The organism is Pantoea latae (genome assembly GCF_002077695.1).
GTDB classification, from domain to species: Bacteria; Pseudomonadota; Gammaproteobacteria; order Enterobacterales; family Enterobacteriaceae; genus Pantoea; species Pantoea latae.
In genome coordinates this window covers 1-56,645 of sequence record NZ_MWUE01000024.1, presented here as the reverse complement: position 1 = coordinate 56,645, position 56,645 = coordinate 1, and the positions used below count along the sequence as shown (strand labels likewise).

Sequence of the window (56,645 nt, the reverse complement as noted above, 5' to 3'; positions counted from 1 at the left end):
CGTCGAAGCGCACCCGCTCGCGTAACGACTACTACACCGCCGGCGGCAATATTACCGGCTTTCAGAACGGGCTGGCGATGGCAGGCGACTTTATGTCCGCCGCCTCTTTCCTCGGCATCTCCGCGCTGGTATACACCTCCGGCTATGACGGCCTGATTTACTCGCTCGGCTTCCTGGTGGGCTGGCCGATGATCCTGTTTCTGATCGCCGAACGCCTGCGCAACCTGGGCCGCTACACCTTCGCCGACGTCGCCTCCTACCGCCTGCAGCAGAAACCGATTCGCACCCTCTCCGCCTGCGGCTCGCTGGTGGTGGTGGCGCTCTATCTGATTGCGCAGATGGTGGGCGCAGGCAAGCTGATCCAGCTGCTGTTCGGCCTCGACTATCATATCGCCGTGGTGCTGGTGGGCATTCTGATGGTGCTCTACGTGCTGTTCGGCGGCATGCTGGCGACCACCTGGGTGCAGATTATTAAAGCGGTGCTGCTGCTGTTCGGCGCCAGCTTTATGGCGATTATGGTGATGAAGGCGACCGGCTTCAGCTTCAGCAACCTGTTTAGCCAGGCAATGGCGGTGCATCCGAAAGGCGCGGCCATTATGCAGCCGGGCGGGCTGGTGAAAGATCCCATCTCTGCGCTCTCTCTCGGGCTGGGGCTGATGTTCGGCACCGCCGGCCTGCCGCATATCCTGATGCGCTTCTTTACCGTGGCGGACGCGCGCGAGGCGCGCAAAAGCGTGTTCTGGGCCACCGGCTTTATGGGCTATTTCTACTTCCTGACCTTTATTATCGGCTTCGGCGCTATTCTGCTGGTCGGCGCCAATCCCGCCTTTAAGGACGCCAGCGGCGCGCTGATTGGCGGCACCAATATGGCGGCGGTGCATCTGGCGAACGCGGTGGGCGGCAGCACCTTCCTCGGCTTTATCTCCGCCGTGGCCTTCGCCACTATTCTGGCGGTGGTGGCCGGGCTAACGCTGGCGGGCGCGTCGGCGGTGTCGCACGACCTCTACGCCAGCGTCATCCGCAAAGGCCAGGCGACCGAGCGCGAAGAGCTGCGCGTGTCGAAGATCACCGTGCTGGTGCTGGGCGTGGTGGCGATCGCGCTGGGCATTTTGTTTGAGAAGCAGAACATTGCCTTTATGGTCGGCCTCGCCTTCTCTATTGCCGCCAGCTGTAACTTCCCGATTATCCTGCTGTCGATGTACTGGTCGAAGCTGACCACGCGCGGCGCGATGATCGGCGGCTGGCTTGGACTGATTACCGCGGTGGTGCTGATGATCCTCGGCCCGACCGTCTGGGTGCAGGTGCTGGGCCACGCGACACCGGTCTATCCTTATGAGTATCCGGCGCTCTTCTCGATGATCGTCGCCTTTGTCGGCACCTGGTTCTTCTCGGTCACCGACCATTCGCCGCAGGGCGCGCAGGAGCGCGGCCGCTTCCGGGCGCAGTTTATCCGCTCCCAGACCGGCGTTGGGATTTCACAGGGCAAGTCGCACTAATCCCAGGGCGCGGCAAAATAAAAAAGGCGGCTGATGAGCCGCCTTTTTTTATCCGATCGAATTAGAAACGCAGCGAGGCGCCGACGTACGGGCCGTCGACCAGCACGTTGTCTTTACGACCGCCTTTGTTGTTCAGCTCGATGTACTGATAGCCGACGCGCAGGTTCAGCAGTGAAATCGGGGTGAAGCTCAGGCCGCCAGCGGCTTCCTGATAGCTGTCGAGATGGTCGGTCAGACCTTCCGGCGCGTAGTAGTATTCGCCGTACAGGCCCCACATGCTGTTGAAGCTGTACTGCGCGCCGCCGCCCAGCGCCACGGCAAAGCCATCTTTACCATCTTCAGGATGGGTGAAAATGGTCTTGGCGGTCGGCGCCAGACGCAGTCCGCCGATATCGACGTTGTAACCCAGGCCCAGGCCGTAGGTGCTGCCGTCGTGATCGCTGCGCAGCCAGTTGCCTTTAAGGAACAGGCCAGGCGAGGTGGTGCCCAGACCGACGTTCAGGTTGGTGTTGTGCTCGCCCACATCCACGCTGCCTTCGATAGCCTGCGCCGCGCCGCTCAGCAGCACCAGACCCAGTGCGCTCCCGGTAACAAGTTGCTTAAACATGATTCCACTCCATGAAAGGACAATAATTTCGGCGCAAAGGTTAACAGCCTGAAATCCTCTGACAACTCTATTTGGTAACCTTTACGTAAACAGACATGTCGATCGCGCGCCTTTTGCCCTTATGCCGTCCACAGCAGATGGCCGATTAGCGGCGCCAGCACCACCGTCACCACGCCGGAAAGCATCATCACCAGGCTGGAAACCACGCCTTCCTGCTCGCCCAGCTGATAAGCGCGCGCGGTGCCCGCGCCGTGCGACGCCGCGCCGAAGCCCGCCCCTTTCGCCACGCCCTGTTTGATGGCGATGCGCAGAAACAGCACGTCACCGATCGCCATGCCGAACACCCCGGTGATCACCACGAACAGCGCCACCAGATCCGGCTGGCCGCCGATGGGCTTCGCGGCGGCGAGCGCAAAGGGCGTGGTGATAGAGCGCACCGCCAGGCTGCGCTGGATCGACTCCGGCAGCATCAGCAGCCGCGCCAGCCACACCGAGCTGCAGACCGCAACCAGCGTGGCGGTCAACACGCCCGCGCTCAGCGACAGCCAGTGGCGGCGAATAATCGCCATGTTTTCATATACCGGCACGGCGAAGGCGAGCGTCGCCGGGCCGAGCAGCCACAGCAGCCAGTGGCTTTCGGCGATATAGTCCTGCCAGGAGACGTGCAGCAGCAGCAGCAGCCCGACCAGCAGCAGCGGCGTCGCCACCAGCGGCATCAGCAGCAGCGTGCGCCAGCGGCGATAGAGCTGCTTGTTGAGAAAGTAGATCAGCAGCGTGACCGCCAGACAGAGCAGGCTGAGGATAAGATCATGCATCGCGCTGCTGCCTGCGCGCTTCGCGCGCCAGCTCATAGCGGTAGAGGCGATCGACCACCAGCGCGGTAGAGGCCAGCACCAGCAGCGTGCTCAGGGCGATCACCACGCAGATGCGCCAGCCGTCGACGCGCAGCAGATCGCCGTAGTTAACCACCGCCACCACTGCCGGAATAAAAAACAGCAGCATTTCCGCCAGCAGCCAGCGCGAGCCCGCTTTCACCCAGCGCAGCGGCAGCACGCGCGTAACGATCAGCGCCAGCATCAGCAGCATGCCGACGATATTGGCGGGCAGCGGCAGATGCAGCCAGCTCACCAGATGGTCGCAGCCGATAAACAGGCCCACATAGAGCAGCAGCTGCAGCGGCAACCCGAGTCGTTGCAGCCTGCCCGCCCGCTGCGGGCTGAGCGCTAACGCCATTTTCTTCTCCTCCGTCACATTTGTCGGCAGTCAGTATAAATCCGCGACAGAAGGTGAAAAAAATGAATTAAAATTATTCAAATCATGCCAGAAAGGAATAGTTATGGACGTCCGCGCGTTACGCTACTTCACAGAGGTGGTGCGCCAGCAGAGCTTTACCCGCGCCGCGCAAAAGCTGTTTGTCACCCAGCCCACCATCAGCAAAATGGTGCGTCAGCTGGAAGAGGAGCTGGGCTGCACCCTGCTGCTGCGCGACGGCCGCAGGCTGCACCTGACCGACAGCGGCCAGGCGGTTTATCAGCGCGGGCTGGCGATATTGCAGGAGTTCCACCAGCTCGAGGCGGAAATTGGCGATATCAATCAGCTGAAGACCGGCGAGCTGCGGCTCGGCATTCCGCCAATGGTCGGCATGCAGATTGCCGGCTCGATCTCGGCGTTTCGCCGCCGCTATCCCGGCGTCACCCTGAACATCTCGGAGTTCGGCGGGCTGACGGTGCAGCAGGCGGTGCTGGCGGGCAGCCTGGATATCGCCCTCACCGCGCTGCCGGTCGATCCCGAGCTGCCGCTCAACACCCTGCCGCTGATGCACCATCCGCTCTGCGTGCTGGTGCCGCGTCAGCCTGGCTGGCTCAACCGCAGCCAGATCGCGCTGCCGGAGCTGGCGGCGCATCCGCTGCTGATTTTCAACGAGGAGTTCTCGCTTAATCGTCAGCTGATGAAGGCGTTTCAGCGTCTGGGCGTCACGCCGCATATCGCGGTGCGCAGCGGACAGTGGGACTTTCTCGCGGCGATGGTGCAGGCGGAGATGGGGCTGGCGATCCTGCCGGAGCCGATCTGTCAGCGGCTCGATAAGCAGTCGCTGCTGTGGCTGCCGCTGGAATCGGAGCTGAAGTGGAGTCTGGGATTGATCTGGCGCGAGGGCAGCTATCTGTCGCGCAGCGCGCAGGCGTGGATCGCCTGCTGCCGCGAACACTGGCCGGATGAGGCGCCGCGCCTGTCGGTGTAGGCGCGGCGTACGGCTTACTCTTCTTTCTCGATCAGCAGCGCTTCCAGCAGGTCGAGATCGCGCAGCAGCCGCTGCATGCTCTCATCGGAAATCTGCTGCGTCGCGCGCAGGTGATAGACCTCGGCGCGCTCGGCGCGCAGCGCGGTAAGGCGGAAGCGGCGCTCGAGGTTCTCGGCGAACAGCGCCTGCTCCAGGTCGCTCTTGCCGTCGGCGCGGCGGCGCAGGTTGCCGATCACGCGCAGGCTGACCTCTTTCAGCAGCTCGGGATCGATGTTCTCTTCGCTGCTGTTCTCCAGCCGCTCTTCCATTTTATGCAGGCTTTCGATCGCCACGCTCGCCATTACCGCGCGGGCGTTTTGCAGCTCGCGGCGATGTCCGGCTTTATCGATGCCGTCGACGCCGCGCAGCAGCAGCGGCAGGATCACCACGCCCACCAGCAGCGAAAACAGGATCACGCCGGTAGCGATAAACACCAGTTCATAGCGCGCCGGGAACGGCTCGCCGCTGCTCAGAAACAGCGGGATCGAGAGCACGCCCGCGAGGGTGATTGCGCCGCGCACCCCGGCGAACGTGGCGATCAGCAGCTCGCGCAGCGAGTAGTTGGCGAACTCCATCGGCTTCTTCTTCAGCACGCGCTTGCTGAGGCGCTGCATGATCCAGAGCCAGCCGAAACGCACCACCATCAGCGCGCCGTAGACCAGGATAATGTCGCTACACAGCATCCACAGCTCGACGTTGGGATCGGCGGTGGCCGTGTCAATCGAGGTGCCGATAATGTCCGGCAGCTGCAGGCCGAGCATCAGGAACACCATGCCGTTGAACACGAACTCCAGCATCTGCCAGACGCTGTTGGCGCGCAGACGCATCGCCAGCGGCGCCTGACGGATAATGCCGGAGCGGGTAATGGTCATGCCCGCCGCGACCGCCGCCAGGATGCCGGAGACGCCGAGATGTTCGGCGATCAAATAGGAGGCGAACGGCAGCAGCAGCAGCAGCACGGTCTGCGTCGCCGGATCGTCGCCGCTCCAGCGGCTCAGCAGACGCAGCGATTTGCCGTAGAGCCAGCAGACCGCGACGCCCGCAATCAGGCCGCCAATCGCCACCTTCAGAAACTCGACGCTGGCGCCGCCCCAGGTGAACACCATGGTGCCCATCGCGACCGCGACGGCGAATTTCAGCGACACCAGGCCAGAGGCGTCGTTCATCAGCGCCTCGCCCTGCACGATCGACATGATTTTTTTCGGGATGCGTCCCTCGCCGACAATGCCGGAGAGCGCCACGGCGTCGGTAGGCGACAGCACGGCCGCCAGCGCGAAGGCGGGGATCAGCGGGATGCCCGGCACCGTCCAGTAGATCAGATAGCCGATGCCGACCACGGTAATCAGCACCAGCACCAGCGCCAGGCCGATGATCTCCCGACCATGATGCAGGAACTCGCTGATCGGCGTTTTCCAGCCGTCGGCAAACAGCAGCGGCGGAATAAACAGCACCAGGAAGAGTTCGGGATCGAAGTCGACATGCAGGCCAAACGTCGGCCAGGCGAGCAGCGCCCCGGCGAGGATCTGCACCAGCGGCAGCGGGATCTGGAACGGCAAGATGCGCGCGGCCACCCCGGAGAGCGACACCACCAGCGTCATAATGAGAATAGTGAAGAAGATTTCCATGCTTTCCTTAGGCGAATCGTAACGTCAGAAAAAATGTTGTAAGCGCTAAAGTGTAAAGCAAAGTGCGCAGAGAATAACAAGGCACGCGTGCGGCGGTGCGAAATTTTCGGAGAAAGTAACGGGCGAGACGCCGCTCGCCCGCTTCTCGCGTCAGATTGCCCAGCCGCCGGCGTAAAAAATCACCAGCGCGACGGCGATGACAACGGTGCCGATGTTAAGCCTGCGCCATTCCCCGGCAAACAGGCGGCCCACCACCAGCGTGGCGAAGCCCAGCATGATGCCGGTCACGATATTGCAGGTCAGCACGATAAACACCGCGGTCAGCAGGCCGGACATCGCGTCGACGAAGTCGCCGAAGTCGATTTTCGCCACGTTGCTGAGCATCAGCAGGCCGACATACATCAGCGCCGGCGCGGTGGCGTAGGCAGGCACCAGATAGGCCAGCGGCGACATAAACAGGGTCGCCAGGAACAGCAGGCCCACCACAATCGCCGTCAGGCCGGTTTTGCCGCCCGCCGCCGTGCCGGCCGCGGATTCGATATAGACCGCCGCCGGCGAGGCGCCGACCAGACCGGCGAACAGGCTGCTGACGGAATCGGTGGTCAGCGCGCGGCCGCCGTTGATGATCTGGCCCTTTTCATCCAGCAGGTTCGCCTGCCCCGCCACCGCACGGATGGTGCCGGTGGCGTCAAACACCGCCGTCATCACCAGCGCCAGCACGCTCGGCAGCACCGCCGGCTGCAGCGCGCCCATGATATCGAGGCTGAACAGCAGCGACTGGCCCTGGCTGTCGCGCAGGCTTGGCAAAGCGAACAGCCCCTGAAACTTCACCGCCGGATCGAAGATCAGCCCAAGCACGGAAATGGCGATGATGGTGAGCAGAATGCCGCCCGGCACCCGGCGCTTCTCCAGCCCAAAGATCGCCGCCAGCCCCAGCAGCGACATCATCACTGGAAACGAGGTGAAGTGTCCCAGCGCCACCGGCATGCCGGGCGCGGGATTCTTCACCACCAGCCCGATGCCGTCCGCGGCGATCAGCAGCAAAAACAGGCCGATGCCCACGCCGGTGCCGTGCGCCACGCCCATCGGCAGGTTGCGCAAAATCCAGGCGCGGATGCCGGTAACAGAGATAAAGGTAAACAGCAGCCCCATCAGGAATACCGCGCCGAGCGCCACCGGCACGCTGATATGCTGGCCGAGCACCAGGCTGAAAGCGGTAAAGGCGGTGAGGGAGATGGCGCAGCCGATGGCCATCGGCAGGTTAGCCCACAGCCCCATAACGATGGAGCCGACGCTGGCGACCAGACAGGTGGCGACAAACACCGCCGTCGGCGAGAAGCCCGCCTTGCCCAGCATGCCGGGCACCACGATCACCGAGTAGACCATCGCCAGGAAGGTGGTCAGTCCCGCCAGAATTTCCTGCCGGACGCTGCTGCCGCGTGCAGAAACAGAGAACCAGGCGTCCAGCTTGCCAGCGGACGAGCGTGATTCGTATGACATAGTTGAGCCTCAAGAATTTTTTGTTGTGTAAAACGCCCTGCGTCGCTGCCTGCAAAATCCCTGGTTATCGACCCGGCGCAATGGCGCGCCAGACGGCAGGCAAACGTTTACTTCGCGGCGGATAGCTGTCCGCTATGCGGCCAGTGAAAAGGCAGGGGGATTATCCGGCGTTTGGCAGCAGATTTTCAACTGCTTCCTTGCCTTAATTCAGGATAAAGAGGAGTACGCGCGGCGGTTCCTGAAGAGTTGTGCGGCGGCCCTGGCTGGCCGCCGCGACGTTACCTGCTGATGCGGCTCGCTTTATTATGCCGATCAGCCGCCTGGCAGCACCTCGCCGCCCTGCTGAATAGCGCGCTGCCAGGCGGCGCGCTGCTGAACGGTGTTGAGCCACGCCGCCGTGGCGGGCATATCCGCCAGCCCGCCGCGCGCCTGCAACGCCAGCAGCGGAAAGCTCATCTGAATATCGGCGATGCTGAAGCGTTTGCCGGCGAACCAGGGCTGCGCGGCCAGATGGCGCTCAATCATCTGACGATGCGGCACCAGCTGCTTATCGAGCCAGGCCTTCTGCATGCCTTTGCCCAGCGCCGCGCCCGCCGGCCGCAGCAGCCAGGGCACCGGCGCCTTGCCGAGCCGACCAAAGACCAGCTTCATCACCAGCAGCGGCATCAGCGACCCTTCGGCGTAGTGCAGCCAGTAGTTCGCCTGCAGGCGCGCCGCGTCGTCGGCAGGCTTCAGCCGGTGTTCGTTGTCATATTTGCCTTCCAGATAGGAGAGGATGGCGCCAGACTCGGCGACGACCTGGTTTTCATCGGTGATCACCGGCGACTTACCCAGCGGGTGCACCTTTTTCAACGCTTCTGGCGCCAGCATCGACGCTTCGCGCTGATAGCGTTTGATCTGATAAGGCACCTCCAGCTCTTCCAGTAGCCACAGCACGCGGTGCGAGCGCGACTGCTCAAGATGGTGAACAGTAATCATGTCGACTCCCTGTGATGAACCTCAGGCAAGTATAGCGCGCGCGCTTTAGCGCGCCGCGTCGCCCTTCTCATCTTGTTCGGGGTCGAGCAGCACCGCGCCGGAGCCCTGCTGCGCCAGCCGGTCGCCGGGATTGCGCAGCGGACAGTCGCGCATCGATAAACAGCCGCAGCCAATACAGCCGTCAAGATCGTTGCGCAGGCGCGTCAGGGTTTCGATGCGCTTATCCAGCTCCTCGCGCCAGTGCTGCGTCAGGGCGTCCCACTCCTGGCTCGACATTCGCTTGTTGGCGGGAATATGCATCAGGCTGTCGCTGACCGTGGCGAGCGGTATGCCGATGCGCTGGGCGATTTTGATAATGGCGACGCGCCGCAGCACGTCGCGGCTATAGCGCCGCTGGTTGCCGCCGTTGCGCGTGCTGGAGATCAGCCCTTTGCTTTCGTAGAAATGCAGCGCGGAGACCGCCACGCCGCTGCGGCGCGCGACTTCGCCCGGCGTCAAAACCGGTTTTGGGTAGTTGCGATCTTTTTTCATCTGGCTCTTTACCTCAAGTTAACTTGAGGAATTATACTCGCCTGCGTTAAATAACGAATCCCTCAGGACTAAAGGACGAGATTATGATGCAAGAAGAGATCATTCACTCCCTGACAGACTGGATCGATCACAATCTGGATAAGGCCCTTTCCATCGATGAAGTGGCGGCGAAGTCAGGTTATTCAAAATGGCACCTGCAGCGTATGTTCCGTACCGTGACGAAACAGACGCTGGGTGGCTATATTCGCGAACGTCGCCTGACGCTGGCGGCGGAAGCGCTGCGCCAGACGCAGCGTCCGGTGTTTGATATCGCGATGCAGTATGGCTATGACTCGCAGCAGACCTTCTCTCGCGTGTTCCGCCGTCAGTTTTCCCAGACCCCGACCGCCTATCGCCATTTTATGCGCCGTCAGGCGATCCAGCGTCCGCGGCTGGTCAGCTTCGACTGTAGCGAACCTGCGGCCAGTTTTACCCAGCGCACCACCGGCGAATGCTGCCCGGTACGCTAAGTTTCCGGCGCCCTCAACGGGCGCACCTCTCTTTTCCCGCCTGACCCGCTGATTTTGCTGCGCTTTTATCGATAAAAATTTTTCTACCATACCAGGTACAAATTTTGTTCATAAATTCAAATCCAGTGATATAATGTGACCCAGCTCACACATTCCACCCTTTTTTGTCGATGGACAGCCTTTCCCTGACCAGGCTTTCTGTCGCCGGTGATGTCCAGTAACTGTCAGGGATAATCACTCAGATTCAGAGGCTTAAGTCGATGGCGACCATAACCACCAGCTTGATTGTCATGCGTTGGGAGCTGCTCAGCGCAATCATGATGTTTTTTGCCAGCACCCTTAAAATTAAATTCCGCCAGAGCAGCCATCACGTGATGGCGTTTATGTGCGGCGGCATCGGTCTGGGGATGACCTGCTGGTTTGTCACGGGGCTGCTGGGCATCACGCTGAGTATGGAAAACCTGCATCAGTTTATGCTGATCACCAAAGATACCTTTATCCAGGTGATGAGCCAGACGCCGCCCGACTGGCCGATGCCTTAATCTTTAGCCAATAAAAAACCCCGCATAGCGGGGTTTTTTATTTTGCTGTGTGACTCAAACTTTCTTCAACAGCGCAGGAATATTAACGTCCTGCACCGAAACGCCCGGTCTCTGCGTGCCGCGGCGATCCTGAATCCACATATCTCCCATCATCTGGTTAAGCCCGCGATCCAGCCCGGTCACCAGACCTGCGCCCGGCGTAAAGGTCAGCTCGCCAAAATAGATACGGCCTTCATGGATATACCAGTCAACGCGCACGTAGTCGAAATCGCTGGCCAGCTTCTTGCTCAGATCGAGCGCGTGCTGCAGCGACTCGGCAATCTTCGTCACATCCAGCCCGGTATCACGGATCTTGTGGAAGGCTTCGGCCAGGTTGTTGACGTAGAAGTTCATCGACAGCTGCGGCTGACAGCGGTTGTAGATCACCTGCAGCACATATTCAAAGCGGCCGTCGCGCTTGTTGAACATATGGAACTTGTAGTCGATCGGGGCGGTTTTGCCGTCGCCGATATACTGCTCGACCAGAATGCGCGGCTTGATATAGCGGTAGTGGATCTCACGCGCCTCGTTGGCGAAGTCGGTCTTCAGCCACTTATAGCAGCTGTTGATAATCTGCTGCTTACGCAGCGCGTCCGGCTCTTCCAGCAGGATCTCCACCATATTGGAGGCGTGATTCGGCTTGATCACCGTGCCCTTCCAGCAGGGCAGGCTATTCAGCGTCGCCGGATCGGTGGACTCATGCACCAGCGGGATCAGGTACTCGTTGCCGATTTTCTCCGCGATATAGTCGCGCACCGAATATTTGTCAGAGAGGCGGCCATAGATTTGATAGTCGCCGTAGACAAATTTGCGGTACAGCACCTTCTCGTTGAACACCTTGGGCTGGCGCAGATTGGGCAATTTTCTGAACTTGTGGAAGTAGTAAATGCGGTCCTGGTACGCCCAGGGCATCTTCTTAATGAAGTACTGCACACTTCTTCTGAGTTCATCTTTCAACTTAAACATATCTGACCTCATTTGTAGGTTTTGTAGTTGAGTGAGGAAACCTGAATTCTTTGAATGACGCCGTTTTTGAAGAAGTAATTCATTACGGTGAGGGACAAGAGTTCCGACACAAAGACGCTCCATGCGGCGCCCATAATGCCGTAGCCCTGGATCAGCCACCACGAAAGCGGCAGGCTGATGACCATCAGGCAGACGATTTTCTTCAACAGATAGTTGAAACCGCCCTCTTTCACCATGTAGCGATAGGCTACGGTCCCCATGGCGGAGAAACAGGTGGCCATCGACAGCAACGTAATGAGACTTCCTGACTGTGTGTATTCTGACCCGTACAAAGCGATAATAATTTTCTCGCCGAACAGCGCGATGACCAGCAGCATCATCAGTGAAACTCCCATGACATAGCCATTGAGCCGCGCTGCCAGCTTAATGGCCACTTCGCCGCGTTCCCTGAAGATCTCAGTGAAGCAAGAAGTGATGAGCGCCACGGGGATAAAAATCCACGAAGCCGCAATGGTGTTGGCCGCCGCAAACAGCCCCAGATCGCTGGCCGAGGCGATACCGGCTAAAAACATCTGCGCGGCTTTAACCTGCACCGAAATAAAAATGCTGGAGATGGCCAGCGGCAGGCCGGCGTACATCAGGTAGCGCAGATAGGCGCTGCGTTTCTCCTGCGGCGGAGCTATATCCTGGGTTTCGCGGTAAAAGTTGTATCGCTTGATGACGTAGGGCACCAGGGTCACCGCCACGATCGACAGCGTCAGCCAGGCCGGATTGAGGCGCAGCCAGGCGATGGTAAAGCTGATAGCGAAGCTCAGCAGCATGCCGAGCGAATTCGCCACGGTATTGAGCCGGGAGGCAAGACGCGCATTGTTGTAAACGCTGAAGGTATCCTGCGTCACGAACACCGAGGCGACGAACGACGCCAGCGTGAACGCCAGAAAATTCTCCGGCATGGTGAACCATACCCAGGCCAGCACCGGCGCCGCGGTAAGCAGCAGCAGGATCATGCGCAGGGTGCGCGCCACGCTCATCAGACGCAGCCCTTTCGGCGCGCTTTTGCTGATCCGCTTAAACAAGATGGTTTCGGTCCCGAAGATGGCAACGGTCTGGACCATAGAAAATAAAGAGGTAGAAAACGCCATCTGGCCAAAAACGGTTGGCCCGAAAGATTTCGCCACGTAGGAGGTCACAAATATGACGCCAAAAACCGAGACGATCTTCTCAGACATCATCCAGGCGGCATTAGACATTACGCTTAATTTCATTGACTCATCCTTTGCATTACTTACTTCAACCGCTTCGGTACAACATCCCTGTAACGAATTAACAAGCGCTCAGTGGGCCTGGCGTTATTTAAAGATTTCAAACCAGGCTGGTCCGAAAAATGAGAATCAGAACACGATTCGGTGAATATTTTCAGGATAATTCTGATTAAATTTGGCTCAGAAAGGCGAATTTGGAATCGATTTCACCCGGAAATCACCACTCTTTCGCAAGCCATTTCCCTGCGAATTTAGCAAGCACGTTATGCTAAATATCAAATGTACGTAGAAATTTTTCGTATTTGGGATGGGAAGAATCTATAACAAAAAACCCGAGCCAGGAAGGTGCGCCCATCCGATAAGAATAAAATAAGATTTATCCCATGATGATATTTATTCCAAATATCTTAATTTAACCCACGCAATTCTAATCGCGCACTTTAATACTGCATTAATACTTTATTTACAGTGCCAGATATTAATACAGTACATCTCATCCATTAATCGATAAGAAAGGTAAGAGCATTTATGAGAAAGTCACGATATAGCGAAGAGCAAATCACAAATGCCATTAAAGCTTCTGAATCAGGGGTTAAAGTCAGGGAGATTTGTGACGAGCTAGGGATCTCTGAGGCAACCTTCTACAGCTGGAAGAAGAAATTCTCCGGCCTCTCTTCTGAGGAAGGAAGGAAAATCAAGGAGTTGGAAGACAAACTACAAACACTCACCCGTGAGCTGCAAACGCTCAACTCAGACAAGGAGATGCTGCAAAGCGTACTGAAGAACTTTTTCACCACTAATGAGAAGCGTCAGGCGGTCAACTTTCTGCAGAGCACGTTCGACATCGGCACGCGCCGCAGCTGCCGCCTGCTCGATATTAGCCGTAGCGTTTATCACTACCCGTCAGGCTCAGAAAACAGATAAAACCAATAATACAGCCGTAAACTGACTTAGCGCTGAGATTGTTCTTACCAGAAGAGATGATGACACTTTAAGATACCATTCGTGGCGTAACATTTCGTTCCATGCATAGCTGATGCGTTTGCAGGCAGAACGACTTTCGTTTTTTGCGGTAATATTGATAAGCACCAGCAAAAGTCTCGCAATTCTCGCTATTTCTCCTCTCGCCCAATCTCATTTCGATGAGATTGGTGCTTCTCATTTTACTTCACGTGCGTTAATGCACGGCGCTAAAGGCGCGGCTTTCCATTAAGCAGAGCTGAACAGCCGTGGTAAGAGAGGCGTCTTTTTACCCAGAATTGGATGGCACTAACTTTGCATCCAGCAAAGAATATCCAGACAACCAGCAATAAGCGAACCGGCAGAAAAAATGCCAGGATTTTTCCTGGAAGAAAGGTTTATCAACGCTTATCGCTTCTGATATTGGTGAGCGCACTTATATAAGATTAATCAGCATAAAGAACGCGCCCGCTAAAGTTTCATCAATTTCGTCATTGGGAATTATTCTTATTCATTGGGCGGTTTATGGAAAAAACGCTGGTTTATCAGACGGCGTTCTCAGGGCCAAACGTCAATAAAAACGCAGCGGTAGCTAATAAATATGCAGCAATCTGGCGAATTGATCGCCAGTTAAAGGGAAAAAAGCGGGTGAGAAAGGGGAATTAAAGGGCTCTGACGCGCCTGTTGCCGTCAGTCACAGGGGAGAAACGCCGCGCTGCGGCGTAAAAAAATGAGATCGCGATCGCTATTTACGCTTTTATCTCCTGCCGCTTTAGCTGTAATAGCGCAAAAGAGCGGCAAAATCTGCCGCTCCGCTCTGCGTATTATTCTTAAAACGGTGTGAAATCAGGGGGTCAGCAATAATGAATGCGGCGCTGCCGGGGGAATTACCCCTCAACAGAGACGATCTGCGGCTCGGGTTTAATGCGCATCGCCCAGCAGACGCCGACGATCAGCGCGAGAATGCCCGCCAGCGTCAGCAGCGGCGGCCAGCTCTGCCGCCAGAGAAAGGTCCACAGCAGGCCGGACAAGGTTTCAAACACAATCAGCGGCCCCATAAACACCGTGGGCAGGCGCTGGCTGGCGGCGTTCCAGCAGAGCGTGCCGAGCCAGGAACAGAGCAGGCCAATCACCAGCATCAGCGGCAGAAACCGCTGTGGATGCGGGCCGAACGGCAGCGCGAAGCTCGGATGCTGCCAGGCCAGCTGGGCGCTCACCAGCAGATACATGATTAACGCCAGCGGCAGCGTCACGATCCCCTGCGCCGTCGCCCAGGTGCCCGGCTTATGCTGCGGGTGGCTGCGCAGCCAGCGCGCGTTGCGTAGCGGATACCAGGTCCAGCAGGCTACCGCCAGCACCGCCAGCACAATGCCGCTCAGATAGCGCGTGAGGTCCCATTCGCCGCCCTGCCCGCGCAGTTCGGCAATGTTGACGCAGATCAGTCCGACGCCGATCGCCAGCAGCGCAGGCGCCAGCCGACGCCAGGCGAGTCGCCCCTCAAGGTGGCCGTAAAGGTGGTTGGCGGTAATCGCCATCACCACCGGCAGCGTGCCGATAATCATGGTAGAGACCGGCGCGCCGGTGCGCTGAATGGCGTTGGCGAGAAAGGTGTAATAAAGAAGGTTGCCCACCAGCGAAAGCTTCAGCGCTTCGCGCCAGTCGGTCGGCAGCAGCCGACGCAGGCGACGACGATCGTACCAGGCGAGCGGCAGCGCGATTAAACCAAAGGCGACATAGCGTCCGGCGGACTGCAGCGCGCCGGGATAGTCCGGCACCAGCAGCGGCCCGACGAAGATCAGTCCCCACATCAGCCCTGCGGCAAGGGCAAACAACACGCCAGCTAACATCGTCTCTTCCTTTATTAGAGTGAAGAAGGAAGTGTGGCGGAAAACGGGGGGAAAAATCTTGTAGCAGATTGCGGTTAGCGCGCGCCGCGTACCTGTTTCTGATAGCGCACCGGGGTAATGCCGTAGCGCTGAGCGAAGGCGCGGGTCAGATGCGCCTGATCGCTCAGACCGACGCTCGCCGCCACGCTGGCCGCCGGCAGGCCGCGCGCCAGTAGCAGCTTGGCCTGATAGAGCCGATACGCCATCAGCATCTGATGCGGCGTCACGTGATAGCGCGCGCGGAAGGCGCGCAGAAAATGCCAGGGCGAGAGAGCGGCCTGCGCCGCCAGCTCCTCCAGCCTGATCGGCTCGGCCAGGTTATCGCGCAGATAGTCGCGCACCCGATCGAAGCGGTGTCCGCCCTCTTCTTTTCCCTTCTCCGCCATACGCGCCAGCGGCCGCAGCTGCGCCAGCAACTCGCCCAGCAGGCTCTGCCGCGCCAGCGGGCTCTCTGCCTGCCACAGCGCCGACAGCGTCTGCGACAGCGGCAGCGCCAGGCGAACGTCGGTGCGCAGCGCCTCGCTGAACCACCAGCCGCGATCGCCGGTCAGCTGCGCCATATCGTCCGGCTGAATATAGATCATCTGGTAACGCCAGCCCTCTTCGCAGGCGGATTCGCCGGTGTGCAGCTCGTCTGGGTTCATCATCACCAGCGAATGCCGCGGCGCGGTGTACTGCGCGCCGCGATAGCGGAAACGCTGCGCGCCCGACTCGATGGTGCCGATGCCAAACGCCTCATGGGTGTGCGGCTCAAAGGCGTAGCGGGAGATGTGCGCCTGATAAAGCTCAACGCCAGGCAGCTCGTCATGCTGACGGAACTGCGCGCGATCTTTTTCGCAGGGAAAGATAGCCGGAACGCCTTCCACCTCGATCTCCTCGTTAACCAGACAGGCGTTCAGCATGCCAGCGACAGCGGGCGAATTGCAAAACAGTTTTGCCATTTCGCGGCAACGCGGCGACACTGAGGCGCACCGTTCCCAGGGAGAAAGCAGGATGAACCAGCGAGTTGTTATCGTGGTCGATATGCAAAACGGCGTTTTCGCCGCGCCGCGTTTCGATCGCGCCGGTTGCACAGCGCGCATCAATCAGCTGATCGACGCCGCCGACATACCTCTCTTTATTACCCACCGCGAAGGCGAGATGCAGCCAGGCAGCGAGGCGTTCGCGCTGCTGCCGGAGCTGCGCCAGCCGGCAGGATCGCTCTACGTGACCAAAACCGCCTGCGACAGCTTCTGGCAAACCGAGCTGGCCGCCACGCTAACGCAGCTTAACGTCGAGAGCTTTGTGATTTGCGGCTGTGCGAGCGATTACTGCGTCGATACCACGGTGAAGGTTGGCGCGGGTCTGGGCTATCGCATTACCGTCGCCGCCGACGCGCACACCACGGCGGATCGCACTTACGCCAGCGCGCAGCAGCTGATTGGGCAACATAATGAGGTCTGGGCGGGCTTATCGCTGCCAGGGAATGTGCCGCAGGTCATCAGCACGGCGGAGATTTTAGCCGGCTGGGCCGGTTAGGCCTGGGTTAACAGACGAAAAAAAGGATCCCCGCAGGGATCCTGAAAGAACTTATTTGACGCTGGTGATGGTGCCTTTGTAGCCGGTGACAACCACATGGATTTTCTTGAACACGCCGTAGCTCTGCGTGGTGATTTCGTAACGCGGCGCGACGATCAGATCGGCGCCAGAGGCCTTAACGGCATTGTAGGCGGCAGCGGATTTAACCGAGGCGGAAGCGTCGGCGAAAGAGAGCGCGCCGCCGGTGCCGTACTCCACACCGTCAGCGTAGTGATCGCCCTCGCCCCACTTGATCAGACCGAACAGCACGTTAGCGGTGGCCTGGCCGCTGATTTTTTCGCCTACGGTGATATTGGCTTTTACGGAAGACTCAACCGTCCCGACCAGTGCAGAGGTCGGCTGGCTGGTATTATAAGAAGAACAACCGGTCAGTAACGCAAAGAGACCAGCTACGGCTACAAGTTTATATTTATTTGTCATCAGTTAACTCTTTCATCTATTAGGTGGGTATAACCGGGCGGGATTATGCCGTTATTGCGCCACGCTTTTTTGATAAATATCACTTTTTAGGTGAGATAAAAAATAATCCATATCAAATGGGAATAACTTTGTTTTTTATTGTCAAATTAAAATGAATGTTATTAACGTGAAGCAGGAAGAAATAAATAACAGGTTATCACCCTTATATTTTTACCGCTAATAATAACAGAGAGATTAAATAAAAAACCAGCAGACAAAATTACGCATAATTCATTTAAAATCAATGTCTTATATTAATTAACCAGAGTATGACCTTTACTCAGTGGCGTCGCACTGACGCTAATCTCCAGCACGAACGCGCTCTGGAAAATGATTATGCTTTGACGTTATCTGGAAAAAATCAGAAACGTATTTAAGGCGGGTAGTTATTTATTCACCAGAACGCCTTAGCGCTTATCCAGATAACTACAGGCGCAGAGGCGGCTATTTCAAGGCTTAGAGAAGCCTGTTCAAAAGAGAACGCCGGGAGCAGAAGCATTACATTTATTTTAACCGCACGTTTATAACGAAAGATATTTTATTTAATCTTTTTTAGAAAAGATTAAATAAAAGAGAGGAGAAGTTGCTAATAATTGTGTTAGCGAAAGCGCAGCGCGCGTTAATCAGGACAAAAAAAAGCCCCGTCTGAACGGGGCCTGAGATCACTGAGCGCTGAGCGCTGAGGTAACAATCAGAACGGGATATCGTCGTCGAAATCCATCGGCGGTTCGTTGTTGTTGCTTGCCGGCGCGCTCTGCGGCTGCGGACGCGACTGCGCGCCGCCGCTGAACTGGTTTCCGCCCTGCGGCTGCTGCGGCTGGCCCCAGCCGTTGTTGTTGTTGCCGCCGCTCTGACCGCCGCCCATCGGCGCGCCGCCTGCGCTGGCGCCGCCCTGCTGACGGCCGCCCAGCATCTGCATAGTGCCGCCGACGTTCACCACCACTTCGGTGGTGTAGCGATCCTGACCGCCCTGATCCTGCCATTTGCGCGTGCGCAGCTGGCCTTCGATATAGACCTGAGAACCTTTACGCAGATACTCGCCGGCCACTTCCGCCAGCTTGCCGAACAGCACCACGCGGTGCCACTCGGTGATCTCTTTGTTTTCACCGGTCTGCTTGTCACGCCAGCTTTCCGAGGTGGCCAGCGTAATGTTGGCAACCGCGCCACCATTCGGCATGTAGCGCACTTCCGGATCCTGACCCAGATTCCCGACAAGAATCACTTTATTTACGCCACGACTGGCCATGTTGCTCTCTCCCGATGAGTTAATGCTAAGAGTCTAAACGATCAATTCTACCACGTCCTGCTAAGCGATCCCACTTTCGAGCCGTCTCGCAGAAGCGCTCATTTTACACCCAAAAGGCAAAAAATACTGGATATTTAATCAGTCTATTTTTTGTGCCATAATATCGTGTTTACGCTAAATCGTGTCGCAAGGACACAGAGCGTGCTGCTTAATCCGGGAAAGGTGAATGGATAAGATCGAAGTTCGTGGTGCCCGCACCCATAATTTGAAAAACATCAACCTGATCATCCCTCGCGACAAACTCATAGTGGTCACCGGCCTGTCAGGCTCCGGCAAGTCCTCTCTGGCGTTTGATACGCTCTATGCGGAAGGTCAGCGCCGCTACGTAGAGTCGCTCTCTGCCTATGCGCGTCAGTTTCTCTCCCTGATGGAGAAGCCGGACGTCGACCATATCGAAGGTCTGTCGCCCGCAATCTCCATCGAGCAGAAGTCCACTTCACACAACCCACGCTCGACGGTCGGCACCATTACCGAGATCCACGACTATCTGCGCCTGCTGTTTGCCCGCGTAGGCGAGCCGCGCTGTCCGGATCATGACGTGCCGCTGGCGGCGCAGACCGTCAGCCAGATGGTGGATAACGTGCTGGCGCAGGAAGAGGGCCGTCGCCTGATGCTGCTGGCGCCGGTGGTAAAAGATCGCAAGGGCGAGCACACCAAAACCCTGGAAAACCTGGCGGCGCAGGGCTATATCCGCGCGCGCATCGACGGCGAAGTGTGCGATCTCTCCGATCCGCCGAAGCTGGAGCTGCAGAAGAAGCACACCATTGAGGTGGTAATCGATCGCTTCAAGGTGCGCGAGGATCTGGCGACGCGCCTCGCCGAGTCGTTTGAAACCACGCTGGAGCTGTCCGGCGGCACGGCGATCGTCGCCGATATGGACGACGCGAACGCAGAAGAGCTGCTCTTCTCCGCTAACTTCGCCTGCCCCATCTGCGGCTACAGCATGCGCGAGCTGGAGCCGCGTCTCTTCTCGTTCAACAACCCGGCGGGCGCCTGCCCGACCTGCGACGGTCTGGGCGTACAGCAATATTTCGATCCCGACCGCGTGGTGCAGAACGGCGAGCTGTCGCTGGCCGGCGGCGCGATCCGCGGCTGGGACCGCCGTAACTTCTATTACTTTCAGATGCTGCGCTCGCTGGCAGAGCACCTCAAGTTCGATGTCGAAGCGCCGTTCAACACCCTGAGCGAGAAAGCGCAGCAGGTGATCCTGTACGGCTCCGGCAAAGAGAGCATTGAATTTAAGTACATCAACGATCGCGGCGATACCTCGGTGCGCCGCCATCCGTTCGAAGGCGTGCTGCACAATATGGAGCGCCGCTATAAAGAGACGGAGTCCACCGCGGTACGCGAAGACCTGGCGAAGTTTATCAGCAACCGCGCCTGCGCCAGCTGTGAAGGCACCCGTCTGCGTCGCGAAGCGCGCCACGTGTTCGTCGAGAACACCAGTCTGCCGACCATCTCTGATATGAGCATCGGCCACGCGATGGACTTCTTCCGCAACCTGAAGCTGAGCGGCCAGCGCGCTAAAATCGCCGAAAAAGTGCTGAAAGAGATTGGCGATCGCCTGAGCTTCCTGGTAAACGTCGGCCTGAACTACCTGTCGATGTCGCGCTCCGCAGAGACGCTCTCCGGCGGCGAAGCGCAGCGTATCCGCCTGGCGAGCCAGATCGGCGCGGGCCTGGTGGGCGTGATGTACGTGCTGGACGAGCCCTCTATCGGCCTGCATCAGCGCGACAACGAGCGTCTGCTCAGCACCCTGATCCACCTGCGCGATCTCGGCAACACCGTGATTGTGGTGGAGCATGATGAAGACGCCATTCGCGCGGCGGACCACGTGATCGATATCGGCCCCGGCGCAGGCGTGCACGGCGGCCAGATTGTCGCTGAAGGCACGGTGCATGAAATCATGGCGGTGGAAGAGTCACTGACCGGCCAGTTCCTTAGCGGCAAGCGTGAGATTGCGGTGCCGAAAGAGCGCGTGAAAGGCGATCCAGCGAAGACGCTGAAGCTGAGCGGCGCGCGCGGCAACAACCTGAAAGATGTGACGCTGACGCTGCCGGTCGGCCTGTTTACCTGTATCACCGGCGTCTCCGGCTCGGGTAAATCGACGCTGATCAACGATACGCTGTTCCCTATCGCCCAGCGCCACCTGAACGGCGCGACCACCGGCGAAGCGGCGCCCTATCGCGAGATCAACGGGCTTGAGCACTTCGACAAAGTGATCGATATCGACCAGAGCCCTATCGGCCGTACGCCGCGCTCTAACCCGGCGACCTACACCGGCATCTTTACCCCGGTGCGCGAGCTGTTCGCCGGCGTGCCGGAAGCGCGTTCGCGCGGCTACAATCCGGGCCGCTTCAGCTTCAACGTGCGCGGCGGCCGCTGCGAAGCCTGTCAGGGCGACGGCGTGCTGAAGGTAGAGATGCACTTCCTGCCTGATATCTACGTGCCGTGCGATCAGTGTAAAGGCAAGCGCTATAACCGCGAGACGCTGGAGATCAAATACAAAGGCAAGAGCATCCACGAAGTGCTGGAGATGACCATCGAAGAGGCGCGCGAGTTCTTCGACGCGGTGCCGGCGCTGGCGCGTAAGCTGCAGACGCTGATAGACGTTGGACTCTCCTACATCCGCCTCGGCCAGTCGGCAACCACGCTCTCCGGCGGCGAGGCGCAGCGCGTTAAGCTGGCGCGCGAGCTGTCGAAGCGCGGCACCGGCCAGACGCTCTATATCCTCGATGAGCCGACCACTGGTCTGCACTTCGCCGATATCGCCCAGCTGCTGGAAGTGCTGCATCAGCTGCGCGATCAGGGCAATACCATTGTGGTGATTGAGCATAACCTTGACGTGGTCAAGACGGCCGACTGGATCGTCGATCTTGGCCCGGAAGGCGGCAGCGGCGGCGGCGAGATCCTTGTCGCCGGCACGCCGGAAACCGTGGCGGAGTGCGAGAAGTCGCATACCGCACGCTTCCTGAAGCCCTTGTTGAAAAAGTAAAACTACTCCAGGCCCGCACTGTGCGGGCCTTTTTTTTGCTGCTTATTCCGCGCGATAAAAACAGAATCAGGCAAGATTCATGCATGTATAGGCATAGCCGCGCTGGCGTTCTGTGACTATCCTTTTAAGCGTTCCTCACTGGCGCGCCCAACCGGCGTCGCTCTCTTAGCGCAGCGCACCTTGCGCCGCTCATCTTCTAAAAATCACGACACCCCGAACCTGGAGACACCATGAATATTACGCACGCCTACGCTGCTCAGGACGCGAAATCTAAGCTGGCGCCGTTCGATTACACCCCGCGCGCGCTGCGCGCGCACGATGTACAAATTGAAGTGTTGTTCTGCGGCGTTTGTCACTCTGACCTGCATCAGGCCCGCAACGAATGGAAAAACACCCTTTTTCCGGTCGTGCCGGGACATGAAATCGTTGGCCGCGTCACCGCCGTCGGCGATCACGCCAGCAAATATAAAGTGGGCGATCTGGTAGGCGTCGGCTGTATGGTCGACTCCTGTCGCAGCTGCCCAAGCTGTCAGGAAGGGCTGGAGCAGTACTGCGAAGTCGGCTTCGTCGGCACCTACAACGGTCAGGATCGCGAAACCGGCGACGTTACCTACGGCGGCTACTCAACGGCCGTGGTGGTCGACGAAAACTTCGTGCTGCGCGTGCCGGAAAACCTCGATCTGGCGGGCGTCGCGCCGCTGCTGTGCGCCGGCATCACCACCTATTCGCCGCTGCGCCACTGGAACGTCGGTCCGGGCAAAAAAGTCGGCATCGTCGGCCTGGGCGGTCTGGGCCATATGGGCGTGAAAATCGCGCACGCCATGGGCGCGCATGTGGTGCTGTTCACCACGTCACCGTCGAAAATCGAAGACGGCAAGCGCCTGGGCGCAGATGAAGTGGTGATCTCGAAAGATGCGGATCAGATGGCGCAGCACGCCAACAGCTTTGATTTCATCCTGAACACCGTGGCGGCGCAGCACGATCTCAACCCGTTTATCGCCCTGTTGAAACGCGACGGCAATATGACGCTGGTGGGCGCGCCAGAGCACGATCACCCGGCGCCGCAGGTGTTTAACCTGATCATGAAACGTCGCAGCATCGCTGGTTCGCTGATCGGCGGCATCGCCGAAACGCAGGAGATGCTCGATTTCTGCGGCAAGCACGGCCTTACGTCCGATATCGAACTGATCGCGATGAACCAGATTAACGAAGCCTATGAGCGTATGCTGAAAAGCGACGTGAAATATCGTTTCGTCATTGATATCAATACGCTGCGCGACGAAGCAGCAGCGTAACCCCCCTGACGCGCGGCGCAGTGCCGCGCGTTTCTGCTAGACGCCCGCCGCTCGGGTGGCGCCTGCCTGCTGATAAGAGGCATCCACCAGATAGTAAATTTGCGAATCTTTTAGCGATCCGTCCAGCAGCAGCGTGCTCCAGTGCGTCTTATTCAGATGCTCACTGGGAACCACATCGCTGTGCGCTTCGCGCAGCAGCTCCGCCAGCGCAGGCGTGGTTTTCAGCGACAGCGCCGGACGCCCGTTAACCTCATGCACCATGGCGAACAGCACCCCGCCGCTTTTGATCTGCGTCGCTTTCCAGTCGCTGTGGACGCTCTGCTCCGCGTCCGGCTTGCTCATACAGTAGGTCAGTAGATCTGACGTGTTCATGTCGACTCCCCTTGTAATGTGGCGACGATGCGTCGCGCGCCGCCGTGTATGCGATGTTCTCCTAACCAGATGCCCTGCCAGGTGCCCAGCATCAGTTTGCCGCGCTGAACCGGCAGCAGCAGCGAGACGCCGAGCAAGGAGGATTTGATATGCGCCGGCATATCGTCGCGCCCTTCATAGTCGTGCTGGTAAGGCGCCTCTTCGGGAACGTGGCGCATAAAATGGTTTTCCATATCGCTGCGCACCGTGGGATCGCAGTTTTCATTCAGCGTCAGCGATGCGGAGGTGTGCTGCAGCAGCAGGTGCAGCAGGCCAGTTTGCAGCTGCGCCAGCGCCGGGATCTGGCTGACAATCTCGTCGGTGACCAGATGAAAACCGCGCGATTTCTCACCGAGCGTGAGGGTTTGTTGATGCCACATGCGATGTTCCTGAGTTAATAACACCGTTTAAGTGTGCAATAAGTCGCGGAAAGGTAAACCTGAAGGCGAAAAAAAACCGCCAGCCTGCGCTGACGGTTTGTCTCTGGAACAAGGTAGAGACGCGGGTGATTTCGCTTACATCACGGCGGCAAACGCCTGCGCTACCTGCTGTACATTATTGCTGTTAAGACCGGCGACGCAGATACGGCCGCTGCCGACCAGATAGATGCCGAACTCTTCGCGCAGGCGATCGACCTGCTGAGCGCTCAGGCCGGTATAGCTGAACATGCCGCGCTGCTTCAGCAGATAGTCGAAGTTTTTGCCCGGCAGCGCGGTGCTGAGCACATCCACCAGCGTTTTACGCATGGCGATAATACGCAGGCGCATCGCTTCTACTTCCGCCAGCCAGTTCGCTTTCAGGGCGGCGTCGTTCAGCACGCGCGCCACCACCTGCGCGCCGAAGTTCGGCGGGCTGGAGTAGTTGCGGCGTACCGTCGCCTTCAGCTGGCCCAGCACGCGGCCTGCTTCGTCGGCGCTGTCGCAGACGATAGAGAGGCCGCCGACGCGCTCGCCATACAGTGAGAAAATCTTCGAGAAGGAGTTGCTGACCAGCGCCGGCAGGCCCGCGGCGGCGATAGCGCGGATAGCGTAGGCGTCCGCTTCCATGCCCGCGCCGAAGCCCTGATAGGCGATATCCAGGAACGGGATCAGCTCCTGCGCTTTCAGCACCTCGACGGTCTGGTCCCACTGCGCGTCAGTGAGATCGGCGCCGGTCGGGTTATGACAGCAGGGATGCAGCAGCACGATGCTCCTCGTCGGCAGCGCGCTCAGCGCGGCGAGGAAGGCGTCGAATTTCACGCCGTTGGTTTCGGCGTCGTACCACGGATAGGTATTCACCTCGAAGCCGGCGCCGTTGAAAATCGCCACGTGGTTGTCCCAGGTCGGGTCGCTGACCCAGACGCCAGAATTCGGGAAATAGCGCTTGAGGAAATCCGCGCCCACTTTCAGCGCGCCGGAGCCGCCCAGCGTCTGAATTGACGCAATGCGGTTCGCCTTCAGCATCGGGTGTTCCGCGCCAAACAGCAGCGGCGCAATGGCGCTGCGGTAGGCGTTGAGGCCTTCCATCGGCAGATAGAGCGACGCCTGCTGCGGCTCGGCCTTGAGCTGCTCTTCTGCGGCGGCGACCGCCTGGAGCTGAGGAATGATGCCCTGCTCGTCGTAGTAGAGGCCGATGCTGAGATTGACTTTATGAGCGCGCGGATCCTGTTTAAAGGTTTCCATCAGCGACAGAATCGGATCGCCGGCGTAGGCATCAACGTTTTGAAACACGGTGCAGATCTCCATGAGTGGTCGTAAAAAACAGAGGTGTATGCAGCATTAAACCATGTACCGTCCGGGACGATGGTTCATGGCGATAATCAGGTTAAGGATCACCGCGCCCGCCACCGATGCCAGCAGCATCGGCACGCTGACGACGAACAGTGACGCCAGCACGACGCAGGTGTCGACGGCCATTTGCAGTTTTCCGGCGCGCAGACCGGTACGATCCTGCAGCCACAGCGCCAGAATATTGATTCCGCCCAGGCTCGCTTTATGACGAAACAACACTATAAACCCAATGCCCATGATCACGTTACCGAACAGTGTCGCATAAAAGGGATTGAGCGCGGAAAAGTGCACGAACAGCGGGTGAAGATGGGTGAAGAGCGAGACCAGACCCACCGCGCAGAAGGTTTTCAGGGTGAATTCCCATCCCATGCGGCGCACCGCCAGCCAGTAGAACGGCAGGTTGATCAGGAAAAAGGCGCTGCCGAACGAGAGCGGCGACAGGTAGCTGATTAAAAAGGCGATGCCGGCGGTGCTGCCGGTCAGTGCGCCCGCCTGTTTCAACATAATGACGCCGAAAGAGACCATCAGCGTGCCGAGCAGGATCGCCAGCGCGTCTTCAATGCGCGAATGGGGAATGCGGGTAGGTTCAACGACGTTATCCATCAGGTAATCTCATTGCAGTCAAAGGCAGAAAAGAGTGCCGGTTAAATGCAAAAAACGCACCATACCGTCGGCTTTGTGCCGCCTTCGGCAGGTGCCAGTGATTATCCAGTTGATAACTAAGGCGCTTTTATTGCGTATTTTTGCGCACGCCTTGCGGCAAAACCGTCAATTCATGCACAAATTCGGGAAACTGTGCGTACCTTTTGCATTAGCTGGCCATCGGGCGCACCAAATAAGCGCATCATGCACTCTTTTGGCGCACTTTGTGCTCGGGCGACATCATCAGGCCGTTCTCTTTCAGGCGGCCCAGCACCACCGAGGTTTTTACGTGGGAGACGCTTTGATGCCCTGCCACCAACTGGCTGATCAGCGCGCTCAGCGAAGCGAGGTCCGCCACCGCCACCTTGAGCAGATAATCGGCGTCGCCGGTGGTTTTATAGGCGTCGACGATCGCCTCTTCCTGCTCCACCATGCGATGAAAGCTGTCGACATATTCAGCGGTATGATTAATCAGCCGCACCTCAATCAGTCCCACCATGCCCAGGCCAATCGCATCTGGCGACAGACGCGCATGGTAGCCGAGGATTAAATTCGCCTGTTCGAGGTTGATGCGGCGACGCGAACATTGCGAGGCTGACAGGCCCACCAGATCGCTCAGTTCCTGATTGGTTAAGCGGCCGTTGGATTGTAATAAGGTCAGTATTTTCAGGTCGTAATCATCTACGTGAGTCATGCTGCTTCCAGTGCGTAAACGTGCGCTGTGATACAGATAACCCGATTAACGGCGGGGTTGTCCAACACTATTTTCTGATGATGCGAGGCGGCATGCACAGATCGTGCATGCCGTGCGGCGAGCTTATTCGTCGTCGTAGGCCGGACCAGCGTAGTTATCAAAGCGCGACCACTGACCGTTAAAGGTCAGGCGCACCGTGCCGATTGGACCGTTACGCTGTTTACCCAGGATAATCTCGGCGATGCCTTTGAGATCGCTGTTTTCGTGGTAAACCTCATCGCGGTAGATAAACATAATCAGGTCGGCGTCCTGCTCGATAGAGCCTGACTCACGCAGATCGGAGTTGACCGGACGTTTATCGGCGCGCTGCTCCAGCGATCGGTTCAGCTGCGACAGCGCCACCACCGGCACGTTGAGTTCTTTCGCCAGCGCCTTCAGCGAGCGCGAGATCTCGGCAATCTCCAGCGTACGGTTGTCGGAGAGCGCCGGCACGCGCATCAGCTGCAGGTAGTCGATCATGATCATGCTCAGGCCGCCGTTTTCGCGGAAGATGCGTCGCGCGCGCGAACGCACTTCGGTCGGCGTCAGGCCGGAAGAGTCGTCGATATACATATTCTTCTTCTCCAGCAGGATGCCCATGGTGCCGGAGATGCGCGCCCAGTCCTCGTCGTCGAGCTGGCCGGTACGAATGCGGGTCTGATCGACGCGCGACAGCGACGCCAGCATACGCATCATGATCTGCTCGCTGGGCATTTCGAGGCTGAAGATCAACACCGGCTTGTCGTGCAGCATCGCGGCGTTTTCGCACAGGTTCATGGCGAAGGTGGTTTTACCCATCGACGGACGCGCCGCGACGATAATCAGATCCGAGGGCTGCAGGCCGGCGGTCTTTTTATTCAGATCCTGATAGCCGGTATCGACGCCGGTGACGCCGTCGTGCGGCGTCGACACCAGCGATTCGATGCGCGACACCGTGGCCTCCAGCACTTCCTGGATGTTCTTCGGCCCTTCATCCTTGTTGGCGCGCGACTCGGCGATCTTGAATACGTTGGACTCGGCGAAGTCGAGCAGCTCGTCGCTGTTGCGGCCCTGAGGATCGTAGCCGGCGTCAGCGATCTGATTCGCCACCGAGATCATCTCGCGCACTACCGCGCGTTCACGCACGATATCCGCATAGGCGCCGATGTTCGCCGCGCTGGGGGTATTTTTCGCCAGCTCCGCCAGATAGGCGAATCCGCCCGCCATCTCCAGCTCGCCACGCGTTTCCAGCGACTCCGACAGGGTGATGAGATCGATGGGCTGGCCCGCTTCCAGCAGACGCTGCATCTCGGAAAAGATCAGACGGTGCGAGCGGTTGAAGAAGTCTTCCGCCACGACGCGCTCGGAGACGTTGTCCCAGCGCTCGTTATCCAGCATCAACCCACCCAGCACCGACTGCTCCGCTTCAATCGAGTGCGGCGGCATTTTGATACCTTCCAGCTGCCGGTCGGGCGTGTCGTTCGATTTGTTGGTGGGTTTATTTCCTGCCATAGTGAGTGCAATACCGATCTTCTGAGGGGACGCGCCAGTATACCTTATGGCGGCGCGCCTCTCACGCCTCATGTTGAACAATCACAGGAGTAAAAATGGCAAAGCGTATTCAGTTCACCGCGCCGGGCGGGCCTGAGGTATTGCAATGGGTAGACGTCGATCCTGCCGATCCTGCTGAACGCGAAGTGCAGGTTGAGAACCGCGCCATCGGCATTAACTATATCGATACCTACGTGCGCAGCGGGCTTTATCCGGTCGCCGCCCTGCCTTCGGGCCTTGGCACCGAGGCGGCGGGCGTGGTGAAACGCGTCGGCAGCGCGGTGACGCGCTTTAAGCCGGGCGATCGCGTGGTCTACTGCCAGGCGGCGCTGGGCGCCTACAGCGAACTGCACAACGTGGCGGAGGATCGCCTGATGCTGCTGCCGGATGCCATCAGCTTCGAACAGGGCGCCGCCAGCTTTCTGAAGGGGCTAACCGTGCACTATCTGCTGCGCCAGACCTATCAGGTGAAGCCGGATGAAGTTTTCCTGTTTCATGCGGCGGCGGGCGGCGTCGGCCTGATCGCCTGCCAGTGGGCGAAAGCGCTTGGCGCGCACCTGATCGGCACCGTCGGCTCGGCGGAAAAAGCCGCACTGGCGAAAGCGGCGGGCGCCTGGGCGACCATCAACTATCGCGAAGAGAATATCGCCGAGCGCGTCAGCCAGTTCACTGACGGCAAAAAAGTGGCGGTGGTGTACGATTCGGTGGGGAAAGATACCTGGGAAGCGTCGCTCGACTCGCTGCGTCGTCAGGGACTGATGGTGAGTTTTGGTAATGCTTCCGGGCCGGTGACCGGCGTCGATTTAAGCGTGCTCAACCAGAAAGGCTCGCTGTTTGTCACTCGTCCCTCGCTCTACGGCTATATCACCACGCGTGACGAGCTGGAGCACGCCAGCAACGATCTTTTCTCGCTGCTGGCCAGCGGCGCCATCAAGGTCGAGGTGCCGGAGCAGCAGAAATTCCCTTTAAAAGAGGCGGCGCGGGCGCATCAGACGCTGGAGAGCCGCAGCACCCAGGGCTCCAGCCTGCTTATTCCCTGATCTCTAAATGCAAGCGGGGCTTCCCGTAGGAAGCCCCTTTTCTTTTTATCGTTCGCGCTGGTGTAGGGACAGCGGCGATGAATGCTTGTCGACTCAACGGCAATCATCCTGGCAGAAAACATAAGTAAAAAATATGTTTAATTGCAAAACCGGCATAAGCAGGTTGTTACTCTGTGATCGCACCCGCAATTAATAGCCGCGACGACGATCTAACCTGCTGATTTTGCGACGCAGCTTACGTCGTGCCCGTTCACGATCGTCGCCGCAAAAGGCGCGATACACCCAGGCGGCCACCAGCGCCAACACCAGCCACGGCAACAGTTTGATTACAAGTGCAAATAGCCCGCCGACAAACATCAGCAGCGTCGCCACCACCAGCGCCGCCAGCACGCCCAGCAGCGAGACGCCGGTCACCAGCAGCATCAGAAAAAAGCCCAGAACGAATAAAATTTCCACGTTGCTACTCCTCTTGTTATTTCTACAGCGTTATTACAAGAAGCGTGCCAGATTATAAATAATTGAAAATAAAGATAAAACCTCACTCGTCGCGCTCTGACACTAGTGAAATTCACCGTTTTATGGCGTAAAAAAAACCAGCCCTGAGGCTGATTTTTCAACATTACGGCTATGATCAGGCTTCCTGCGGGATTTTATCCGCCACCAGCGCCAGCGCGGCTTCCAGCACGCGCACGTCCGCGCCCGGCTTGTGCGCGTTCTCGCTCAGGTAGCGACGCCACTGGCGCGCACCGGGAATGCCCTGGAACAGGCCGAGCATATGGCGCGTCACATGGCCCAGATAGGTGCCCTTCGCCAGCTCCGCCTCGATATAGGGATACATGCTGCGTACCACCGCGACCGGATCGGCCATCGGTGTGTCGCGGCCAAACAGCTCGCGATCGACCTGCGCCAGCAGGCCAGGATTCTGGTACGCCTCACGTCCCATCATCACGCCGTCGAGATGCTGCAGATGGGCTTTCGCCTCCTCCAGCGTTTTTACGCCGCCGTTGATGGCGACAGTCAGCTGCGGAAAATCACGCTTCAGCTGATAAACGCGCGGATAGTCGAGCGGCGGGATCTCGCGGTTCTCTTTAGGGCTCAACCCGGAAAGCCAGGCCTTGCGCGCATGGATAATAAAGGTGTCGCAGCCGCCGCGCTGCGCCACGGTGCCAATAAAATCGGTGAGAAATTCATAGCTGTCCTGCTGATCGATGCCAATACGGGTTTTAACCGTCACCGGGATCGAGACCACCTGGCGCATCGCGTCGATACATTCAGCCACCAGCGAGGCTTCCCCCATCAGGCAGGCGCCGAAGCGGCCGTTCTGCACGCGATCGGACGGACAGCCGACGTTGAGGTTCACCTCATCGTAACCGCGCTCCTCCGCCAGCTTCGCGCACTGCGCCAGCGCCGCCGGATCGCTGCCGCCGAGCTGCAGCGCAACCGGATGTTCCGCTTCGCTATAGGCCAGATAGTCGCCCTTGCCGTGAATAATGGCGCCGGTGGTGACCATTTCAGTGTACAGCAGGGTATCGCCGGTCAGCTGGCGATGAAAATAACGACAGTGTCGGTCAGTCCAGTCGAGCATCGGCGCGATGGAAAAACGTTGCGAGGAGAAAGAATTGCTCATGAAGCGCAGAAAATCCGTTAAGGGTGATGATAATCTGCGCAAGGATAGCACACTAACGGCCTGCCGGGCGACTCTGCGTCGCCCGGTTTAGGTCAGACTACGGCCGTCAGAAGTTAAAGCCGAGCTGCATCATCGCGCCCCAGGTGTTGTTGTCGCCCACCGAGCCAGCCAGATCCAGATGCACCGCGTTGTGGAACGGCGAAACGCCAAAACCGGCGGTAAAGACGTTTTCATCGGCGGATTTCATATCCGCGCGGTAGCCGGCGCGCAGCGCCAGCCAGTCCAGCACGCGGTACTCGCCGCCGACGCCAGCGTACTGGCTGTTGGCCTGCGATTTAAAGCGTTTAGTTTCGGTCAGGTCCACGTCCAGCGCGGCGGTAAAGGGACCGCCGCTCCATGACAGGCCAGAGGTCACCAGCGGACGGATCTGATAGGTATCGCGGTAGCCGTTGGTCTCTTTCGTCTGCAGATCGCGCGACACCAGGTTCTGTCCGGTGACGCCCAGCGTCCAGTTGTCGCCCAGCGGCGTCGCCAGACCGGCATCAATGTTGAAGCCGGTGTTGTCGTTACGATAGCGGCTGCCGTTGAGGTCGTTTTTATCGTAGTTATAGATGCTGGCGGTGTAGTTATAGAGCCAGGTTTTCTGGATTTTCGGCGTCACCCCAAGCGAAACTGGATGGCCCGCCACGCTGAATTCGTGCGCCACGGCAATACCGTAGTCGGTGGTCAGCGCCGCCAGGCCGTTGGCGCTGGAGCGCAGGTTATTCTGGTCGCCCGGCACGGGAATGACGCTGCCATTTGCCACGCCGTCCAGATAGGCGATATCGCTCTGCGCCACGTTAGCGCGCAGGTGCACCGTGCCGTACGCCTTGGTGATAAAGGCGAACGGCAGGGTTTCGTTAGGCACCGTTACCGCCAGCGCCACACCCGCCGTGGCGTTAGCCTTGTTGCCGCGCAGGTCGCGCAGCTGGTTCGCGACGTCGCCAGACGCCGCCTTGAGCTGCGGATAGCCGTTGAGATAGTCGCTAAACGTCAGATTGTTGATCACGTCGCGATAGCGATCGACGGTATCGCTGATGTCATCAACTTTGTCGACCATCTTGTCTTTATCGGTAATCTGCAGGCCAGCAGAGGGGAAAATAATGCCGACGTTATCGTCCGGCTGGGCACGCGTCATCAGCGCCGGGTTCGCCAGCACGGCGGAACTCCACGTAGAGGATGCGACACCCGTGCCGCCCATAGCGTCGTTGCGCGCATCATACCAGGTGCCCGCAGCTATCGCCGAAGAAGAGATAAAAAGCGCATTTAAAACAACAGGAGATAAAAGCGCTGCGCGCCGGATAGTTTTGTTCGCCATTTGTCTGCCATCACCTTGATCAGGAAAACATTCATCATCGAATTTGTCGTTAGCGCTATTGTGAATTGTGGCTAACGGTTCATTGCTGTGAATTCAGTCGAAACAGCGCTGTTATTCGCCGGATTGGATGATTTAGCTACAAATCGGCGCTTTTATTATTTAGCGGGGACGTCAAAAAGGATATTAAGGCCAGCAGTTGCTTAAGGCCTCATGAACATTAGTGCTTAACCTGGTGAGTTGTAAAGCAAATCCTCTATTTTGTTGCGTTATGTCTCAGTAAGGCTGGCCCTGCCAGGGTGCTTTGCGGCCTGCTGCTGGCGGCGGGATAGCGATAATTTATTGATATTGCTGTAAAGCGGCGCGCAAATCAGATTGCTGTGGCAACCCCAGCGCAAGAGAATTTAGTGTGATAAAATAACATCTCGTTTTTAGCGGAGCATCACCATGTCGACAATGACGCCAGAGCAAATCATGACCCAGGCGGAAAAACTCTGCCTGCAGCGCGGGGTGCGCCTGACCACGCAGCGCGCCGAAGTGCTACGTCTGATGGCTGCGCAACATGGATCGATTAGCGCTTACGATCTGCTGGACCAGCTGCGCGCCAGCGAACCTCAGGCGAAGCCGCCCACGGTTTACCGCGCGCTCGACTTTTTGCTGGAGCAGGGTTTTATTCATCGGGTGGAGTCGAACAACAGCTATGTGGTGTGTCATCACTTCGAGGCGCCTGCCCATACCTCTGTAATGCTGGTTTGCGATCGCTGCGCGGTGGTGACAGAGAAACAGGCGCAGGGCGTTGAGAAAATTATCGACGAGCTGGCAGGCGAAGCGCGCTTTGCGCTGCGGCATAGCGTAATTGAGGCGCATGGCCTGTGCGTGGAGTGTGCTGAAGTTGAAGCCTGCACGCATCATGACAGTTGCGATCATGACCATGAGACTGAAGGGAAAAAGCGCGGTAAGAGAGGATAGGCGGCACGTCCCTGTGCCGATCGTTCAACCTGTGCTGAACGAGGAGATTACCAGCGGTAATCTTTATTGTTGGTTTCCCAGTCTGAGACCTCTTTTTCAGCCTCATCCTTCGCGTAACCGTAGCGTTCCTGGATTTTACCGACCAGCTGATCGCGTTTACCTTCGATAACCTGCATATCGTCGTCGGTCAGCTTGCCCCATTTTTCTTTAAATTTACCTTTGAACTGCTTCCAGTTACCGCTCGCTTCGTCTTTATTCATGTCAGACCTCCACGTCATCCTTAGTTTTACATACCACCACACAATGGCAGTACGACAATACAAAGCGCTGCTGTGTCGCGCTGTTGTAGGGTAATTATAGTAGACGAATCGGCAACTGCCGGAATATTACAGAATAATCCAGGCGGTGCGGCCGCGCGCGGCGGCCGCTTTGAGGATAAATTAGCTGTTAAACCATCGGCTTAAGCGCCATTCACGGCGCCAGATTAACCAGAGCGACACACCGCGCAGCGCGAGAAACACCGTGACCGCCAGCCATAAACCGTGGTTGCCCAGCCAGGGCAGAGTGAGCAGCGTCAGGAAGTAGCCGAGCGCGGCGATCGCCATGCTGTTCCGCATCTCGCGCCCGCGCGTCGCGCCGACGAACAAACCATCCAGCAGATAGCACCATACGCCCGCCAGCGGCAGAATGATTTGCCAGATAAGATAGTGATCCACCAGCTGCCGCAGCGACGCCAGCGAGGTGAGCATCGCTACGATAGCCTCGCCGCTTGCCGCGTAGAACAGCGCGAACGCCAGCGCAACCATGCCCGCCTGACGGCAGGCCGCCTGCCACACCGCCAGCAGCCGGTCGCCGTCGCGCGCGCCATAGGCTTCGCCGGAAACGGCTTCCACCGCATAGGCGAACCCGTCCAGCGCATAGGCAGTAAAGGTAATGAACATCAGCAGCACGGCGTTCGCCGCGACGATCTCCGGCCCCAGTCGTGCGCCGATAAGGGTCAGCGAGGCAAAGCAGAGCTGCAGCAGCAGCGAGCGCAGCATGATGTCGCGATTCAGGCGCAGCAGACGACGAATATCGCCGCGCCAGCTCTTTTTCAGCATCGCGAGGGAGATGCCGCGCATTTTCAGCACGCGCCATACCATCGCCAGCCCCACCGCCAGCGTCACGTATTCCGCCAGCGCCGTGGCGGTCGCCGCGCCCGCGACGCCCCACTTCAGCCCGAGCACCAGCCAGAGGTCGAGCAGGATGTTGACGGCGTTGCCGACCACCAGCAGCACCACCGGCGCGCGGGCATACTGCACCCCCAGCAGCCAGCCGAGCAGCACCATATTCGCCAGCGTCGCCGGCGCGCTAAGCCAGCGGATATGAATAAAGATTGCCGCCTGCGCCAGCACCTCTGGATTGCCGCCCGCCAGCCGTCCCGCCAGGGCGCTTAGCGGATCGCGCAGCAGAATAAACAGCGCGCCGGCCAGCAGCGCCATCAGCAGCGGCTGCGTCAGGGCGCGCGCCAGCGCCAGCGGATCGCGCGCGCCGAACGCCTGAGCGGTGATGCCCGTGGTGCTCATGCGCAGAAAGAGGAGCAGCATAAAAACGAAGCTGGTGATGGTTGCGCCAATGGCTACGCCGCCCAGATAAACCGGGCTGTCGAGATGGCCGATAACGGCGGTGTCCACCAGGCCAAGCAGCGGCACGGTGATATTGGAGAGGATCATCGGCAGCGCCAGCCGCCAGAGTTGTCGGTCGTTTGCGGTGAAGAGACGCATCAGCCGGTCCATGCCTGAAGACGTAAAAGAGAGAAGCGCGGTGTGAGGGCGCAGAGTGCAGCCCAGACCGCTTTAGTAAGCGTTAGCGTTCAGACGCCCGACAAAAAGCCGCTGCAGGCGTCTGAAATCAGCCGGTCAGAGCCACTCGCCGTTGCGCACCACGCCTACCGCCAGACCTTCTACGGTCAGCGACTGCGTGCGGGTGTCGACGATAATCGGCTCGAAGTCGTTGTTTTCCGGCAGCAGATGCACCACGGTGCCCTGTTTTTTCCAGCGTTTCACGGTGACTTCATCATCGATACGCGCGACCACGACCTGGCCGTTGCGCACGTCCTGCGTTTTATGCACCGCCAGCAGATCGCCATCCATGATGCCGATATCTTTCATCGACATCCCGGCGACGCGCAGCAGAAAATCAGCGGAAGGCTTAAACAGGTCGGGATCGACTTTGTAGTGCGTCTCGATATGCTCCTGCGCCAGCAGCGGCTCGCCAGCGGCGACGCGGCCGATTAGCGGCAGGCCGTTTGACTCTTCCTCTTCCATCAGCAGGCGAATGCCGCGGGATGCGCCGGAAACGATCTCAATGACGCCTTTACGCGCCAGCGCCTTCAGATGCTCTTCGGCGGCGTTCGGGGAACGGAACCCCAGCTGCGAGGCGATTTCCGCACGCGTTGGCGGCATGCCCGTCTGGTTGATATGGTCGCGAATCAGGTCATAAACCTGTTGCTGCCTGGTGGTTAATGCTTTCATCCCGCCCCCTGGTTGTTTATACAGTCGCTGTGAGTATATACAGGTATTGGCGAAATGAAAACCAAAACCCAGGGAAATAACAGCCGTTTGGGGAATTGTGGAAAGCCTAGCGCAAATGCGACCAAAGCAGCGCGATCCAGACAAAAAGCGCCAGTATGATAGCGAGCAGTACGGCGGCGGAGCCCATATCCTTCGCCCGGCCAGCCAGCGGATGACGCTCCTGGCCGATGCGGTCGACCACCGCTTCGATAGCGCTGTTGAGGATCTCGACGATAATCACCAGCACCACGGAGCCGATCATCAGGATGCGCGCGACGGTGTCGACATCCAGCCAGCAGGCGACAAGGATAGCGACAATGGCGGCGGTCGCCTCCTGGCGAAACGCGGCTTCATGCTGCCAGGCGGCGCGCAGCCCTTGCCAGGAGTAACCGGCCGCTTTCACAATTCTGAGTAAACCGGTGGTATTACTTGCCATAGTGAGGGAACCCTTTGAGTTGTTTGACGTCAATGTCTGGGCCGGATGCGTTTGGCACCACCACAGATCTTCGCAGCACTTTCTGGTATGCTTGCGGCGCTTTGCTAACAAGAGGCTTCATGTTTGTCTATGTCAGGTTGGCGTAAACTCTATTATAAATTGTTGAATTTACCACTCTCCGTTCTGGTAAAAACCAAGGCTATTCCAGCCGATCCGGTTTCCGAGCATGGGCTCGATCCCACGCGGCCGATTATGTACGTGCTGCCATACGATTCCAAGGCGGATTTGCTGACGCTGCGCCAGCAGTGTCTGAAGCATAATCTGCCCGATCCGCTGTCGCCGCTGGAAATTGACGGCGCACTGCTGCCGCGCCACGTTTTTATTCACGACGGTCCGCGCGTCTTCCCCTATTTCGTGCCCAATACGGAGTCGGTGAAGATTTTCCATGAGTATCTCGATCTGCACCGCAATAACCCGCATCTCGATATTCAGATGCTGCCGGTTTCGGTGATGTTCGGACGCGCGCCCGGCCGCGAGGTTCAGGGCGACGATACGCCGCACCTGCGCGAGCTGAACGGCGTGGAGAAATTTTTTGCCATCGTCTGGCATGGCCGCGACAGCTTTGTGCGCTTTTCGCCTACGGTCTCGCTGCGCTGGATGGCGACGCAGCACGGCACCGATAAATCTATCGCGCAGAAGCTGGCGCGCGTGGCGCGCATTCACTTTGCCCGTCAGCGTTTAGCCGCGGTCGGCCCGCGCCTGCCGGCGCGGCAGGATCTCTTTAACAAGCTGCTGCAGTCCAAGGCGATTGAGAAAGCGGTGGAAGAGGAAGCGCGCAGTAAAAAGCTCTCCCATGAGAAAGCGCAGCAGAACGCCGTCGAGATGATGGAAGAGATCGCCGCCGACTTCTCCTATGAGGCAATCCGCGTCACCGATCGCGTGATGGGCTGGCTGTGGAGCCGTCTCTATCAGGGCATCAACGTCAACGGCGGCGAGCGCGTGCGCCAGCTGGCGGAAGATGGCCATGAGATCGTCTACGTGCCCTGCCATCGCAGCCATATGGACTATCTGCTGCTCTCCTACGTGCTCTATCATCAGGGCCTGGTGCCGCCGCATATCGCCGCCGGCATCAACCTGAACTTTTGGCCTGCCGGACCGATTTTCCGCCGTCTGGGCGCCTTCTTTATTCGCCGCACCTTTAAAGGCAACAAGCTTTACGCCACCGTGTTCCGCGAATATCTCGGCGAACTCTTTAGCCGCGGCTACTCCGTCGAGTACTTCGTTGAGGGTGGGCGCTCACGTACCGGCCGTTTGCTCGATCCTAAAACCGGCACGCTGGCGATGACACTGCAGGCGATGCTGCGCGGCGGCAACCGTCCGATTACGCTGGTGCCGATCTACATCGGCTACGAGCACGTAATGGAAGTGGGCACTTACGCCAAAGAGCTGCGCGGCGCGGCGAAAGAGAAAGAGGGTTTTATGCAGATGGTGCGCGGCCTGCGTAAGCTGCGCAATCTGGGTCAGGGTTACGTTAACTTTGGCGAACCGCTGCCGCTGGTGAACTACCTGAATAAGCAGGTGCCGGAGTGGCGCGACGCCATCGATCCGATTGAACCGCAGCGTCCCAGCTGGCTGACGCCGACGGTCAACGATATCGCGGCGCGTCTGATGGTGCGCATTAACGAAGCGGGTGCCGCCAACGCCATGAACCTGTGCGTGACCGCACTGCTCGCCTCACGTCAGCGCTCACTCACCCGCGAACAGTTGATAGAACAGCTTGAGTGCTACACCGAGCTGCTGCGTAACGTGCCTTATTCGCCGGAATCGACGGTGCCGCCGCTCTCTGCGGAAGCGCTGCTCAACCATGCCATGAGCATGAACAAGTTTGAGACCGAGCAGGACAATATCGGCGACATCATCATCCTGCCGCGCGAGCAGGCGGTGCTGATGACCTACTACCGCAACAATATTCACCATATGCTGGTGATGCCGTCGCTGATCGCCGCCATTATCCAGCAGCATCCGAACCTGAGCGAAGCCGAGCTGCTGCGCCAGGTGCGGCTGATTTACCCGATGCTGAAGAGCGAACTCTTCCTGCGCTGGGAGATCGAGGCGCTGCCGGCGCTGCTGAGCGCGCTTTGTCAGGAGCTGGCGCGTCAAGGCCTGATTACCCTGCAGGATGGGCAGCTGCGCCACACTGCCGCGCGTTACCGCACGCTGCAGCTGCTGGCCGCCGGCATTCGCGAGACTCTGCAGCGTTTCGCCATCACCTTCTCTATCCTCAGCGCGAAGCCGACCATCAACCGCGGCACGCTGGAGAAAGAGAGCCGGATGCTGGCGCAGCGTCTTTCGGTGCTGCACGGCATCAACGCGCCGGAGTTTTTCGACAAGGCGGTGTTTACCACGCTGGTGCTGACGCTGCGTGACGAAGGCTATATCAGCGATACCGGCGACGCCGACGTCGAGCGCACGCAGGCCACCTGGCATATTCTGGCCGACCTGGTGACCAGCGACGTGCGGCTGACGATTGAAAGCGCGGTGGCGCACGAGTAGCCCGCCGCGGGCAGCAAAAAAGAAGGGCGACAGAGATGTCGCCCTTTTTTGTTGCCTGGAGGGTGCCTGCGCGGTGGGCATGGGTGCCCGTTAAAAAACGGCGTTTAAAACAGCTGGCTAAACGGTGGCGTATTCAGTACCACGCCGATAAACACCACCAGCCCGACATAGTTGTTGTTGAGGAAGCCCTGAAAGCAGGCGTCGCGCTCGCGACGCACAATCAGCTTTTGCTGATAGATAAACAGCACCGCGGCGCCGAGCAGCGACCAGAAAAAGAGCGCGTTAAGCTGCATCAGCACACCCACCAGCGCCAGCAGCCCCAGCGTCGCCAGCTGCAGCAGGCCGATAATCAGCTTGTCGTAGCGGCCAAACAGGATCGCCGTGGATTTAACGCCGATGTTAATGTCGTCATCGCGATCGACCATGGCGTACTGGGTGTCATAGGCGACGGTCCAGCAGATGTTGGCGAGAAACACCAGCCAGCACTCCAGTGGTAAGGACTCACTAACCGCCGCCCAGGCCATCGGGATCGCCCAGCCAAACGCCGCCCCCAGCACCACCTGCGGCAGATGGGTGTAGCGCTTCATAAAGGGATAGCACCAGGCGAGCGCCAGTCCGCCCACCGACAGCAGAATCGTCATCAGGTTCATGGTGAGCACCAGCGCGAACGCCACCAGCCCCAGCAGCACGAACAGGATTTTCGCCTCTTTCTCGCTCACCGCGCCGCTGGGCAGCGGCCGCCCGGCGGTACGCTTCACGAAGCCGTCGACCTTGCGGTCGGCGAAGTCGTTAATCACACAGCCCGCCGCGCGCATTACAAACACGCCGAGCACAAACACCACCAGCACCGACAGTGGCGGCACGCCCATGCCGGAAAGCCACAGCGCCCACAGCGTCGGCCACAGCAGCAGCAGCGTGCCGATCGGTTTATCAATGCGCATCAGGCGGCTGTAGGCCTGAAACTTGCTCATCTGTACGCTTTTTTCCACGTTTAATCGTCCTCAGGCCAGGTCGCGATAGAGCGGCGAGGCAGGTAAAAACAGTTCGGTCAGCAGCAGCGGCTTGCCCGACAGCCGCAGGCGCGAACGCCGTCCCCAGAGCGTCTCGACGCTGCCGGGCTCGATAAAATCGCGGCTCAGGGTTGAAGAGGAGAAAAGATAGCGGCCCAGCGGGCGCGTGCCCAGCTGCTGCAGCATCTGCTCCGGGCCGTTGAGCGTGCTCTCCGGCACCAGGGTGCGGCCGATCAGCCAGGGTTCGCCATCGCCGCACAGCACGATCTCGCGCAGCCAGAAACGCGCGTCGTCCGGCAGCAGCGCCCGTTCGTCGGTGAGTTCTTCGGCGTTGATAAAGCCTTCGCGCATCGGCCGCACCGTCACCTGCTGACAGTGCTGCTCGAAGCGACGCGTCATGGAGTCCTCCTCCATCAGCCAGTCCAGCAGCGGCGCGGTCAGCGTCGGATGCGTGGACGGCAGCCAGTTGAGCGCGCGTAATAAGCTGAGCGCCTCTTGCGACATATCACCACTCCGGTCAATTTTGAGGGCAACAGTGTAGCGCAGAGGCGCGGCCGGCACACCTGGCGACGGTTATTCGCGCTTCAGGCGGTTGCTGTTCGCCAGCCACAGCGTCACCACCAGAATCAGGATGGCGCCGGAGTAGCAGAGCGTATCGAAGGGATTTTTATGGTCGACGATAATCAGCCGAATAATTGCCGTAATGCCAATGTAGACAAAATAGCGCAGCGGAAAGTGGTAGCCGGACTGGAAGTACTTCACGATCAACGCGATAAATTCAAAATAGAGGAAATAGATGACGATCCCCTCAATCAACAGATAGGAGGAAGCCTGTTCGCCGACGTTCAACAGCACATTAGCCAGATGCAGCGTCTCTTTGCCGAGAAACACCGCGAGGATAACTGCCAGCGCCAGCAGCCCCAGGTTCAGCACCCATTGCAGCGCCATTGCGATAAACTGACCGCCGGTGGGTTTAACGTTCATGATTTTCCTCAATAATTGCTTTCAGTGAATAATCGCCATCATGCGATAGTGTGACGCAAATCACAATATGGTTATTTCATGCCGTGGCGCGTGAAGTGGGCTACAGTTAACAGATCGGCAGCGCGCCATGTTGCTTAAAACTCAGGAAAAATTGCGCCCTGCCCGACCCTTCGTTTTGCAGATTGCTCTTTCCGTCAGGCTGCGTTCTGCTGCTTTTTCGCCTGACGGTTGTGGAGGCGCATAACGTGTTGACCCTGCTGAATCTTCTTTCCGCCGTTGCCCTGCTGGTCTGGGGCACCCATATCGTGCGCTCCGGCATCATGCGCGTCTTCGGCGCCGATCTGCGCCGCGTGCTCAGCCGCAGCATTGAAAAGAAACCGATGGCGTTTCTGGCAGGCGTCGGCGTTACCACGCTGGTGCAGAGCAGCAACGCCACGACGCTGCTTGCCACCTCTTTTGTGGCGCAGAAGCTGATGGGCCTGACGCCCGCGCTGGTGGTGGTGCTGGGCGCCGACGTCGGCACCGCCATCATGGCGCGTATCCTGACCTTCGATCTCTCCTGGCTGTCGCCGCTGTTTATCTTCTTTGGCGTGGTGTTCTTTCTGTCGCGCAAGCAGACGCGCGTCGGGCAGATGGGCCGCGCCAGCATTGGGCTGGGACTGATCCTGCTGGCGCTGCAGCTGATCGTCAGCGCCGCCCGACCGATAACTCAGGCGTCCGGCGTGCAGGTGCTCTTCTCCAGCCTGACCGGCGATATCCTGCTTGATGCGCTGATTGGCGCGGTGTTCGCCATTATCAGCTACTCCAGCCTGGCGGCGGTGCTGATTACCGCTACGCTGACCGCCGCAGGGGTGATCTCCTTTAAGGTGGCGCTCTGTCTGGTGATCGGCGCCAATCTCGGCAGCGGCCTGCTGGCGATGCTCAACGCCAGCGGCTCGAATGCCGCAGGCAAGCGGGTGGCGCTCGGCAGCCTGCTGTTCAAGCTGCTCGGCTCGCTGGCGGTGCTGCCCTTCATCAACCTGCTGGCGCCCTGGCTGGATAAGCTGCCGGTCAACGACGAAGAGCTGGTGATCTTCTTCCACGTCTTCTACAACCTGATCCGCTGTCTGGTGATGGTGCCCTTTGCCGATCCGATGGCGCGGCTCTGTACCCGTCTGATCCGTGACGACGCCGAAACGGAGATGACGCTGAAACCGCGCCATCTGGATCGCAGCGCGCTGGATACCCCGGCGCTGGCGCTGGTCAACGCCGCGCGCGAGGCGCTGCGCATCGGCGACGTGCTGGAGATGATGCTGGAGGCGTTTAACAAGGTGGTGCATGGCGAAGTGCGCGAAGAGCGCACGGTGCGGCGGCTGGACGACGACGTAGACGTACTCTATACCGCCATCAAGCTCTATCTGGCGCGCATGCCTAAAGAGGACCTGTCAGAAGAGGATTCGCGCCGCTGGGGCGAAATCATCGAGATGTCGCTGAACCTTGAACAGGCGGGCGACATTATCGAACGCATGAGCGGCGACGTGGCGGATAAGGCGCTGACGCCGCGTCGCGCCTTCTCGGCAGAAGGCATTCAGGAGCTGGAGACCCTGCAGGAGCAGCTGCTGGCGAATTTACGCCTCAGCCTGTCGGTGTTTCTGTCGCGCGACGTTACCAGCGCGAAGCGGCTGCGGCGCGCCAAGCATCGTTTCCGTATTCTGATCCGCCGCTTCTCCCATGCCCATGTCGAACGTCTGCATCAAAAAAACGTGCAGAGCATTGAGACCAGCTCGCTGCATCTCGGCCTGTTGGGGGATATGAAGCGTCTTAACTCGCTGCTGTGCAGCGTGGCCTATACGGTGCTGGAGCAGCCGGAGGACGAGCGGGAGTATGAATAAAGCGGGGGCGCGCGGCCCCCGTCTCGTTACTTCTTGTCGATCGGCGTCTTGTCGATCGGCTTGCCGGACCAGTAGCCCGCCAGCAGCGAACCAGACAGGTTGTGCCACACCGAAAAGAGCGCGCCCGGCAGCGCGGCCAGCGGCGAGAAGTAGAGCTTGCCCAGCGTCGCCGCCAGACCCGAGTTCTGCATCCCCACTTCCAGCGCCAGCGTGCGGCAGGTGGACTCGTCGAAACCGAACAGCTTGCCGCCCCAGTAGCCGCCCAGCAGGCCGATAGCGTTATGCAGAATCACCGCGGCGATCACCACCAGTCCGACCGAGCCGATAAAGCCCTGGCTGCCCGCCACTACCGCGCTGATGATCAGCAGAATGCAGAGCATAGAAAACGCCGGCAGATAAGGCTCTACGCGGCGCACCACACCGTTGAGGCTGTGGTGGACGATCAGCCCCAGGCTAATCGGGATCACCACGATCTTCACGATGCTGAGCAGCATCCCCACCACATCCACCTGGATATGGGTATCGACATAGAAGCGCGTCAGCAGCGGCGTGGCGACCACGCCCACCAGCGCGGAGACCGAGGAGATGGTCACCGACAGCGCAACGTCGCCCTTCGCCAGATAGATCATCACGTTCGACGCGGTGCCGCTGGCCACGCTGCCCACCAGGATCATACCGGCGGAGAGATCCGGCGGCATATGAAACAGCTTCGCCAGCGCCCAGGCGGCGAGCGGCATCACCAGATAGTGCAGGAAGGTGCCGGCGATCACCGGCGCCGGGCGCACCAGCACACGTTTGAAATCATCAATATTCAGCGTGACCCCCATGCCGAACATAATCAGCATCAGCAGCCAGCTGACCCAGGGCCCGATAGCGAGAAAGGTGCCGGGCGAATAGTAGGCGGCGACCGAGAGCAGCACGGCCCACAGCGGGAACAGGCGGGTTAATTTGGCGAGCATAGCCAGACTTCCTTCTTTGAATGTTGTGTTTTTTGCGCGGTCTTGCCACAGAGAAACGCGACGCAGGAACGGTGCGCCAGCGGAGCGGGATCATAACATTTCGTTATCGAGGCGTAAGGCTGAGTCGGGGCATGGGGGGAAAATGCGGATCGACTGCTGCCGATCCGCCAAAGCGCGTCGGAAATACGCTGGTTTTAGCGCTAAAAAGCGGTGGATCGCACCAGCCGGATCCGATCCGGCTGAGCGGATCCTTATTCAAACAGGTTTTTATGCAGCGCGCGCACCACGCTTTCCGCATCTTCGCCCGGCACAAGGAAGCAGAGGTTGTAGCTGCTGGCGCCGTAGCAGATAAGACGCAGGTTAAACGGCTCAAGCGTGCCGAACACCTCTTTGCCGACGCCGCGCGCGCGGGAAAGGTTGTTGCCGATGATCGCCACCAGCGCCAGGTTCTCCTCGACTTCCACGCGGCAGAGCGACGACAGCTCTGTCAGCAGGGCCTGGGTCAGCAGGCTGTCGCCAGTGGAGGTAGAGCCGGTGGTGTCGAGCGTCAGCGCCACGCTCACTTCCGAGGTGGTGATCAGATCCACGGAGATATTATGGCGCGCCAGGATGGTGAAAACTTCAACGAGGAAGCCGCGCGAATGCAGCATATTCAGGCTGTGCAGCGTCAGCAGCGTCTGGCGACGACGCAGCGCCAGCGCGCGGAACAGCGGCGGGTTGGCGGTTTCGCGATGCACGCGCGTGCCGCCCGCGGCGGGATCTTTGCTTGAGCCGACAAACACCGGAATATCGCTGCGCACCGCCGGCAGCAGCGTTGCCGGATGCAGCACCTTGGCGCCGAAGATCGCCATTTCGGTCGCCTCTTCGAAGGTGATGTCGTCAATACGCTTAGCGGACGGCACCACGCGCGGATCGGTGGTGTAGATGCCGGCGACGTCGGTCCAGATGTCGACGCGCGCCGCCTGCAGCGCCTCGCCCAGCAGCGCCGCGGTATAGTCGCTGCCGCCGCGTCCCAGCGTGGTGGTGCGACCCTTCTGCTCGCTGCCGATAAAGCCCTGGGTGATCACCAGCGACTGCGCCAGACGCGGCGTCAGCAGCGCGGCGGCCTGCTCGGCCAGCGTGGCGATCTCCGGCTCGGCGCGGCCGAACCGGTCGTTAGTGCGCATCACTTTACGCACGTCGAACCACTCCGCGTCGACCTGACGCTCGCGCAGAATTTCTACGAACAGCAGCGTCGACATCAGTTCGCCGTGGCTGACCAGCTCGTCGGTCAGGGCATTAGAGGTTGCCAGCGAGGCGGCGTCGGAAAGCATGGTGATGTTTTCGATCATGCGGTCGATTTCATCACGGATAACGGCGGGATTTTGCAGACGTTCGACGATCGCATACTGAATGCGGCGAATTTCGTCCAGCAGGTATGCGCGCTGCGCCTGCTCCTGGCCTTCCGCCAGCGAGACCAGCAGGTTAGTCACGCCCGCCGAAGCGGAGAGCACCACCAGACGCGTGTTGGCATTGGCCAGCACCACATCGGCGCTGCGGTTCATAGCATCGAAATCGGCAACGCTGGTGCCGCCAAATTTCGCCACGATCAGAGTTTGAGACATGTACGACCTCGTGTCAGGTTATCTTCTCCCGCGTGTAGGGACGGGAGATATGGTATCAGCCTTGGCACAAGGGAAGAGCAGAATTGGGCAGACAAGATCAGGAGACGAGTCACCCAGAAGCACTTCACCTTGCGAAGCGACCGACTGTGGACGCCTCTGGTGACAACCCAGGGGATTCAGCCCCTGCAGCCGACAGGCAACACGCCGTGTGTTGACCACCTCGGCGTCGCTCCCCCTGATGTGTTATCCCCGGATACGGTTCCTCCAACACACTGCCTGGGCGACGCGCCTCTTCTGGCTTGCGCACGGGTGCGCAAGTAGCCGCATAAAAATACCGGGTCATAAGGTTGCTGTCTACGTCTGTCGGTAATTTGCTGCGCCCGCAGCGTTAAATGAGGCCGCGCGCGTCGGTTTATGCTGATGCGGCACAAGGTTCAGCGAGGGCGTTCGCGGCACAATAGGCGTCGCCTAATCTGAAAATCGCACCCGCGCGATCCCGGCCGCCGCGCGGCGCGCGCGGCGGCCGCGACAAAATTTTTCCTTTCAGTGAACACAGTTGTCATACTGAAACGCTATACGGGTGTGATTGCCCACGATGGAATGACGGTTTTTAAATCAACAAGAGTGTTGCCATGAAAAATATCAATCCGACGCAAACCGCAGCCTGGAAAGCGCTGCAACAGCATTTTGAACAGATGAAATCGGTGACCATCGCCGAGCTGTTCGCCCAGGACGCCGACCGTTTTACCCGCTTCTCCGCCACCTTCGACGATCAGATGCTGGTGGATTTCTCCAAAAACCGCATCACCCAGGAGACGCTCGACAAGCTGCAGGCGCTGGCAAAAGAGACCGATCTGAGCGGCGCGATTAAATCGATGTTCTCTGGCGAGAAGATCAACCGCACCGAAGATCGCGCCGTGCTGCACGTCGCGCTGCGCAACCGCAGCAACACGCCGATTCTGGTCGACGGCAAAGATGTGATGCCGGAAGTGAACGCGGTGCTGGAGAAGATGAAGCACTTCTCCGAGCGCATCATCGGCGGCGAGTGGAAAGGCTACACCGGCAAAGCGATCACCGACGTGGTGAATATCGGCATCGGCGGCTCGGATCTCGGTCCGTTTATGGTGACTGAGGCGCTGCGCCCCTATAAAAACCACCTGAATATGCACTTCGTCTCTAACGTGGACGGCACGCATATCGCAGAGACGCTGAAAGATCTCAGCCCGGAAACCACGCTGTTCCTGGTGGCGTCGAAAACCTTCACCACTCAGGAAACCATGACCAACGCCCACAGCGCGCGCGACTGGTTCCTGAAAACCGCTGGCGATCAGCAGCACGTGGCGAAGCACTTTGCCGCGCTCTCCACCAATGCGAAAGCGGTGGGCGACTTCGGCATCGATACCGCCAATATGTTCGAGTTCTGGGACTGGGTCGGCGGCCGCTATTCGCTCTGGTCAGCTATCGGCCTGTCGATTATCCTCTCTATCGGCTTCGACAACTTCGAGCAGCTGCTGAGCGGCGCGCACGCGATGGATCAGCACTTCTCCACCACGCCCGCCGAGCAGAACCTGCCGGTGCTGCTGGCGCTGATCGGCATCTGGTACAACAACTTCTTCGGCGCCGAGACCGAAGCGATCCTGCCCTACGATCAGTACATGCACCGCTTTGCGGCCTACTTCCAGCAGGGCAATATGGAATCCAACGGCAAGTACGTCGATCGCGACGGCAATCCGGTGGATTACCAGACCGGCCCGATCATCTGGGGCGAGCCGGGCACCAACGGCCAGCATGCGTTCTATCAGCTGATCCACCAGGGCACCAAGCTGGTACCCTGCGACTTTATCGCGCCGGCCATCACCCATAACACGCTGGCGGATCACCACCAGAAGCTGCTCTCGAACTTCTTCGCCCAGACCGAAGCACTGGCGTTCGGCAAGTCGCGCGACGTGGTAGAGAAAGAGTTTACCGATGCCGGCAAATCCGCCGAGTCGGTGGCGCATATCGTGCCGTTCAAGGTGTTTGAAGGCAATCGTCCGACCAACTCAATCCTGCTGCGCGAGATCACGCCGTACAGCCTCGGCGCGCTGATTGCGCTCTACGAGCACAAGATCTTCACCCAGGGCGCCATCCTGAATATCTTCACCTTCGATCAGTGGGGCGTGGAGTTAGGCAAGCAGCTGGCGAACCGTATTCTGCCGGAGCTGGAAAACAGCGCGCAGATTAACAGCCACGACAGCTCCACTAATGGCTTAATTAATCGCTATAAATCCTGGCGTTAATCACGCCGCGATTGTCTCAGGGCGGCCTCATGGCCGCCTTTTTTCACGCTTCACAACGCAAAAGCGCTGATAATATGCGCAGAGACGACGGGATAATTCTTAAATTACCCTGAGATTGCTCTTAAGCTGCGCGCGGGAATAGCGCTGCCCTCGCGTTTAAACTGGACCTTATCTGCCCTTCCCTTTCTCTTTTGCCTCTGTTTTTTAACGCTATTTTATTTTCAGCCCGCCAGGCTAATTCTGATAATCGCTTTTCCGTACCAGTTATTAATAAAAAAGCGTAAAACGCTTTGCAATGAATTTCAGGGCAGCGATAAATTTCGCCACACCTTAAATCTTCCGAATGAAAAAGGGTTTATCGCTGTTTAGCCCTCTTTTTAGCCAAAATAACCGCCTCTTTTCACCCGCTTTTTCCCGCGCTGAACTCTGGTAATTTGTTGCCCTATACTGAACGCGCCCGAAACGGGTACATCCTTCATTCACTCAATGCAGGACACGTTGTATGAAAAAAATCATGGTTGCCGGAGCAGCCGTACTATACGTCGCAGCGCATTCCGTGGCTTTTGCCGCTCCGGAAGAAGCGGGTGCCGCAGCGGGCGCGCAGGCGGGAGCAATCTCCGCTGGCACCTCGACCGCTGTTGGTATCGGCGCGCTCGGCGCCTTAGTCGGTGTCGGTATCGCCGCTTCTGGCGGTGGTGACGGCGCGAATACCGGTACAACAACCACGACCACAACGAGCACCACTCGTTGATGTAGCACCTTTAAACATAACCACACAGCCGTGTGGTTATTTTTTGCTTCGGCATCTTTTACAGGGACACACAGTGCGCCAACTTCCTTTGTTGCTGGCTTGCCTGCTGCTGCAGGCCTGCACGCAAACGCAAAAAGGGCTGGAACAGACCGTCATGATGGCGGTGTCTGGCCCCGATGACGTGACGAAAACCAGCCAGCAGATCGCCGATCTGCCCTACGCCAGCCTCTACGCCCGCATTAATGACGGCCCGCAGATTTTCGTTGTGCTCGGCTATAACGAAAATGGCCGACAAAAGTGGATCACCCAGGATAACGCCATGCTGGTGACTCAACACGGGCGCCTGATTAAAACCCTGGGCCTGCCCGATAACCTGCAGGCCGTGAGCAACCTGCCGCAGGATCCCCTGGCGGACGCGCTGCATCTGCGCGACGGCGCCGGCTGGACGCGCATCGTGCAGTGGACCGAACACGGCGCGACGCGCGCCGCCACGGTCAGCTCGCGCTTTACGCGCGGCACCGACGAGGTGCTGACGCTGGCGGGCCGCCGTGTCGCCTGTCGCGTCTGGACTGAGCAGGCACGCATCGAGGCGACCGGCCGCGCGTGGGAAAATACCTTCTGGATCGATAACGGCAGCGGCGACGTGGTGCAGGCGCGCCAGATGCTGGCTGCGGACGACTTCCCTGTTGCCACCACCCTTCTGAAGCCGGCGAAATCATGAAAACAACACTCTCTTTGCTGGCCGGGCTGATGCTGGCTGGCAGCAGCGCCGCGTGGGCGGCGGGCCAGGTTACGGTGCACGCCGCGCAGGGCAGCGCCACGCTCGATAACGTACAGAATCTGGCGCAGCTGACGACGCAGCCTGCGCTGCTCGACACCGTCTGGTGGCCCGGCGCGGTCATCGCGGCGCGCAACGCCAGCCCGGCCGCGCAGCAGCAACAGCAGAAGACGCTGGCCGATCTGCGCGCCTGGCAGGCGCAGAGCAGCGGCGATCGCGCCACCGCCATCGGCGAGGTGCTGCGTCAGCTCAGCGCCGTCAGGGTCGCTGGCCGTCAGTTCGTCTCGCTCGATCCCGACGCGATCCGCCTGCATCCCGAGGCCAATCGTCGTCTGGAAGGCCGCTACGACCTCTGGCTGACGCCGCCTTCCGACAGCGTATGGCTGATGGGCGCGCTGAGCGGCGCAGGCAAAGTCAGCTGGCAGCCCGGCCAGACGGTGCGCGGCTATCTGGCGCAGCACCCGCGTCTGTCCGGCGCGGAGAACAGCTACGCCACGGTGATCGCTCCCTCTGGCGAGACGCAGCGCGTGCCGGTGGCCTACTGGAACCATCGTCACGTCGAGGTCGCGCCCGGCAGCGTGATCTGGCTCGGCTTCTCCGCCTGGAGCCTGCCTGACGCGTATGACGATTTGAACCAGCGCATGATTTCTGTTCTGACTCACCGGGTGCCAGAGTGATGAATAAACGACTTCTTTTCAGCCTGCTGGCTGTCTCCGTGGCCGCCGCCTGTCAGGCGCAGGCCGATACCTTTGCCGATCCGGTGGGTCCGTCGCAGTCTGACTTCGGCGGCGTCGGCCTGCTGCAGGTGCCGACCGCGCGCATGGCGCGCGAAGGCGAGTTCAGCCTCAACTTCCGCGACAACGATCAGTACCGCTACTATTCCGCCTCGCTGCAGCTGATGCCCTGGCTGGAGACCACGGTGCGCTATACCGACGTGCGCACGCGCCGCTACAGCGGCGTCGAAAGCTTTAGCGGCAATCAGAGCTATAAGGACAAGGCGTTTGACCTCAAGCTGCGCCTGCTGAAAGAGAGCTACTGGCTGCCGGAGGTCGCTTTCGGCTCGCGCGATCTCGGCGGCACCGGCCTGTTCGATAGCGAATATCTGGTGGCGAGCAAGGCCTGGGGGCCGTTCGACTTCACGCTGGGGCTCGGCTGGGGCTACCTCGGCAACAGCGGCACGGTGAAAAACCCTTTCTGTTCCTATAGCGACAGCTACTGCCAGCGTCCTGGCGTCGGTGAAGCGGGGTCAATCAACGGCTCGCAGATGTTCCACGGCCCGTCGGCGCTGTTCGGCGGCGTGGAGTATCAGACGCCGTGGCAGCCGCTGCGCCTGAAGCTGGAGTATGAGGGCAACGATTATCAGGATGATTTCGCCGGCAGGCTGGAGCAGCGCAGCAAAGTGAACGTCGGCGCCATTTACCGCGTGACCGACTGGGCCGATATCAACGCCAGCTACGAGCGCGGCAATACCTTTATGTTCGGGGTGACGGTGCGCACCAACTTCAACGATCTGCGCCAGGCGCATATCGACAGCGCGAAGCCCGCGTATCAGCCCCATCCGCAGGAGCGCATGCTGGAGCCGACGGTGGTCGCCAGCCAGCTGACCGATCTGAAGTACAACGCCGGGCTGAGCGGGCCGCGCATTCAGACCCGCGGCAGCACGATTTATGTCTCTGGCGAGCAGACCAAATACCGCGATACGCGCGAAGGGGTCGACCGCGCCAACCGCATCATGATGAACAATCTGCCGGCGGGCATTGAGACCATCGACGTCACCGAGTCGCGCTTTAATATGCCGCAGGTAACCACGCGCACCGACGTCAGCAGCCTGCGCAATCAGCTGGAGGGCTATCCGCTCGGTCAGGAGCAGCCGCTGCGCCAGACGCGCGAAAATCCGGTGGATGCGGGCGAAACCGAACAGGGCTTCTTTATTCGTAAAGAGCGGCTCAACTACAGCCTGTCGCCGGTATTGAACCAGTCGGTGGGCGGCCCGGAAAGCTTCTACATGTATCAGGTCGGCGTGATGGGCAACCTCGACTACTGGTTTACCGATCATCTGCTGGTGGGCGGCAGCCTGTTCGGCAACCTCGTCAATAACTACGACAAGTTCAACTACAACGGCGCGCCTGCCGACTCGACATTGCCGCGCGTGCGCACCCATATCCGCGACTACGTCGAGAACAACGTCTACGTTAACGACCTGCAGGCCAACTACATGGGCTACCTCGGCAACGGCTTTTACGGCCAGATGTACGGCGGTTATCTCGAGACCATGTATGGCGGCGTCGGCGGCGAGATGCTTTATCGTCCGGTCGACAGCAACTGGGCCTTTGGCGTCGACGCCAACTATGTGCGCCAGCGCGACTGGGACAACATGATGCAGTTCACCAACTATAAGGCGCCGACCGGTCACGTGACCGCCTACTGGCGCCCGTGGTTTATGCAGGATCTGCTGGTGAAGGCGAGCGTCGGTCAATATCTGGCGAAGGACAAGGGCGTGACGCTCGACGTGTCGAAGCGCTTTGACAGCGGCGTGATGGTCGGCGTCTATGCCACCAAAACCAACGTGTCGTCAGAGCAGTATGGCGAAGGGGATTTTACCAAAGGCTTCTATTTGTCGATTCCGATGGATCTCTTTACCGTGACGCCGACGCGCGGCCGCGCGCAGGTGAACTGGGTGCCGCTGACGCGTGACGGCGGGCAGATGCTGGGACGTAAGTATCAGCTTTATGACCTGACGTCCGATCGCGACGCGCGTTTCAATTAACGAAAAAAGGCGGCCTGATGGCCGCCTTTATTACTGGTCAATGCCGATCGCAATCTTGCTCGTTCGGCCCGCGCCACCTGGCTTTCAACTTTCGAACCCGTCCGTAGTTTTAATCCGCGTCATACCCTAAATTCGGCGCCAGCCAGCGCTCAACCTCGCTCACCGCCATACCTTTCCGCGCCGCGTAATCCTCTACCTGATCGCGCTGGATCTGCGCCACCGCGAAGTAGCGGCTGTCGGGATGACTGAAGTACCAGCCGGAAACCGATGCGCCCGGCCACATGGCGAAGGATTCGGTGAGCTTCATGCCGGTGTGCGCCTCCACATCCAGCAGCTGCCAGATCGCCGCCTTCTCAGTGTGTTCCGGACAGGCGGGATAGCCTGGCGCGGGACGAATGCCCTGATAATTTTCGCGGATCAGCTCATCGTTGCTCAGGTTTTCATGGGCGGCAAAGCCCCAGATCACTTTACGCACCCGTTCGTGCAGATACTCGGCGAAGGCTTCGGCCAGTCGATCCGCCACTGCCTTCACCATGATTTTGTTGTAGTCGTCGTGCTGCGCGTCGTACGCCTCTGCCAGCGCATCCTCTTCAAGGCCGCCGGTCACGGCGAACGCGCCCAGGTAATCCGCTTTGCCGCTCCCTTTCGGCGCGACATAATCGCTCAGACAGTAGTTGGGGAAATCGGTTTTCTCCGTCTGCTGGCGCAGATGATGGCTGACAGCAACCACCTCGCGGCGGCTCTCGTCGCGGTAAACTTCGATATCGTCCCCGACGCGGTTGGCCGGGAAAATGCCCACCACGCCGCGCGGCGTCAGCGATTTTTGCGCGCTCAACTGGTCCAGCATCGCGTTGGCGTCAGCAAACAGCCGCTTCGCCTCTTCACCTACCACCTCATCTTCCAGAATGCGCGGATACTTGCCCGCCAGCGACCAGGTCATAAAGAACGGCGTCCAGTCGATGTAGTGGCGCAGCGTGTCGATGCTGGCTGAAATCTCGCTGATGCCGAGGTGATGCGCCGCTGGCGGCGTGTAGCTTTCCCAGTCGATGCTGACCGCGTTATCGCGCGCGGCCTGGAGCGAAACCGGCGGCGTGCGCGGCTTTTTGCGCGCGTGCTGGATGCGCACGGTGTCATACTCTTTACGCGTGCGCGCCACGAAGTCCGCTTTCAGCGTCTCCGACAGCAGCGACGACACCACGCCCACGGTGCGCGAGGCGTTCTGCACGTACACCGTCGGGCCGCTGTAGTTCTGCTCGATCTTCACGGCGGTGTGCGCCTTCGAGGTGGTCGCGCCGCCAATCAGCAGCGGCAGCGTAAAGCCCTGGCGCTCCATCTCTTTGGCGACGTTGACCATCTCATCCAGCGACGGCGTGATCAGACCCGACAGCCCGATAATATCCGCCTGCTGTTCAATGGCGGTTTTCAGGATCTTGTCGCTCGGCACCATCACGCCGAGATCGATAATCTCGTAGTTATTGCACTGCAGCACCACGCCGACAATATTTTTGCCGATGTCGTGTACGTCGCCTTTTACCGTCGCCAGCACGATTTTACCGTTGCTGCGGCCCGCCTCTTTGCTGGCCTGAATATAGGGCTCCAGGTAAGCCACCGCCTGTTTCATCACGCGCGCCGACTTCACCACCTGCGGCAGGAACATCTTCCCTTCGCCGAACAGGTCGCCTACCACGTTCATGCCCGCCATCAGCGGACCTTCAATCACCTCGATCGGACGCGCTGACGCCTGGCGCGCCTCTTCGGTGTCCTGCTCAATAAACTCGGTAATGCCTTTTACCAGCGAATATTCAAGGCGCTTAACGACGTCCCAGCTGCGCCATTCCGCCTGCTGCTTGTCCTCTGCGCCGTCGCCTTTAGCGGCGCGATACTTCTCTGCCAGTTCCAGCAGACGCTCGGTGCCGTCGGCGCGGCGGTTAAGGATCACGTCCTCTACCGCGTCGCGCAGCTCGGCGGGCAGATCGTCGTAAATCGCCAGCTGACCGGCGTTAACGATGCCCATATCCATGCCGTTGCGAATGGCGTAATAGAGGAAAACGGCGTGGATCGCTTCGCGCACCGGATCGTTGCCGCGAAAAGAGAACGAGACGTTAGAGACGCCGCCGGAGATCATCGCATGGGGCAGTTCGCGTTTGATATCTTCGCAGGCGCCGATAAAGTCCATCGCGTAGTTGTTGTGCTCGTCGATGCCGGTGGCGACGGCAAAAATATTCGGGTCGAAGATAATATCTTCCGGCGGAAAGCCGACCTGCTCGGTGAGGATCCTGTAGGCGCGGCGGCAGATCTCGATTTTGCGGGCGCGCGTATCCGCCTGGCCCGCTTCGTCAAAGGCCATCACCACCATCGCCGCGCCGTAGCGCCGCACCAGCCGCGCATGGTGGATAAAGGTCTCCTCGCCCTCTTTCATCGAGATGGAGTTAACAATGCCTTTGCCCTGGATGCACTGCAGCCCTTTTTCAATCACCTCCCACTTTGAGGAGTCGATCATAATGGGCACGCGCGCGATATCGGGCTCGCCGGCGATCAGGTTAAGGAAGCGCACCATCGCCGCCTCGGCGTCGAGCATCCCTTCATCCATATTGATATCGATCACCTGCGCGCCGCTCTGCACCTGCTGCAGCGCCACATCCAGCGCCTCGCTGTATTTCTCTTCTTTAATCAGACGTTTAAATTTGGCTGAGCCGGTGACGTTGGTGCGCTCGCCCACGTTGACGAACAGCGTGTCGCCGCTGATGTTAAGCGGCTCAAGCCCGGAGAGACGGCAGGCGACCGGCAGCTCAGGCAGTTTGCGCGGCGCCACCCCGGCGACGATATCCGCCATCGCCCGGATATGCTGCGGCGTGGTGCCGCAGCAGCCGCCGATAATATTGAGAAACCCGGCGCGCGCCCATTCGCCAATCTGCTCGGCCATTACGGCAGCGTCGAGGTCATACTCGCCGAAGGCGTTAGGCAGGCCGGCGTTCGGGTGTGCGGTAACGTAGCACTCGGCGATGCGCGACATTTCCGCCACGTACTGACGCAGCTCATCCGGGCCGAGCGCACAGTTAAGACCGAACGACAGCGGTTCGGCGTGGCGCAGCGAGTTGTAGAACGCTTCCGTGGTCTGGCCGGAGAGCGTGCGGCCTGAGGCGTCGGTAATAGTGCCGGAGATCATCAGCGGCAGGCTGACGCCCAGCGCCTCCATCTCGCTCTGCACTGCAAAAATGGCCGCTTTGGCGTTCAGGGTATCAAACACCGTTTCGATCATAATGAGATCCGCGCCGCCTTCGATCAGCGCGCGCGTCGATTCGCGATACGCCGCGACCAGCTGATTAAAGGTGACGTTGCGGTAAGCGGGATCGTTGACGTCCGGCGAGATCGAGCAGGTGCGGTTGGTCGGGCCGAGCACGCCAGCGACGTAGCGCGGACGTTCAGGCGTTTTCGCCGTCCATTCGTCGCAGCAGGCGCGCGCCAGTCGGGCTGCCTCGAAGTTGATCTCCGCCGACAGCGCTTCCATCTGGTAATCCGCCATCGCAATGGTGGTGGCGTTAAAGGTGTTGGTTTCCAGAATATCGGCGCCCGCTTCCAGATAGGCGTGATGGATCGCGCGGATCACCTCAGGTTTGCTGAGCACCAGAAGATCGTTATTGCCTTTTAGATCGCAAGGCCAGTCGCCGAAACGGCTGCCGCGGAAATCCTGCTCGTCCAGTTTATAACTCTGGATCATGGTGCCCATGCCGCCGTCCAGCACCATGATGCGTTGCGCGAGCTGCTGATGCAGCGCTTCGATTCGGTTGCTCACTCTTGCCTCATTCAGCTCAATCTGCTGGCTAAAATGCCAGCGCATCATACTGGCATAACTTTCAAATGGGAAAAAGCCGCGAACGATTCGCGGCTGTCACCTGAGGATAAACGAGGGCGATCTTTTAAGGGATCACTCCAGCGTGGGGTTCATACGGCGCAGATCGAACGGCGTAATCTGGTAAACGTAGTAGTTAAGCCAGTTGGAAAACAGCAGGTTGCCGTGGCTGCGCCAGCTGGCGCGCGGCGGCAGCTCTGGGTTGTCCTGCGGGAAGTAGTTAAAAGGTACTTCTGGCTGCAGGCCCGCTTCGTAATCGCGGTGATATTCACCCGACAGGGTCAGCGCGTCATATTCCGGATGGCCGGTGACGAAAACCAGACGCTTGTCTCTGCTGGCCATCAGATAGGCGCCGGTCTGCTCCGATTCGGCGAACAGCTCCAGATCGGTGTAATCGGTGATGAGCTGCGTCGGGAAATCGGCATAGCGCGAATGGGGCGCCAGAAAATTATCGTCGAAGCCGCGCGTCAGCAGCGCGTGCGGATGCAGGATCTGGTGTTCATAGACGCCCGACAGCTTGTTCTGCCGCGTCTGTTTGGGAATACCGTAGAGTATATTCAGCGCTGCCTGCACGGCCCAGCAGACAAAGAGCGTCGAGGTGACATGCTCTTTTGCCCAGTGCAGCACGCGCTGGATCTGTGGCCAGTAGGCGACATCGTTGAAGTCCACCAAGCCCAGCGGCGCGCCGGTGACAATCAGGCCATCAAAGTTATCATGTTGAATATCATCGAAATTACAGTAGAAATTATTGAGGTGCTCCATCGGCGTGTTGCGCGATTCGCGACTGTCGATGCGCAGCAACTGAATATCGATTTGTAACGGCGAGTTGGAGAGCAGACGCAGGAACTGATTTTCCGTCTCAATCTTTTTCGGCATCAGGTTGAGCACTAACACTTTCAGCGGACGGATTTCCTGAACACTGGCACGCGATGAGGTCATCACAAAGACATTCTCATTGCGTAAGAAATTTACTGCCGGTAATTCGTCGGGAACCCTGATAGGCATGTGCGGCTTTCCTCTTTATAACCGTATATACGTTTAGACATCCAGATGCCCAACCTTACCCTGGCATGCCGATGATGTCGAGTCTTCATGCAGTTTATGAAAATCTTTCAGCTTAAAATGGAAATCAGGGAACAGAGAGAAGCAAGCGCAGGAGAAAACGGTCGTAGCGCAGAAAATAGAGGAAGATTTTGGCGATCCACAGACGTAAAAAAGCCCTCTGCGTCAGCAGAGGGCTTTCTCGTTTGGATGCCTGGCAGTTCCCTACTCTCGCATGGGGAGACCCCACACTACCATCGGCGCTACGGCGTTTCACTTCTGAGTTCGGCATGGGGTCAGGTGGGACCGCCGCGCTAGTGCCG

The 56,645-nt window shown here is 59.2% G+C and carries 51 protein-coding genes, 1 rRNA gene and 1 riboswitch (1 of these 53 running past the window's edge); of the genes, 18 read left to right on the top strand and 34 right to left on the bottom strand.

The annotated features are described in order from the left end of the window. Positions 1-1,496: the 3' portion of a cation acetate symporter gene (locus B2J69_RS16120; protein WP_081140663.1), read on the top strand. It extends 154 nt beyond the left edge of the window; the window shows 1,496 of its 1,650 coding nt (coding positions 155-1,650); its start codon lies off the left edge, out of view; its stop codon occupies positions 1,494-1,496. A 61-nt stretch (positions 1,497-1,557) separates the two neighbouring features. Here B2J69_RS16120 and B2J69_RS16115 read toward each other — a convergent pair whose 3' ends face one another. From B2J69_RS16115 to B2J69_RS16105, 3 genes are all read right to left on the bottom strand, one after another. Continuing rightward, on the bottom strand, positions 1,558-2,103 hold the full coding sequence (locus B2J69_RS16115) for a YfaZ family outer membrane protein (RefSeq protein WP_033749177.1): 546 nt from the start codon (positions 2,101-2,103) through the stop codon (positions 1,558-1,560). Positions 2,104-2,222: 119 nt separating this feature from the next. Beyond that, positions 2,223-2,918: an LrgB family protein gene (locus B2J69_RS16110; RefSeq protein WP_081140703.1), complete on the bottom strand. Its 696-nt coding sequence runs from the start codon at positions 2,916-2,918 to the stop codon at positions 2,223-2,225. After that, the gene (locus B2J69_RS16105; protein WP_081140662.1) at positions 2,911-3,336 is read right to left on the bottom strand and encodes a CidA/LrgA family protein; all 426 of its coding nucleotides are present in this window, start codon (positions 3,334-3,336) and stop codon (positions 2,911-2,913) included. The genes B2J69_RS16110 and B2J69_RS16105 overlap by 8 nt, the downstream gene beginning before the upstream one ends. Positions 3,337-3,439: 103 nt before the next feature. Between B2J69_RS16105 and B2J69_RS16100 the strand changes: the two genes are divergently transcribed. Continuing rightward, positions 3,440-4,342 carry a LysR family transcriptional regulator gene (locus tag B2J69_RS16100; protein ID WP_081140661.1) on the top strand — a complete coding sequence of 301 codons (903 nt, stop codon included), beginning with the start codon at positions 3,440-3,442 and terminating at the stop codon, positions 4,340-4,342. A gap of 14 nt (positions 4,343-4,356) precedes the next feature. Here B2J69_RS16100 and B2J69_RS16095 read toward each other — a convergent pair whose 3' ends face one another. From B2J69_RS16095 to soxR, 4 genes are all read right to left on the bottom strand, one after another. After that, on the bottom strand, positions 4,357-6,006 hold the full coding sequence (locus tag B2J69_RS16095) for a Na+/H+ antiporter (RefSeq protein WP_081140660.1): 1,650 nt from the start codon (positions 6,004-6,006) through the stop codon (positions 4,357-4,359). A 150-nt stretch (positions 6,007-6,156) separates the two neighbouring features. Beyond that, complete coding sequence (locus tag B2J69_RS16090; RefSeq protein WP_081140659.1) at positions 6,157-7,506, bottom strand: NCS2 family permease; 1,350 nt, start codon at positions 7,504-7,506, stop codon at positions 6,157-6,159. A gap of 312 nt (positions 7,507-7,818) precedes the next feature. Beyond that, complete coding sequence (locus B2J69_RS16085) at positions 7,819-8,484, bottom strand: glutathione S-transferase family protein (RefSeq protein WP_081140658.1); 666 nt, start codon at positions 8,482-8,484, stop codon at positions 7,819-7,821. 45 nt (positions 8,485-8,529) lie between these two features. Then, complete coding sequence (gene soxR, locus B2J69_RS16080) at positions 8,530-9,015, bottom strand: redox-sensitive transcriptional activator SoxR (protein WP_081140657.1); 486 nt, start codon at positions 9,013-9,015, stop codon at positions 8,530-8,532. 83 nt (positions 9,016-9,098) lie between these two features. Here soxR and soxS point away from each other — a divergent pair, with 83 nt between their 5' ends. Both soxS and B2J69_RS16070 read left to right on the top strand, forming a co-directional pair. Next, positions 9,099-9,524 carry a superoxide response transcriptional regulator SoxS gene (gene soxS, locus B2J69_RS16075; RefSeq protein ID WP_081140656.1) on the top strand — a complete coding sequence of 142 codons (426 nt, stop codon included), beginning with the start codon at positions 9,099-9,101 and terminating at the stop codon, positions 9,522-9,524. Between the two features lie 260 nt (positions 9,525-9,784). Beyond that, positions 9,785-10,066, top strand: a complete 282-nt coding sequence (locus B2J69_RS16070) for a YjcB family protein (protein WP_081140655.1) — start codon at positions 9,785-9,787, stop codon at positions 10,064-10,066. Positions 10,067-10,120: 54 nt separating this feature from the next. Here the strand turns inward: B2J69_RS16070 and B2J69_RS16065 are convergent, their stop codons facing one another. Continuing rightward, complete coding sequence (locus tag B2J69_RS16065; RefSeq protein WP_081140654.1) at positions 10,121-11,071, bottom strand: ATP-grasp fold amidoligase family protein; 951 nt, start codon at positions 11,069-11,071, stop codon at positions 10,121-10,123. 8 nt (positions 11,072-11,079) lie between these two features. Next, complete coding sequence (locus tag B2J69_RS16060) at positions 11,080-12,336, bottom strand: MATE family efflux transporter (RefSeq protein ID WP_081140653.1); 1,257 nt, start codon at positions 12,334-12,336, stop codon at positions 11,080-11,082. Positions 12,337-12,861: 525 nt separating this feature from the next. Here B2J69_RS16060 and B2J69_RS16055 point away from each other — a divergent pair. Together B2J69_RS16055 and B2J69_RS24105 are read left to right on the top strand one after the other, a co-directional pair. Then, positions 12,862-13,257 carry a transposase gene (locus B2J69_RS16055; protein WP_048781395.1) on the top strand — a complete coding sequence of 132 codons (396 nt, stop codon included), beginning with the start codon at positions 12,862-12,864 and terminating at the stop codon, positions 13,255-13,257. A 561-nt stretch (positions 13,258-13,818) separates the two neighbouring features. Continuing rightward, entirely contained in the window at positions 13,819-13,959 is a 141-nt protein-coding gene (locus tag B2J69_RS24105; RefSeq protein WP_158083440.1) for a hypothetical protein, read from the top strand. A 221-nt stretch (positions 13,960-14,180) separates the two neighbouring features. Here the strand turns inward: B2J69_RS24105 and B2J69_RS16050 are convergent, their stop codons facing one another. Beyond that, positions 14,181-15,140, bottom strand: coding sequence for a DMT family transporter (locus B2J69_RS16050; protein WP_081140652.1), 960 nt, complete (start codon positions 15,138-15,140; stop codon positions 14,181-14,183). Positions 15,141-15,214: 74 nt separating this feature from the next. After that, positions 15,215-16,045, bottom strand: coding sequence for an AraC family transcriptional regulator (locus tag B2J69_RS16045; protein WP_081140702.1), 831 nt, complete (start codon positions 16,043-16,045; stop codon positions 15,215-15,217). Between the two features lie 127 nt (positions 16,046-16,172). Between B2J69_RS16045 and B2J69_RS16040 the strand changes: the two genes are divergently transcribed. Then, positions 16,173-16,697, top strand: a complete 525-nt coding sequence (locus tag B2J69_RS16040) for an isochorismatase family protein (protein ID WP_081140651.1) — start codon at positions 16,173-16,175, stop codon at positions 16,695-16,697. A 51-nt stretch (positions 16,698-16,748) separates the two neighbouring features. Here the strand turns inward: B2J69_RS16040 and B2J69_RS16035 are convergent, their stop codons facing one another. Together B2J69_RS16035 and ssb1 are read right to left on the bottom strand one after the other, a co-directional pair. Then, positions 16,749-17,177, bottom strand: coding sequence for a hypothetical protein (locus tag B2J69_RS16035; protein WP_081140650.1), 429 nt, complete (start codon positions 17,175-17,177; stop codon positions 16,749-16,751). Between the two features lie 730 nt (positions 17,178-17,907). Continuing rightward, a complete protein-coding gene (gene ssb1, locus B2J69_RS16030) occupies positions 17,908-18,462 on the bottom strand; it encodes a single-stranded DNA-binding protein SSB1 (protein ID WP_081140649.1) in 555 nt (184 codons plus the stop codon). Between the two features lie 226 nt (positions 18,463-18,688). Here ssb1 and uvrA point away from each other — a divergent pair, with 226 nt between their 5' ends. Both uvrA and B2J69_RS16020 read left to right on the top strand, forming a co-directional pair. After that, positions 18,689-21,517: an excinuclease ABC subunit UvrA gene (gene uvrA / locus B2J69_RS16025; protein ID WP_081140648.1), complete on the top strand. Its 2,829-nt coding sequence runs from the start codon at positions 18,689-18,691 to the stop codon at positions 21,515-21,517. Between the two features lie 230 nt (positions 21,518-21,747). Continuing rightward, on the top strand, positions 21,748-22,812 hold the full coding sequence (locus tag B2J69_RS16020) for an NAD(P)-dependent alcohol dehydrogenase (RefSeq protein WP_081140647.1): 1,065 nt from the start codon (positions 21,748-21,750) through the stop codon (positions 22,810-22,812). A 36-nt stretch (positions 22,813-22,848) separates the two neighbouring features. Here the strand turns inward: B2J69_RS16020 and B2J69_RS16015 are convergent, their stop codons facing one another. From B2J69_RS16015 to dnaB, 6 genes are all read right to left on the bottom strand, one after another. Continuing rightward, complete coding sequence (locus tag B2J69_RS16015; protein WP_081140646.1) at positions 22,849-23,184, bottom strand: MmcQ/YjbR family DNA-binding protein; 336 nt, start codon at positions 23,182-23,184, stop codon at positions 22,849-22,851. Next, the gene (locus tag B2J69_RS16010) at positions 23,181-23,603 is read right to left on the bottom strand and encodes a secondary thiamine-phosphate synthase enzyme YjbQ (protein ID WP_081140645.1); all 423 of its coding nucleotides are present in this window, start codon (positions 23,601-23,603) and stop codon (positions 23,181-23,183) included. The genes B2J69_RS16015 and B2J69_RS16010 overlap by 4 nt, the downstream gene beginning before the upstream one ends. A gap of 135 nt (positions 23,604-23,738) precedes the next feature. Continuing rightward, positions 23,739-24,932: an amino acid aminotransferase gene (locus B2J69_RS16005; protein WP_094078522.1), complete on the bottom strand. Its 1,194-nt coding sequence runs from the start codon at positions 24,930-24,932 to the stop codon at positions 23,739-23,741. Between the two features lie 48 nt (positions 24,933-24,980). Beyond that, the gene (locus tag B2J69_RS16000) at positions 24,981-25,595 is read right to left on the bottom strand and encodes a YitT family protein (RefSeq protein WP_081140643.1); all 615 of its coding nucleotides are present in this window, start codon (positions 25,593-25,595) and stop codon (positions 24,981-24,983) included. A 241-nt stretch (positions 25,596-25,836) separates the two neighbouring features. Beyond that, positions 25,837-26,328: an Lrp/AsnC family transcriptional regulator gene (locus tag B2J69_RS15995; protein WP_081140642.1), complete on the bottom strand. Its 492-nt coding sequence runs from the start codon at positions 26,326-26,328 to the stop codon at positions 25,837-25,839. 123 nt (positions 26,329-26,451) lie between these two features. Then, positions 26,452-27,858 (bottom strand): replicative DNA helicase, encoded by a 1,407-nt coding sequence (gene dnaB, locus B2J69_RS15990; protein ID WP_081140641.1) that lies wholly within the window; start codon positions 27,856-27,858, stop codon positions 26,452-26,454. A gap of 95 nt (positions 27,859-27,953) precedes the next feature. On the opposite strand from dnaB, the gene B2J69_RS15985 reads away from it, so the two are divergent. Then, positions 27,954-28,937, top strand: coding sequence for a quinone oxidoreductase (locus B2J69_RS15985; RefSeq protein WP_081140640.1), 984 nt, complete (start codon positions 27,954-27,956; stop codon positions 28,935-28,937). A 189-nt stretch (positions 28,938-29,126) separates the two neighbouring features. Here the strand turns inward: B2J69_RS15985 and pspG are convergent, their stop codons facing one another. The 3 genes from pspG to B2J69_RS15970 all read right to left on the bottom strand — a co-directional run bounded on the left by pspG (position 29,127) and on the right by B2J69_RS15970 (position 31,921). Beyond that, positions 29,127-29,393, bottom strand: a complete 267-nt coding sequence (gene pspG / locus B2J69_RS15980) for an envelope stress response protein PspG (RefSeq protein ID WP_081140639.1) — start codon at positions 29,391-29,393, stop codon at positions 29,127-29,129. A 175-nt stretch (positions 29,394-29,568) separates the two neighbouring features. Beyond that, positions 29,569-30,564, bottom strand: a complete 996-nt coding sequence (gene dusA, locus B2J69_RS15975) for a tRNA dihydrouridine(20/20a) synthase DusA (RefSeq protein WP_081140638.1) — start codon at positions 30,562-30,564, stop codon at positions 29,569-29,571. Positions 30,565-30,670: 106 nt separating this feature from the next. Beyond that, positions 30,671-31,921 carry a conjugal transfer protein TraF gene (locus B2J69_RS15970; protein ID WP_081140637.1) on the bottom strand — a complete coding sequence of 417 codons (1,251 nt, stop codon included), beginning with the start codon at positions 31,919-31,921 and terminating at the stop codon, positions 30,671-30,673. 444 nt (positions 31,922-32,365) lie between these two features. Here B2J69_RS15970 and zur point away from each other — a divergent pair, with 444 nt between their 5' ends. Further along, positions 32,366-32,887: a zinc uptake transcriptional repressor Zur gene (gene zur, locus B2J69_RS15965; RefSeq protein WP_081140636.1), complete on the top strand. Its 522-nt coding sequence runs from the start codon at positions 32,366-32,368 to the stop codon at positions 32,885-32,887. A 47-nt stretch (positions 32,888-32,934) separates the two neighbouring features. On the opposite strand, the gene B2J69_RS15960 is transcribed toward zur, so the two are convergent. From B2J69_RS15960 to B2J69_RS15945, 4 genes are all read right to left on the bottom strand, one after another. Further along, the gene (locus B2J69_RS15960) at positions 32,935-33,147 is read right to left on the bottom strand and encodes a CsbD family protein (protein ID WP_081140635.1); all 213 of its coding nucleotides are present in this window, start codon (positions 33,145-33,147) and stop codon (positions 32,935-32,937) included. Between the two features lie 180 nt (positions 33,148-33,327). After that, positions 33,328-34,650, bottom strand: a complete 1,323-nt coding sequence (dinF, locus tag B2J69_RS15955; RefSeq protein ID WP_081140634.1) for an MATE family efflux transporter DinF — start codon at positions 34,648-34,650, stop codon at positions 33,328-33,330. A gap of 135 nt (positions 34,651-34,785) precedes the next feature. Beyond that, positions 34,786-35,400 (bottom strand): transcriptional repressor LexA, encoded by a 615-nt coding sequence (gene lexA, locus B2J69_RS15950; protein WP_033749144.1) that lies wholly within the window; start codon positions 35,398-35,400, stop codon positions 34,786-34,788. 106 nt (positions 35,401-35,506) lie between these two features. Beyond that, a complete protein-coding gene (locus B2J69_RS15945; RefSeq protein ID WP_081140633.1) occupies positions 35,507-35,875 on the bottom strand; it encodes a diacylglycerol kinase in 369 nt (122 codons plus the stop codon). Between the two features lie 129 nt (positions 35,876-36,004). On the opposite strand from B2J69_RS15945, the gene plsB reads away from it, so the two are divergent. Beyond that, complete coding sequence (gene plsB, locus B2J69_RS15940) at positions 36,005-38,428, top strand: glycerol-3-phosphate 1-O-acyltransferase PlsB (protein ID WP_081140632.1); 2,424 nt, start codon at positions 36,005-36,007, stop codon at positions 38,426-38,428. Positions 38,429-38,532: 104 nt separating this feature from the next. Here the strand turns inward: plsB and ubiA are convergent, their stop codons facing one another. The 3 genes from ubiA to psiE form a co-directional block, all read right to left on the bottom strand. Then, complete coding sequence (gene ubiA, locus B2J69_RS15935) at positions 38,533-39,399, bottom strand: 4-hydroxybenzoate octaprenyltransferase (RefSeq protein ID WP_174580916.1); 867 nt, start codon at positions 39,397-39,399, stop codon at positions 38,533-38,535. A gap of 30 nt (positions 39,400-39,429) precedes the next feature. Next, on the bottom strand, positions 39,430-39,942 hold the full coding sequence (ubiC, locus tag B2J69_RS15930) for a chorismate lyase (RefSeq protein WP_081140630.1): 513 nt from the start codon (positions 39,940-39,942) through the stop codon (positions 39,430-39,432). Between the two features lie 69 nt (positions 39,943-40,011). Next, positions 40,012-40,422, bottom strand: a complete 411-nt coding sequence (psiE, locus tag B2J69_RS15925; protein ID WP_081140629.1) for a phosphate-starvation-inducible protein PsiE — start codon at positions 40,420-40,422, stop codon at positions 40,012-40,014. Between the two features lie 245 nt (positions 40,423-40,667). Here psiE and B2J69_RS15920 point away from each other — a divergent pair, with 245 nt between their 5' ends. Continuing rightward, entirely contained in the window at positions 40,668-42,293 is a 1,626-nt protein-coding gene (locus B2J69_RS15920; protein ID WP_081140701.1) for a Na/Pi cotransporter family protein, read from the top strand. Positions 42,294-42,319: 26 nt separating this feature from the next. Here B2J69_RS15920 and panS read toward each other — a convergent pair whose 3' ends face one another. Both panS and lysC read right to left on the bottom strand, forming a co-directional pair. Next, positions 42,320-43,252 carry a ketopantoate/pantoate/pantothenate transporter PanS gene (panS, locus tag B2J69_RS15915; protein WP_081140628.1) on the bottom strand — a complete coding sequence of 311 codons (933 nt, stop codon included), beginning with the start codon at positions 43,250-43,252 and terminating at the stop codon, positions 42,320-42,322. A gap of 251 nt (positions 43,253-43,503) precedes the next feature. Next, positions 43,504-44,856, bottom strand: coding sequence for a lysine-sensitive aspartokinase 3 (lysC, locus tag B2J69_RS15910; RefSeq protein ID WP_081140627.1), 1,353 nt, complete (start codon positions 44,854-44,856; stop codon positions 43,504-43,506). Between the two features lie 109 nt (positions 44,857-44,965). Beyond that, positions 44,966-45,158, bottom strand: a riboswitch (Lysine riboswitch). 330 nt (positions 45,159-45,488) lie between these two features. On the opposite strand from lysC, the gene pgi reads away from it, so the two are divergent. From pgi to B2J69_RS15885, 5 genes are all read left to right on the top strand, one after another. Beyond that, entirely contained in the window at positions 45,489-47,135 is a 1,647-nt protein-coding gene (gene pgi, locus B2J69_RS15905) for a glucose-6-phosphate isomerase (RefSeq protein ID WP_081140626.1), read from the top strand. 502 nt (positions 47,136-47,637) lie between these two features. Beyond that, entirely contained in the window at positions 47,638-47,886 is a 249-nt protein-coding gene (yjbE, locus tag B2J69_RS15900) for an exopolysaccharide production protein YjbE (RefSeq protein ID WP_033749135.1), read from the top strand. 73 nt (positions 47,887-47,959) lie between these two features. Then, positions 47,960-48,607: a YjbF family lipoprotein gene (locus tag B2J69_RS15895; protein WP_081140625.1), complete on the top strand. Its 648-nt coding sequence runs from the start codon at positions 47,960-47,962 to the stop codon at positions 48,605-48,607. Beyond that, positions 48,604-49,341 (top strand): capsule biosynthesis GfcC family protein, encoded by a 738-nt coding sequence (locus tag B2J69_RS15890; RefSeq protein ID WP_081140624.1) that lies wholly within the window; start codon positions 48,604-48,606, stop codon positions 49,339-49,341. Before B2J69_RS15895 ends, B2J69_RS15890 begins: the two co-directional genes overlap by 4 nt. Further along, positions 49,341-51,431, top strand: coding sequence for a YjbH domain-containing protein (locus B2J69_RS15885; protein ID WP_081140623.1), 2,091 nt, complete (start codon positions 49,341-49,343; stop codon positions 51,429-51,431). The genes B2J69_RS15890 and B2J69_RS15885 overlap by 1 nt, the downstream gene beginning before the upstream one ends. A gap of 109 nt (positions 51,432-51,540) precedes the next feature. Here the strand turns inward: B2J69_RS15885 and metH are convergent, their stop codons facing one another. From metH to rrf, 3 genes are all read right to left on the bottom strand, one after another. Then, a complete protein-coding gene (gene metH / locus B2J69_RS15880; protein ID WP_407944750.1) occupies positions 51,541-55,269 on the bottom strand; it encodes a methionine synthase in 3,729 nt (1,242 codons plus the stop codon). Between the two features lie 87 nt (positions 55,270-55,356). Next, entirely contained in the window at positions 55,357-56,286 is a 930-nt protein-coding gene (metA, locus tag B2J69_RS15875; RefSeq protein ID WP_081140621.1) for a homoserine O-acetyltransferase MetA, read from the bottom strand. Between the two features lie 248 nt (positions 56,287-56,534). Beyond that, positions 56,535-56,645: ribosomal RNA gene (rrf, locus tag B2J69_RS15870) — 5S ribosomal RNA — on the bottom strand; the annotation flags it as partial.

Bases quoted from the DNA above. Each gene is read 5' to 3' on its own strand.
- B2J69_RS16115 (WP_033749177.1), bottom strand. From the start codon at position 2,103: ATGTTTAAGCAACTTGTTACCGGGAGCGCACTGGGTCTGGTGCTGCTG.
- B2J69_RS16110 (WP_081140703.1), bottom strand. From the start codon at position 2,918: ATGCATGATCTTATCCTCAGCCTGCTCTGTCTGGCGGTCACGCTGCTG.
- B2J69_RS16105 (WP_081140662.1), bottom strand. From the start codon at position 3,336: ATGGCGTTAGCGCTCAGCCCGCAGCGGGCGGGCAGGCTGCAACGACTC.
- B2J69_RS16100 (WP_081140661.1), top strand. From the start codon at position 3,440: ATGGACGTCCGCGCGTTACGCTACTTCACAGAGGTGGTGCGCCAGCAG.
- B2J69_RS16095 (WP_081140660.1), bottom strand. From the start codon at position 6,006: ATGGAAATCTTCTTCACTATTCTCATTATGACGCTGGTGGTGTCGCTC.
- B2J69_RS16090 (WP_081140659.1), bottom strand. From the start codon at position 7,506: ATGTCATACGAATCACGCTCGTCCGCTGGCAAGCTGGACGCCTGGTTC.
- B2J69_RS16085 (WP_081140658.1), bottom strand. From the start codon at position 8,484: ATGATTACTGTTCACCATCTTGAGCAGTCGCGCTCGCACCGCGTGCTG.
- soxR (WP_081140657.1), bottom strand. From the start codon at position 9,015: ATGAAAAAAGATCGCAACTACCCAAAACCGGTTTTGACGCCGGGCGAA.
- soxS (WP_081140656.1), top strand. From the start codon at position 9,099: ATGATGCAAGAAGAGATCATTCACTCCCTGACAGACTGGATCGATCAC.
- B2J69_RS16070 (WP_081140655.1), top strand. From the start codon at position 9,785: ATGGCGACCATAACCACCAGCTTGATTGTCATGCGTTGGGAGCTGCTC.
- B2J69_RS16065 (WP_081140654.1), bottom strand. From the start codon at position 11,071: ATGTTTAAGTTGAAAGATGAACTCAGAAGAAGTGTGCAGTACTTCATT.
- B2J69_RS16060 (WP_081140653.1), bottom strand. From the start codon at position 12,336: ATGAAATTAAGCGTAATGTCTAATGCCGCCTGGATGATGTCTGAGAAG.
- B2J69_RS16055 (WP_048781395.1), top strand. From the start codon at position 12,862: ATGAGAAAGTCACGATATAGCGAAGAGCAAATCACAAATGCCATTAAA.
- B2J69_RS24105 (WP_158083440.1), top strand. From the start codon at position 13,819: ATGGAAAAAACGCTGGTTTATCAGACGGCGTTCTCAGGGCCAAACGTC.
- B2J69_RS16050 (WP_081140652.1), bottom strand. From the start codon at position 15,140: ATGTTAGCTGGCGTGTTGTTTGCCCTTGCCGCAGGGCTGATGTGGGGA.
- B2J69_RS16040 (WP_081140651.1), top strand. From the start codon at position 16,173: ATGAACCAGCGAGTTGTTATCGTGGTCGATATGCAAAACGGCGTTTTC.
- B2J69_RS16035 (WP_081140650.1), bottom strand. From the start codon at position 17,177: ATGACAAATAAATATAAACTTGTAGCCGTAGCTGGTCTCTTTGCGTTA.
- ssb1 (WP_081140649.1), bottom strand. From the start codon at position 18,462: ATGGCCAGTCGTGGCGTAAATAAAGTGATTCTTGTCGGGAATCTGGGT.
- uvrA (WP_081140648.1), top strand. From the start codon at position 18,689: ATGGATAAGATCGAAGTTCGTGGTGCCCGCACCCATAATTTGAAAAAC.
- B2J69_RS16020 (WP_081140647.1), top strand. From the start codon at position 21,748: ATGAATATTACGCACGCCTACGCTGCTCAGGACGCGAAATCTAAGCTG.
- B2J69_RS16015 (WP_081140646.1), bottom strand. From the start codon at position 23,184: ATGAACACGTCAGATCTACTGACCTACTGTATGAGCAAGCCGGACGCG.
- B2J69_RS16010 (WP_081140645.1), bottom strand. From the start codon at position 23,603: ATGTGGCATCAACAAACCCTCACGCTCGGTGAGAAATCGCGCGGTTTT.
- B2J69_RS16000 (WP_081140643.1), bottom strand. From the start codon at position 25,595: ATGGATAACGTCGTTGAACCTACCCGCATTCCCCATTCGCGCATTGAA.
- B2J69_RS15995 (WP_081140642.1), bottom strand. From the start codon at position 26,328: ATGACTCACGTAGATGATTACGACCTGAAAATACTGACCTTATTACAA.
- dnaB (WP_081140641.1), bottom strand. From the start codon at position 27,858: ATGGCAGGAAATAAACCCACCAACAAATCGAACGACACGCCCGACCGG.
- B2J69_RS15985 (WP_081140640.1), top strand. From the start codon at position 27,954: ATGGCAAAGCGTATTCAGTTCACCGCGCCGGGCGGGCCTGAGGTATTG.
- dusA (WP_081140638.1), bottom strand. From the start codon at position 30,564: ATGAGCAATTCTTTCTCCTCGCAACGTTTTTCCATCGCGCCGATGCTC.
- B2J69_RS15970 (WP_081140637.1), bottom strand. From the start codon at position 31,921: ATGGCGAACAAAACTATCCGGCGCGCAGCGCTTTTATCTCCTGTTGTT.
- zur (WP_081140636.1), top strand. From the start codon at position 32,366: ATGTCGACAATGACGCCAGAGCAAATCATGACCCAGGCGGAAAAACTC.
- B2J69_RS15960 (WP_081140635.1), bottom strand. From the start codon at position 33,147: ATGAATAAAGACGAAGCGAGCGGTAACTGGAAGCAGTTCAAAGGTAAA.
- dinF (WP_081140634.1), bottom strand. From the start codon at position 34,650: ATGCGTCTCTTCACCGCAAACGACCGACAACTCTGGCGGCTGGCGCTG.
- lexA (WP_033749144.1), bottom strand. From the start codon at position 35,400: ATGAAAGCATTAACCACCAGGCAGCAACAGGTTTATGACCTGATTCGC.
- B2J69_RS15945 (WP_081140633.1), bottom strand. From the start codon at position 35,875: ATGGCAAGTAATACCACCGGTTTACTCAGAATTGTGAAAGCGGCCGGT.
- plsB (WP_081140632.1), top strand. From the start codon at position 36,005: ATGTCAGGTTGGCGTAAACTCTATTATAAATTGTTGAATTTACCACTC.
- ubiA (WP_174580916.1), bottom strand. From the start codon at position 39,399: ATGAGCAAGTTTCAGGCCTACAGCCGCCTGATGCGCATTGATAAACCG.
- ubiC (WP_081140630.1), bottom strand. From the start codon at position 39,942: ATGTCGCAAGAGGCGCTCAGCTTATTACGCGCGCTCAACTGGCTGCCG.
- psiE (WP_081140629.1), bottom strand. From the start codon at position 40,422: ATGAACGTTAAACCCACCGGCGGTCAGTTTATCGCAATGGCGCTGCAA.
- panS (WP_081140628.1), bottom strand. From the start codon at position 43,252: ATGCTCGCCAAATTAACCCGCCTGTTCCCGCTGTGGGCCGTGCTGCTC.
- lysC (WP_081140627.1), bottom strand. From the start codon at position 44,856: ATGTCTCAAACTCTGATCGTGGCGAAATTTGGCGGCACCAGCGTTGCC.
- pgi (WP_081140626.1), top strand. From the start codon at position 45,489: ATGAAAAATATCAATCCGACGCAAACCGCAGCCTGGAAAGCGCTGCAA.
- yjbE (WP_033749135.1), top strand. From the start codon at position 47,638: ATGAAAAAAATCATGGTTGCCGGAGCAGCCGTACTATACGTCGCAGCG.
- B2J69_RS15890 (WP_081140624.1), top strand. From the start codon at position 48,604: ATGAAAACAACACTCTCTTTGCTGGCCGGGCTGATGCTGGCTGGCAGC.
- B2J69_RS15885 (WP_081140623.1), top strand. From the start codon at position 49,341: ATGAATAAACGACTTCTTTTCAGCCTGCTGGCTGTCTCCGTGGCCGCC.
- metH (WP_407944750.1), bottom strand. From the start codon at position 55,269: ATGCGCTGGCATTTTAGCCAGCAGATTGAGCTGAATGAGGCAAGAGTG.
- metA (WP_081140621.1), bottom strand. From the start codon at position 56,286: ATGCCTATCAGGGTTCCCGACGAATTACCGGCAGTAAATTTCTTACGC.